Raw genomic sequence first — 49,881 nt, 5'->3', positions numbered from 1 at the left:
TTAATAAAACATTCTCTCACAAAATTAATAGATAATATTCTATTTTCGTGGCAAAAGTGGCTAAGTGGATAATTATAACTAAAAAACTATAAACCCCCATAAGCTATCGCTATTTAGATAAGTCTGCCTTTTATTCTTAGAATATTATTCTAGTACATATTAATCTAGGAAATTAGTTATAAAAACTAAACATAGTATAATTGTCAATAGAAATACTTTCTAAAAATTAAACACTAGTGAGAAATTTTATATGAATTAAATTTATGAAAAATGACTCTTACTAATAGTGAGGGTTATTTTTATGTATAAAATACGATAATAATAGAATTTACTAGCTATATAATGCTATTTACCTATGATGTAATGAAAAGATAATTTATACAGTGAAAATTAGAAAAGTAACGTTATAATGATAAAAAAATGAAAGAAAATGATAATCAATACAAAATGTAATTGAATATCATTTTCAATTGTTGTATAATTTATATATATAAATTGGAGTCGGAGGTAAAATATATATGAATATGATAAAGAAGATAAATAAGGGAGTAGGCGTCGCAACTACAGCAATGATCATTGTAGGGGGAGTACCTATGATGGTACATGCTAATCCCATTAACAAAAATATATCTCAAATAGAGGCAAAAGCTATATGTAAAAATATAGATCAATCGATTAAAAATGGAACTTATAAATTTAGCAATTTAAGCGTAAACGAGAGTATAAAAAAATCTAATCATAAAATTGATGAAATAAAGGTAAAAGTATTAAAAGAGAAATCAGATGATGTTTCTATGGCAGGAGGATATATAGAAAAAGTTGAACATGAAGTTAGTAATGGAAAACAATATTTAGTTTTATCAATAGATAGTTTAGATTGGATGAGCAATATAACTGCATCTATAAATGATGGACAAGAAGTAAAGGTTGAAGAATTAGAGATAAGTAAGAAGAAAAAAAACGATGGAAAAGGAAAAGAGATAGGAAAAATAAGATTTGAAATAAAAAATTTAAACTCTAAAATTTTAATGCATATGAATGTTGAGCCAATGGGAAATGCAAGAGTTACATTCAGATTAATTCCAGAAACTACAATTACTGATCAAGGTAAACCTAAAAAAGAAGATACCCAACCTAAGGATAAGCAAAAGGATAAAGAAACTGATATAGTTCAAAACAGTGAAAAAAAAGAGAAAACTGAAGGAAGTCTAAAAATTAAGTGGGAAAAAGTAACTAATATATCACAAATTACTTCTATAAAATTTGGAAAGTTTTATGGGGATTTTGAAAAATACAGAGTAGAATTTGAAAAACCATCATACGATCCTAACATGGCTATTTATATGAAAAATTTCAATGGAATAGAAGTAAATGGAGTTACTTATAAAAAAGCTGATTCAGCAGAAAAAAAAGAAACTTTTTACTTCGGTTCAATGGGGTTAGAATTAAATCCCTCAGCATTTAAGCAAGGAGAAAATATGCTTATCTTTAAGTCAAAAGGACATAATGACTTAAGAATAGAGGTAAATAAAAAGAGTGAGACAATTAATATTATAAAACAAGAAGAAGGAATAAAAATTGATACTCAAACAGGTAGTGAAGTTAGTGGAAAGCCTAAACATAATATAGCAGATGGTATATATACTGTAGGATTTAAGGCAAATAAAGTAGACAACCCTAATGATACATCTATGCTTGGTGGATTTTTAGATCATAATGTAAAAGTAGAAGTAAAAGAAGGAAAAATAAAATTAACATTTTTACATAAAGTTATGGCAGATATGTTAATTGATGTTAGATTTGAAAGTGAAGGAAAGTATATTCCAGCTAAGTTAACTTATTATACTAGTCCAAAGGGAAAAACTGTTGATAAGATGAAAACTATAGAAGTTGAAGTTTCAGACTTAAGCAATCCACATAATTGTGCAGTACTTGTAACAGGAATGGGTGGAAAACTTATTGATAAAGGACATATGGACAAATATAAGATTGCGAAACTTACTTTTAATGATGAACTAGTAGAGGGATGGAAAGGTTTTGAAGAAAAAAGAGAAGTCAAGACTAGTGACGAATTATTTAATGATGCATTAGTAGCAGCGCATTTAGATAAGGATAATGATGGAATAGTAACTGATGAAGAAATAAAACAAGCTGCATATGGTTTAGAATTAAATTCTAAACGAATTAAAGATATTACTAGATTAAAAAATTTAGGTTCAAAGGTTACAGAATTAAATTTAGGTTTTAATGAGATATCAGATATAAAAGAAGGAACCTTTGATAATATTATTAATGTAGAAAAATTATCTTTAACTCATAATGAAATAAAAAGTTTACCGAATAATATATTTGATAAATTAACTAAACTTAGAAATTTAGATATATCTGAAAATAATCTTAAAGATTTACCAGAAGAATTATTTAAAAATCTAGAAAATTTAGAGGAATTATCAATAAGAGAATGTAATATAGAAGAATTACCAGATGGAATATTTAAAAACTTAAAGAATTTAAGAACTTTAAGTTTAGTAGGAAATAAATTATCACATATACCAAAAGCAATATTTGAGTTAAACAATTTAGAATCTTTATATATAAGTGAAAATATGTTAGAAGAACTACCAAAAGAATTAAGCAATTTAAAAAAATTAAGAGTTATTGATTCACAACATAATTTTATCAATAAAATAGACAATGAATTTTATGAAAATATAAGAAAAAATAATAATATAAAAACTCTAAACCTTAGAGATAATGAATTAAAAGAAGTACCTAAAGATATGGCTAAAATGTTTAATCTTAATGGGATTAGTAGTGAAATAATATTGAATAACGTTATAAATATGCCTAATTTTGAAGATGATGTTATGAAAAAGGTATATCCTCAAAAATCATTTACAAATTTTAAAGCACAAGTTAAAAATAATAAAATAACTTGGAAAAGTGATCTTTCTGTTTTAGATATGTTATGTTGGCAAAGAGCTGTAGATAGAAACTCAAAAAATATTAAAAATGTTAAAGAATATAAACAATATTTAGCTGAAAATGGTGCAAAGACAGCGGGAGATGTATTGAAAAAAGAAGGATTAATGTGGGAAGTTGTAACAGATATCCAAAAGAAAAATGCTGATGGAAAGTATGTAACTATAAAAACTTTTAAAGATAAAGAAGATAATAATACTGGAACTTATGAAGAGAGTAGTGTAAATGAAAAAAATCAATATAGAATATTAAAAAAAGTAAATGGAGCTACTTATGAGGAATTTTCATATTTATTAGGACAAATGGCAGAAGTTAAAGTAGCAAGTGAAGAAACTTCAAAAGAAGTAGTAAAAGATAAAATAAAGGATGGAACATATTCTATTGGATTTACCGCATACAAGGTAGAAGATAGAAAGGAAACCTCCATGTTAAATAACTTCTTTGATAAGAAGGCTAAGTTAGAAGTTAAAGATGGAAAAATGAAAATAACATTATTAAATATTTGTTTTGCTGATGGATTATATGATTTTCGTATAGAAAGTAACGGAAAATTTCCAGAAAGTATAGCAAAGGGATATGGAAAGTTAACACCAAAGGGACAATACCCATTTAAAACATTTGAAGTGAATATTTCAGATATAGATTTAGAACATGAAGGTTGTGTTTTAGTAGGACCAATGGGCGGACTTATTAGTGATATTGGAAATTTTGATAGGTATAGAAAAGTTATGTTTGTATTTGATAAGGATAATTTAAAAGAGTGGAATGGCTTTGATGAGGATCATAAAAAAATTGATGATGATAAGCAATTTAATAAAGCATTAGTGGACGCTAAATTAGATAAAGATGGAGATGGAATTGTTACAAATGAAGAATTAGCACTTGCGGAGGGAGAAGTAAACTTAGCAAGAAAAGGAATAAAAGATATTTCTAGATTACAGTTTTTGGGAAAAAATGTAACTTCACTTGATCTAGTAGGAAATGAAATAACCGAGCTTCCAGAGGGGGTATTTGATAATTTAACAAAATTAAAGAAATTAGATATACATGGAAATTATATCAAGAAACTACCTAAAGGTATTTTTGATAAATTAACAGAACTTACAGAACTTCATATAGGAATGAATGATTTTACAGAGTTACCAGAAGGTATTTTTGATAGATTAACTAAGTTAAAAGAGTTAAGTATATATAATATGAGATTATCTTTAAATAAAATTGATGATAATATATTTGATAAGCTTAAAAATTTAGAGTATTTATCTCTAGCGGAAACAGGCATATCTAAAATACCAAAAAGTATATTTAAATTAGATAATATTAAAACTTTAAATTTAAATAAAAATCAGTTAAGAGTGATACCAAAAGAACTATCTAATTTAAAGAATTTAACATGGCTTGATTTAGGAACAAATTATATAGAAGAAATACCAGAAGAAGTATATAAAAGTTTAAATAAGTTGACTATGTTTGAAATTAAAGATAACCAATTAACAAAGATACCGTTAAATATATGGGAGTTAATGCCTGAAAATAAGACATTAAATTGTTCACTTAATAAATTGAAAATAGTTCCTAACTTACCAGATCCATCGAAAGGAAAGATATGGTTCACTAATTCTCCACAAAAACAAGCATTAAATTTAAAACTTAATGCCAAAAATGGGGAGATAGCTTGGAGCCAAGATATTTCATCTGTAGATATGATGGCATGGTGGAGAATTGCTAATTCATTTAATACAAAAAAAGTACCAAAAAACTTAGATGAATACAAAAAACAATTAGGTGGTAAAACTGCTATAGATTTTCTAAAAAAAGGATGGACAGAACCACAAATTATAACTAAAATTCAAAAGAAAGATATAAATGGAAATTATATAACCATAAAAGAAATAACTAATTATAATGAAAATGATCATTCTGATTCTATAAAAGATTCAAAAATGAAAAATGGAGATGAATATAGAATACTAAAGAAGTTAGAAGCAGTATCATTTGGGTCACCTACATATGTATGCACAGATGTTGCCTATGCGAAAGCGATAGTAAATGAAAATATTAGTGAAAATCCAGATACAAAACCTACGAACCCAAAAGATAAGGAAATACCAACTACAAAATCAGAAGTACAAAAAGAAATACAAGTTAAGGCATTAAAAGAAAATTCAAATGAACCATCAATGGCTGGAGAATACTTAGAAAAAATAGTAAAATACACAGAAAAAGATGGCAAGAAATATTTCACAGTAACACTAAATAGAATGGATTGGATGAAGAATATAGCAATAGAAGTAGGCGGAAAAGAAGTAGAAGCTGAAAAGAAAATAAATGGGAATATTGGAGAATTTACATTTGAAGTAGAAAGCGAAAATACAGAAGTAATGATGAGAATGAATGTAGTTCCAATGGGTAATGCAAGAGTAGCATTTAGATTGGCAAAGGAACAAGATTCACAAGCATCAACATCTGCAAGCAGTGAAAAACCAAGTACAAAACCAGAGAGTACAGAAAACATTTCTAATAAAGAAGAAAAACCAGTTGAAAAAGAGAAAGAAAACCAAAATCAAGATAATATAGAGCAAGAAAAGAAAAAAGAAGAAAATAATCAAGACAAGAAGGATAACATAAAAGAAGATAAAGATATTAACGCTAAGATATTAAAAGTAGTAGAAAACAATAACTTAAAATCAGGAAATTACAAAAATGTACAATCTACAATAAAATGTAAAAACAAAGAACAAGAAAAACTTATAAAAGAAAATCTTGAAATAAAAACAGATGTAACTGTAACAAAGGAAAAAGATGTTATAGTTAGAATGGAACTAACAGGTAAGTATGCTTTTAATTCAAAAGTATTTGTAGATGGAAAACAAGTAGATGTTACGGAAATTTTTAAGGATAGAATAGAGTTAATGGCATCACCTGAAATAAAAACTGAAAGTAAAAAAGACAATAATAAACAAGTAGTAGAATTTAAATTGCCAAACATAAACTCAAAAGTAGAATTAGTAACTTTTGATAGTAATAAACCTAATGAAAAAATCCAAGCCATAGTTAACTTAAAAAATGACTTGGTAAATAAATCTTTAGATAAATCAACATTATCAAAAGATAATGATATTAAAGAAGATAAAGATAATAATACCAAGGATGACAACAATAACGTTAAAGAAGATAACAATAATAAAGAAGATGGCAATAATGATGTAAAAGAAGATAATATTAATAATAAAGAACATATATATACAAATGAAGAAGATTCACATAATAAAAAGACCTCAGCAGTAAAAAATCATATTGAATTAAAATCAAGTAAAAAACCAGAACAGACTGTAAAAAATGAAAATAAAGATAATGAAAAAATTTCAACGGATAAAAAATTACCACAGACAGGACTTCCTATTAATACAGGAATTTTAGCAAGTATGGGAACTATTTTATCTGGTTTGGGAATTGCATTAAGAAAAAAAATAAAAAAATAAGTTAATAAATGCCTATATGTTTGAGTAAAATCCAATGTATAGGCATTCTTATTTAATAAGGAAATTTCAGCTAAACGTTAAAAACTTACAAAGAACTCAAAGAAGTGGCAAGTTAAAGTGTATTATTTTTGATAAGCTCAGAATAATTTGAACATAGTGATAAGTAAACTTGGAAATTAAAGATTTAATTGATTTTTTAATACCATGAATATAAAATATCCTCAAGAGGGAATCAATAGATTAACACAAAGAGAAGAGGTAAAAATGATTAAAAGTAGACAATTAGAGGTTTTAATTTTTTTATTAAAGAATAAAAATTCAACATATAAACAACTTGCAGAAAAATTTGAAGTAAGTACAAAAACTATTGAAAGAGACATTAATCGTCTTTCATCTATGGGGGTACCAGTTCAATGTAAACAAGGAAAATATGGAGGAATATCTATTAATGAAAAATATAAACTTTCCACTAGTTTTTTTACCAATGAGGATATTCAAGATATTATTTTTGCATTAACTGCATTTGAGAGTTTTGGTAATGAACAATGTAAGGAAAAAATTTTAAAAAAGCTTTGTATGATTGAACCAGAACTTGTTGGAATATTAGAGAGTGATGCGGAAGAATACTTTGTATGTGACTTAGTAAGTGAAAAAATTAATATGCAAACGGAAACTTGCAAAAATATTAATACATGTATGAATGAAGATGTATTTTTAGAACTTTTTTTACATGGTAATAAAATAAAGATTGCTCCAATTAGTTATGTATTAAAGCCAAAGGGTTTATATCTATACTGTTTTGATAGTGAATATCATTTAATTCCTGTAAAATCAATTAAGGATACGAAACCTACAACAAGCACTTTTACTCGAGATTTCATTCCATATAAAAAGAATGAGAAAATTAACAGGTAAACTAGACAAAATGTGTCTTGTTTGCCTGTTATACTTTTATATGAGGTGAAACAAATGAAGGAAAATATTTATGATCAAAAATCAATAAAACAATTAATTTTTATTTTTTCTGTTCCGGCAATTTTATCATTGATTGTAGAAGTTCTTACATCTGTAGTTGATACAGCTTTTGCAGGGCATTTAGGAATTAAAAGTGCCAATGCTCTTACAGCAATGGGACTTATATCCACCATACTTACTATTTTTACGGCTATACAAACTTTATTTGCAATTTCTACGGCTATAATGATCGCAAAGTATTTAAATAATAGGAAGATTTTAAACAAATATTTTTTATGTGGATTTTCTATGACTATGTTAATATCAATATTAACATCTTTGGTATCTTATATATTTTTAAATCCTATACTTTCCATATTAGGTGCAAAGGGACAAGTATTACATCTAGCAAATCAATATTTAAAAATACAGTTAGTTAGTAATATATTTAGTGCTATAGGGTACACACTTACAAGTTGTATTCGTGCATTCGGATATCCAAAGATAGAAGCTATTATTATCACTTTAGCCGTTGTAGTTAATATTATTTTTAATTCTGTATTTACTTTTGGATTTTCAATGGGAATTGTGGGATTGTCAATTGGAACATTAATTTCAGAAGTTTTTGGTTCTGTTTTTTCTATGATATGGCTATATAGAAAAAAGCTGTTATTTGGAGGGTATGCATTTAGAAAAAGAGAATTTATAAACATGGCTTTTGATTTGTTTAAAATTGGTGCAGCACAAACGGTTATACAAATGTTGTCTAGCTTTACGGGATTCTTAATAAATAATCGTTTACTTAGTTTGGGTGGATCAACATATATAGCAGCATGGAATGTATCACAAAAATTATATATATTTATTTTAATGCCTATTGTAGGAATAACTCAAGGAGTGCAAACCATTATTTCATATTTTAATGGACATAAGGAAGATGAAAAAAAATCAAAAACTATTAAATCAACAATTATTTATTGTATGATCTATGGAATAATTGCTACAGTTGGTACTTTTCTTATGGGAGATAAAATGTTATATATTTTTGGAGTGACATCAGAAATACATAGAGTAGCTATTAAGATTATACGTGTAATTTTTATAACTTTTCCTTTTGTAGGTATACTTTATACAATTATGACTCTTTTACAAGTTACAAATAGAGAAGTTCAAGCAATTTTATTAGGACTTATAAGGCAGGTATTTTCTGTTATTCCATTTATAATAATATTCCCAATTGTTTTTTCAAAAATAGATATTGGAATTACACCTATATTTTCTATCTTTTTAGTAATACCATTGGCAGATATATTATCTACAATTGTTGCAGTAATACTTTTTAAAAAGACATCTAAGGATTTAAGATTAAAAGAATAATACATTTAACTTTTCAAGGTACACGATTTTTGAAATTTGAATCACCAAGTGGAGTTATTGAAAATTAAATATAATAAATGATTTTTAAGAGTATGAATAAGATGTTATATAGTAAATGAGGAGGAATTTATATATGAAGTTTATTTGGCATGAGAGTTTTTGAACAATTGAGGTTGAATTGGAATGATATATCTATAGGAAAAGAATGCACAAATCTTATTAGAGTATTAGCTATGGAACATGTGATGCAAGATTTAAATTGTATATGTTCAAAATATGGTTCTTTTCTTGATTATTATGAAAAAATAAGAAATTTAATAAAAAGGGAGATAGTTGAGGATTTTATTTGTCTTGGATATATAAAAATAAGCTTTATAAAAGTAGGTATAGCTACAATATTTGTCTTTGAAGAAAACGGAAAGAAACTTATTTATGCACCTTGTGATGTAAAACCATTTCCACATAATAATACTTTAAATAATGCAGATATAATGATAATAGGAAATACCTTTGTGGGAGATGTTTTAAAAGATGGTTTTGTTTTAGAAAAAGATAATAGTCTTAGACAAGAATTATTTAGCATGAAGGAAATAGAAGATATTAAAAATAAATATAATATAAAAAAAGTAATTGTTACGCACTTAGAAGAAGATTGGGGAAAATCATACGATGATTATATAAAATTACAGAAAGAATATGACAATATATTTTTTGCTTATGATGGAATGAATATAGACTTATAAATAACAGAATGTGTTTAAAAAAGTGGAAAAATAGCTTTCTATGATAAATTAAAGATCATAGAAGGCTATTTTTACTGATTTGTAAATTTCACCGGATAATATCTTTACCATTTTTATCTTTAAGGTTATATTGATACTTTCCATCTACCTCAATTACATTTTTAAACTAACTAGAATTATCTTAAAAAGTACTATCAGATAAAATGTGTATGAGCAGGAGTTATATAAGAAAAATAGAAGCACCAAATTGTGAGAATTCCTTCTCAATAGAAACTTTGTCTATAATAGAGAAAGTAAGCTGTGATAAAGTAGTTATTATTGAATAACTACTTTATCACAAGTATAATGGTCATATGTATAATTTATGAGCATGGAGTAAAAAAATGGCACAATGTTATATACACCATTGTGGAATCAATAAAGGTAATGAAAAACAAAAACATGTTTTAAAAATTTAATATGGATATAAATGATTATTTAATAATGTAGTAGACATAAAAATTTGTTTTGGGTGGTGATAGTATTAGTAAACACTTATTTAATGTAATACCTAATAATTTATTTTCTCCTTTAGCTTCTACAAATAGGTATTTATATGCTGAAGTTATTTTTATTGCTTATAAATTAGTACAAAATGGATTATCTTATGGCATAGATAGAGAAATATTGGTGGACGAAATAGAATCTTTATTAAAAGATAGAAATATAGAAAACTTAAATGAGGAGATAGGAGAAAACTATTTAAGCTTTAAGGATAAAGCTAATATCTTAGTTAGAAAGTTAATAGATTATGGATGGTTTTACAAAGAGATTACAGATAATTATAAAGAAATAATTAACTTTAATGATTATGCAGTAGTTATAATAGATGCCTTAAAGAAAATTATAAACAAAGAAACCTTAGAATATCAAGGAAATATCATATCTATATATCATTTATTATATTCTACAGAAAACATAAATAATGGGGTATTGTTAAAGCAAGTTTTTGAAAATACCAAGGAAGTAATTGGAGCATTAAAAACTCTAAATGCAAATATAAAGAAGTACATAGATAACTTAACAAAAAAGCAAACACCTGAAGAAATAATGGAGGTTCTCTTTAAGGATTATATGATAAATATAATAGATAAGTCCTATCATAGACTTAGGACTTCAGATAATATATCAAAATATAGACCTAAAATTATTTCTAAATTAGAAGAATTAAGTTATGACAATAATTTTGTAGAGGATGCAGCAAAGTTTTTCATGGAGGAAGAAAATTTAAAAGAACTAGAAGAAGGAAGAGATAAGGTTATAACAATCGTACAGAATATTATATATGCTTTTAATAATTTAGATGATATCATGGAGCAAATAGATAGCAAAAACACAAAATATCAGAGAGTAGCAGTAACAAGAGCTAAGTTTTTATTAAATAATTCAAGAGATTTAGTAGGACAGGTAAAGCGAATATTACAGTTTGCAGCAGATAGTTATAAGGCGGCTGAAATGAAGCTTACTGATGATGCAATAGATGAAATTATGGATTTATTCACATTATATACCCATGGATATATCGATGAAACTTCTTTTTATACTTCAAATGAAGGAAAAAAATCTTTTGCACCAAAAAAATTAACCTTAAAGAACATATCCAAAGAAGAAAGAGAAAAAAAGATTGTTCAATTTAGAAAAAAACAGGAGAAAAAATATACTTTGGAAAAGGTTAATAAGATAACTTTAGAACTATTACAAGATAAATCTATGATATATGCAGGAGATATAAAGATTAATTCAGTAGAAGACTTTATCAAGATTATATACATAAGGCTATATGGAACATCTATACTTGCAAAATATAGTATTAAAAAAAGAGAAGATATAATAAATAATGATGGATATAGTTACAAAAACTTTGAGATCTGGAGGAAGTAAACTTGAAGGTAGAGCAGTTTAATATAAGGAACAAGGAAAGTTTTAAAAAAGTATGCAATAAGCTTTTAAGTGTATGTTTTATATGTAAGAAAAAAGAAGAAACAAAAGGTGATTATTATTTTATAGAAAGCAATTTGGAAGCTTTAAATGAATACCTAAGTTTATTAGACTATGAGATAGAATTAAATAAAACCATCGGAGTTGCTCAGCTTGTAAATAAGAATAATTCAAACAAGGTTAATCTTAAGCTTATAGATAGCATCTTACTTTTGATTCTTAGAATACTTTACTATGAAAAAATGGAGGAACTAAGTCTTACAGAGGATATAATGGTTCAGGTATCAGAGATACAAGAAAAGTTTATAGCTTTAGAATTTCAAGATAAAATAATTGATAAAACAAAGCTTTTAGACAGCTTAAGAGTTTTAAAAAGGTACAATATAGTTCAAAACTTAGATTCCAATATGACCTTAGGAGATTCAAGAATTATAATATATCCTTCTATCCTTATGGCATTAAGAATGGAGGATATAACAAAGGTATATGAAAAGTTAAATACTTATAAGAGAAAGGAGATAAAAGAAGATGAAGAAGTTAACAGCGATGAGGCTTATTAATTGGCATGCTTTTGTAGATGAAACTATAGAGATAAAGAATTCGGTATTGCTTTCTGGTGAAAATGGAGCAGGAAAATCTACTATATTAGATGCTATACAATTTGTTTTGACTTGTAGTAAATATAATTTTAATAAAGCTGCCAATGAAGAGTCAAAGAGAAAACTTACAGGTTATGTAAGATATAAGACAGGAAGAGAAGAAAGTGAATATTTAAGGACAGGAGATGTAACCTCTCATGTGGCTCTAGAATTTTATGAAGAAAACAGAAAAAATTATTTTATCATAGGTGCTGTTATTGATTCATCCTCTGAAACCTCTGAAAAGGTTATGTTTTACAGAATAGAAAAGCATAGAATAAAGGATTTAAGTTATACATTTAATGGAGTTCCTTTAGATATATCTAAATTTAAAGCTACCCATAGGAATAAAAGCATTCAATCATATACTAACTATGGTGATGCAAGAAAGGATTTTCTAAATAAGCTTGGTAGAATAGGGGATAAGTTTAATAGCTTATTGCCAAAGGCTCTTGCATTTAAACCTATTACAGATGTTAAGGACTTTGTTTATCAGTATATATTAGAAGAAAAGGCCCTTAGTATAGATAATCTAAGGGAAAATATAAGAACTTACAATGAATGTCAAAATCTGGTGGATGATGTTAGAAGAAGAATAGAAAACCTTCAAAATATAAAAGAAAGCTATGGGGAATATGAAAGGGCAGTCAGCAACGTAAAACTTCATTCCTTTATTATTGATATAGTGGAAAGAGAAATATTAAAGGAAGAGATAAAAGCTTTAGAAGAAAAGATAAAATGTTGTAAAAATAATAAACTATTAGAGGAAAGAAAGCAGGAAGAATTAAATAATTTAATAAGACAAAACGAAAATAAAAAAGATAACCTTCAAATAACCTTAAACACTAACGAGGAATATTTAGCACTAAGAGATATAAATAAAAATATATCAGAAAAGGAAATTAACATTCAAAGGTTAGCAAGTAGTAAAAGAACTTTTGTTAACAAATTAAGAGAAGAAGAAAGAAGGCTTCAAAAGTTAGAAAATCTTGGGATTGAAAAAATAGGAATAAGTACCTTTTTAAATTTAACTAAAGATCTTAATGGGAAGTTAGAAAACTTTATAAAGATTGCAAGGGATTTAAGTAAGAAATTAGATGAAAAAAGAGAAGAAGAGTTAAGAAATTCATTTAATTATGAAATAAACATTAAGAAACAAAAGGAAGAATTACAGAAAGTTGAAGAAAGCATAAAAGAATTAGAAAAGAGGAACCTTCAGTATCCTAAGAATGTTATTATCTTGAAGGAAGAAATAGTAGCTAAATTTAAAGCTTTAGGAATAAAGGATGAACCTAAAATATTATGTGAAGTATTAGAGGTTACAGATCCAAAGTGGAAAAATGCAGTAGAAGGATATTTGAACACTCAAAGATTTTATCTTATAGTTGAAGAAAAGAATTTTGACAAAGCTCTTGTTGAGTATGATAGATTGGTAAAGAAAAAAGGAATACATTCAGTAGGCCTTATAAACACCTTAAATCTAGATAAATATGATGAAGTAGATATAAATTCTTTAGCTGCCGTTGTTACATCTAAAAGTAGAGATGGTAAAAGATTTATCAATATGATTTTAGGAAAAGTAAGACGAGAAAAAGACATTAATAAACTTAAGGAATATAAAACATCTATTACACCAGATTGTATGGTTTATCAAAATCATGTGGCAAGGGCTATTGATAAGGAAATATACAAAAGACCTTATATAGGAGAAGAGGCTTATAAGATTCAACTAGAGGAGTTTAGAGAGAAAAGGAAAATACTTAAAGAAGATATAGATAATTTATTAGCAAAGAAAAAGGAGTTGGATAATGTAACAAATATTATAAAGGATATAAACCTAGAAAAGATAAGCGAAGAGGCTTATGTTGTTAGAGAAGAGAAAAATGAAATTTTAGAACTAGAATCTCTTAAAAAAGAAAAAGCATATTTATCCAATAATAGTACTTTCATGGAACTAACCTTTAAGCTAGAAGAAGTTAAAAAAGAAATTGACAGATTAAAAGAGGAATATAGCAAAGCAGTTAAAAACATAGGGTCATTAGAAACAGATATAAAATATGATAGAGAAAACTTAAATCATAAGGTTAATTCTCTAGAGTATAAAGAAGAGGATTTAAAGGAAAAAAGTTTAAAGGACTCAATTGTATTTGAAGAGGGAGAGAAAAGAGTTGAGACAGAAAGAAAAATTAAAAATCTAGAAACTATAAAGATAAATTTCACAACCTCAAAAAATAACAATGAAACAAGAAGGCAAAATAGACTAGAAAAGTTAAAGGAGCTGCAAGGAGATTATAATAGAGAGTATGAGTTTGGAGCAGCACCGGGAGAAGAAGGAGTAGATATCTTTTTAGGGGAACTTGAAAAGCTTAGAAAGAGTACTATCATAGAATATGAGGACAATGTAAAGAAAGCAAAGGAAAGAGCGGAGTTAGAGTTTAGAGAACACTTCATATCAAAAATAAATGAAAATATAACCGTGGCAAAAAAAGAATTTAAAGAATTAAATAGAGCTCTTCAAGGAGTTAAGTTTGGAAATGAAGAGTATGAGTTTAAGATAGAAAAGAGCAAGGATGCAAAGGTAAATAGATATTATGATATGATAATGGATGACAGAAATATAGGGGAAGGGTTTACACTATTTACTCAACAATATGAGGATAAATATAAGGAAGTCTTAGAAGAGTTGTTTGATAAGTTAACTATAGATAATGAAAGTGAAGATAAAGAACTACAGCGTTTTACAGATTATAGAACCTATATGAATTATGATATAAAAATCAAACATTCTAATGGAGAACATTCGTTGTTTTCAAAGGTTTGTAAGGAAAAAAGCGGTGGGGAAACTCAAACACCATATTATGTGGCTATGGCAGCTTCCTTTGTTCAGCTTTACTCTATGCCAACAAATTCCGAACCAATAGGTTTAATATTATTTGATGAGGCCTTTGACAAAATGGATGAAAGCAGGATAGTTGCTATGATGGAGTTTTTCAATAGAGTGCCATTACAATTAATAATTGCATCACCACCACAAAAAATAGATACTATAGCTCCTTTTGTAAATACTACTTTATTGGTTATAAAGGGAGAAGATTATAGTTTAATAGAGGGATATTGTAATGAAAAAATACAAGGAAAAGATACTAAATAATTTAATAGATGTTTATGAAAGAAGTTCCTTATACAAAGGGACTTCTTTAAATGAAAGAAAGATATCATTTAAGTTTACAGTTAAAAATATAAAAGATTATTTTGATGAAGACAATTATTTAAAAAAAGAAGAAATAGAGCAAAGTGCTAAAGAGTTAGAAAAACTCCAGCTTATCAAAATAATTTGGGGTAAAGGATACGAAAATCATCTTATAAAGAGAGTAGACTTAAATGTACATAAACTCAATGATGCTTACAAGCTATTGAAAAGAAAATCAAAGGAGAATCGTGAAGAAGAGTGCATTAATTTATTAAAAAAATATGTAAAAGAAGGTTTTGTTCTAGAAAAATTTTCAATAGAAATGATAAATAAGTTAGAAGAAAAAGCTTCTATAAAAAAATATTTAGATATAGAAAATATCGAAGAGTGTGAGAATATACTAAAGGCTCTTAAGAATGTTATAGATCAAGAAGAGGAGATATTTAAAAGAAATTTTTCAATAAGAGTATTTAGTGATTCAAAGAGATTTGAATCCATAGAAGGAAAGGTTTTAAGAATATTAAAAGATTTTACTGGCGAAGAAACATTGACCTTAGAAGAATTTAATATATTAAACAATCCAAGTTATGTTTATTTCAAAGGAAATACTAGAATAAAGCTAAAGAATAAGGTTTTGGATATAGTTGATCTAAAATTTGGCATAGGAATAAGTTCAAAAGATTTAAATGAAATAAGAGAGATAGAGATAAACACTTCTAAGATAATAACAATAGAAAACCTAACAACTTTTAATACATTTAATGAAGATGATTTTGTTTGTATATACTTAGGAGGATTTCACAATAATGCAAGAAGGGAGCTTCTTAAAAAGATAAAGAAGGATAATGAAGGTAAGCAATTTTATCATTTCGGAGATATAGATTGTGGGGGATTTAAGATACTTAAACATTTAAGAGAAAAAACTTCTATAGACTTTATTCCATATAACATGAATTTAGAAACTTTAATTAATGGAAGAAGTTATTGTAGGGATTTAACACAAAATGATAAGAGAAAGTTAGAAGAAATGCTTAAGGAAGAAAGTTTTAAGGAATTTTATAATGTTTTTGAGTATATGTTAAAAGAAAATACAAAACTTGAACAAGAGCATTTATATATTTAGTATGATATCTTACAAATAGTTATTCGATTTAAATATTGGTTGATTAAATCATATAACATGCAAAAATAACATCTTCATAAAAACAATACTATTTTGATCTAAATCTTGGTCTACTTTTGATTTAGTAGTAAATAACCATTAGATAAAATTTAATTAAAATTAAATCTAGTGTATAAAGTTACACACACTTAAATCTTTTCTTTTACAAGATAACTTTTTTATTGAATATGTAAATATATGTGATATAATGTAATTAATTTAATAAATAGCTAGGGGTGCCATTTATGTGGCTGAGAGGGACAAAAATCCTAACTCTAAGAACCTGATATGGTTAATACCATCGTAGGGAAGCGAATTAATTAATGTTTATAATATTATATTTGAATTAATTGGCTTGCTTTTTGCAAGCTTTTTTTATTAGTATTTGTTATTTAAAGTGTTGTTTTAAAGTTATAAATACAAATAATAAAGCACAATTAATTTTAAATTTAATTATATAGAATGTTAATAAACACCTAGCAAATTAAAGTTAGGTGTTTTTCTTTTTGAAAGAAGGTGAAAAGATGAAGATTAATGGAAAAGAGTTTTCAAGTGAAGGAATTAAAAATATTAGTAGTTTACTAAATAAGCTTAATGTTAATGAATCAAAAGTTGTTGTAGAACTTAATAAAGAAATAATAGCAAAAGAAGACTATTCAAAGATTAACTTAGAAGATGATGATACCATAGAAATTGTATCCTTTGTAGGTGGAGGCTAATAAAACTTAATCTTTAATTTAGGTAATAATTGATACCATGGGGAATAAAAGATGACTTATATAAAAGGAGTTTTATAGTTGAGAGAAAAATTTCTTATTAAAGTTAATGAAAAAGATACAGCAATTGAAATAGGAGAAACTTGTTTTAAACTTAAAGAGAAAATTAAACCTAATAGTGATTTAATTATTTTAAATGGGACTTTACTAAATGAGGATCAAAGATTAAAACAAGGGGATAAAATTGTTTTTATAAAAAAGGGACAATCTCCAACCAAAGAGGAATTACAGAAATTACTTATATTAAGGCATACTTCAAAGGTTCATGAAAAGGTTAGAAAAGCTAAAATTGGTATTGCTGGTGCTGGAGGACTTGGATCTAATATAGCCATATCCTTAGCTAGACTTGGAGTTGGATATATTAAAATTGTGGATTTTGATATAGTAGAACCTTCTAATTTAAATAGACAACAATATTTTATTAAGGATATTGGTGAATATAAAGTTAAAGCTTTAAAAAAACATATTTTAGATATAAATCCTTTTATAGAAGTAGATGATTTAGTAGAAAAAATAGAAAAACATAATATAAAAGAAATATTTAAGTCGGTTGATATAATCATAGAAGCTTTTGACAAGGCAAAGTATAAGGCTGATTTATGTAATGAAGTTTTAACTAAAATGAAGGATAAGAAAGTTATAGCATCATCAGGTATGGCAGGATTCTATTCCTCCAATGATATAACTACTAAAAAGATAACAAGTAAATTTTATATTTGCGGAGATGGAATAAATGGATCTAAGAAAGGTTCAGGACTGATGGCACCAAGAGTATCGATATGTGCAAATCATATGGCAAACATGGCCTTAAGAATTATTTTAGGAGAAGAGGAGAGTTAATTATGGGAGATATATTAAAAATAGGTGGAAAAGAATTAAATAGTAGATTATTTGTAGGGACAGGCAAATATCCTTCAAACAAACTTGTAAAAGATGTTTTAGAGAAAAGTAATTCACAGGTTGTAACTTTAGCAATAAGAAGAATAGATTTAGATAATAAAGAGGAAGATATCTTATCTAATATACCTAAAGATGTGATTTTACTTCCTAATACATCAGGAGCAACTAATGCAGAGGAAGCAGTACGAATAGCAAGAATAGCTAAAGCCATGGGGTGTGGTAACTGGATTAAAATTGAGGTTATTTCAGATTCTAAATATTTACTTCCAGATAATGAGGAAACTATAAAAGCTACTGAGATTTTAGCAAAGGAAGGATTTCAAGTATTTCCATATATGTGTCCAGATTTATATGCAGGAAGAAGATTAATAGAAGCTGGTGCTGCTGCAGTTATGCCTTTAGGTGCCCCAATAGGAAGTAATAAAGGGGTAATGACTAAGGAACTTATTCAAATTATGATAGATGAACTTGATATTCCTATTATAGTTGACGCAGGAATAGGAAAACCTTCACAGGCTATGGAAGCTATGGAAATGGGTGCTGCTGCCTGTTTAGTAAATACAGCTATAGCATCTTCAAAGAATCCAGGGAATATGGCAAAAGCTTTTAGTTTAGCTGTAGAAGGTGGACGTCTTGCCTATTTATCTAAGTTTGGTAAGGTATCAAATAAAGGAAACGCATCATCACCATTAACAGGTTTTCTAGGATAATAGATAATAATATAGATATATACGTAATTTTAAAATTAAATAGAAATTAATAGATTTGATTTAAATATATAAATCTTAAATTAGGAATTATATTAAGATAAAATCGAGGAGATAAAAATGAGTTTTTATAATACAGTAGAGAAATTTAGAAACTTTAATTTTACTGAATATTGGGAAAAGGTAGAGCTTGATGATGTTTTAAGAAGTATTAATGAAGTAAATCCAAGTTATGAAGACCTACTAAATTTATTATCACCTAAAGCAGAGGAAGCTCTAGAAGAAATGGCAGTAAAGGCCAGGGAATTATCATTAAAGCATTTTGGAAGAACTGTATTACTTTATACACCTATTTATATAGCAAATTATTGTGTAAATAAATGTGCATACTGTGGTTATAATCTTGAAAATTCTATATGCAGAAAAAAACTTACTATGGAAGAAATTAAAATGGAGTCAGAGGCAGTATCAAAACAGGGATTTAAACACATTATTTTATTAACAGGAGAAAGTCCAGTACATTCACCTACTAGCTACATAGTAGATGCCATAAAAACAATGAAAGAGTATTTTCCATCAATCACTTTAGAAGTACAACCATTAAGTGAGGAAGATTATAAAAAAGCAGTACAAGCAGGTGCCGATGGACTTACTGTATATCAAGAAACATATGATGAAAAGGTTTATGATAAAGTTCATCTAGCAGGTCCTAAAAAGAATTATAAGTTTAGATTAGATGCCCCAGAAAGAGGAGCTAAAGCTGGCATGAGAAGTTTAAGCATTGGAGCATTATTAGGACTTGCCGACTTTAGAAAAGATGCTTTTTTTACAGCACTTCATGGAGAATATCTAAGAAAAAAATATCCTCATATAGATGTGGTTTATTCCGTACCAAGAATAAGACCTTGTGCAGGAGGATTACGAGAATTAAACACAGTAGATGATAAAAGAACAGTACAAATTATGCTTGCTTATAAAATATTTGCACAACAAAGCGGAATTAATATATCCACAAGAGAAGATCATGAAATGCGAAGACATCTAATTCCACTAGGAATAACAAAAATTAGTGCTGGAGTATCTACAGAAGTGGGAGGACATGCTTTAAATTCCAAAGGAACTTCTCAATTTACAATAAATGATGAGGGAACAGTTGAAGAGGTAAAAAATATGATAATACAAGCAGGGTTTCAACCAATATTTAAGGATTGGGAAAGATTTTGATTTATTTAATTACTAATAGACATTTAGTTAGTGAAGAAAGGTATTTTCAAATCTTAAAAGAAGCTTCATTAGCCGGAGTAAACAATATAATTCTAAGAGAAAAGGATCTATCAAATGAAGATTTTAAGAAGCTATATTATAAGGTGAGAAATATAGTAAACCCTAATACTAATATAATCATAAACTCTAAAATACAGGTATTTAAAGAAGTGAAAGAAAATACTATTCATCTTTCTTTTAAAGATTTTATAAACTTAAAAGATAACTCCATAAAAAATATAGGGGTATCAGTTCATACTGTGGAAGAAGGAATTAAAGCTAATAATCTAGGATGTAGTTATATTTTAGCATCACATATTTTTCATACAAAATGTAAAGAAGGATTACAACCTAAAGGTCTTAACTTTATAAAAGAATTAAAGGAAAATATAACATGTCCTATAATTGCATTAGGAGGAATTACAGCATATAATGCGGGCCACGTAATAAAAGCTGGTGCAAATGGAGTGGCACTAATGTCTGCATTTTTTCAATGTGAAAGTATTGGAAAATTAGTTAAAAGTATTAATAGAAATGATTGAGAATAGCTGTAATATACTAATTAAAAACTGCACATTATAGTTTGTTATTTATAAATTAAGGAAGATCGTATTAGTCAATATGATTATGAAAACATAGAAAATTATTGAAATAGATAGATTAAATAGTATAAAATATCTAGTGAACTTAGTAAATTTACTAGATATTTTTTGTTTTAGGGGGGAATGACTGTGAAGAAAAAGTCGTTTATAAAAGTTGGTTTTTTATTAATAATTGTTCTAATTGTAGGAAGTATATTGGCAATACAAAATTGTCTTATAAAATATCCTAGAGGGAATGAGAAAATTCCTTATTATAATCAAAAGGATGTAAGATGGGGAAAGAAGTTATATGGTAAAACAGATACTATAAAAAATGCAGGCTGTGGACCAACTTGTTTAGCTATGATTATATCAGGGATAACAGGAAGAAAAGATATAAATCCTAAAATCATTGCAGACTGGTCAGTAGAAAATGGGCATAGAGCTGAGGGAAATGGTTCATATTGGTCCTTAATGATTAAAGGTGGACAAGCATTTGGGTTAAATGTAGAAAATGTAAGTAGAAAAGATACAGATAAAATATTAAAATCCTTACAAGAAGGAAAAGTAATTATTGTAAGTGTAGATAAAGGTAAAATTGCATCTGGAGGACATTTTATAGTTTTAAGAGGAATAACTAAAAAAGGTAAGATTTTAATGTATGATCCTAATAGCATTCTAAATTCTAAAAAAGAATGGGATTCAGATATAATTTTTAATGAAAGTTCTACTAATGGTGGAGAGGCTGGAAAGCCATTTTGGATTTTTGATAAAAGGTAATGAATAAATGGAATAATAACCATTAAAGGAGTTACAATTCCAAGAGATAATATAAGATACATTACAAAATCCAAGGGACTTAAAGTAGTTTTTAAATAAAAGTTATAGTATTAAAATTAATTTGAAGTTGTTAATTGCGACATAATGTTTTTAAAATTTTTATTTTTATAAAGTTTATATTTATGTTTTTCTGAAAATTATAAGATATAATATTATACAAATAGAATTATTTTAGGAGGTATTATACTTGGAAACTGTAGATTACAATAGAAAATTTAATAATTATTATTTTAATTATTTAGGTATATCTGAAAAAGAAATTAAAGCAAAAAAACAGTTTTTCCATGTATACAAAGAGATATACCCTTAAACAATGATTTTTTTATATAAACTGATAATAACTAATCTAAAAGGGAATAACATTTTTTCTATATCTCCTAGTTTATATAATGCTTTTAAAAAATATACAAAATCTTTTAAAACTCTTAATACTGATGAACTTTCTATAAATATAAAAAAATTTTGTGATCATAATTTGCAAAATTATAGCATTAAAAATATGTATCGAATGACCTTAGAACATCCAAGAAAATATGGTTTATACGAACGAACAATATAGAAATAGAGGATATGGGAAACAGGTTACAACTGGCATATTAAATTGGTGTATTGAAAATAATGTTTTACCAATTTATTTAGTAGATGAAAAAAATACATATTCAATTAAATTAGCAGAAAGTTTAGGATTTAAGATAAAGTCTAAGGAAATTGTTGTTAGCTATTTTATATGATTTTAAATAAGTGTATTAGTGAAAAATTGTTATTTAACTAATATACTTTTCTTTTTTTAGTTTTTTGGAATTAATTTGGAAAAACTATATAGAAAATAAGCAAAATTAAATATATAATAAAGTTAGGTTATTTAAGAAGAGGTTTTTGTTGCGGAAAAATATTAAGTTTTACAATTACACAAAACAACATTTATGGAGTGAGGAAATGAAAAATTTAGCTAATATTAAAATTTTGTCTTGTGGAGAAATCCCAAATAGAATTATAGAAAATATAGCACAACATAAAATTGAAAAATATAATTATATAAATATCAAAAATGGTAGCTTTTTTAAATATTATATAAAATTTTTTATAAAAGAAGAAAGTTTAGTAAAAAATCTAACAATTTATAAGAAACATGATAAAAAAAATATAGAAGAGTTAGATGAAGTTTTTAAGGATTTAGATATAGCTATTATTATAGGGGATTTAAAAGATGAAAATTCTTTTAGAAATATGAGATCAATAGCAAAAACAGCTAGAAAAAAGGGGATCTTATTAATTGGTGTAGTTTTAGTACCAACTTTTCAAGATAAAACTGAACAAATAAGATTAAAAAAAGAAATACATGGACTAATAAGAGTAATGGATACTGTAATTCCTCTAGAACTAGAAAAGATAGCAGCCAGTATTAAAGCTCCTCTCATAGATGAAAAAGGTGTGGAGTTTTATGAGTCATATCCTTTATTTTGTATTCAACAATTAATAAAGTTCTTTGAGGCAAATGGAGCAATACGTATAAATAAAAAAGACTTATATAATGTATTTTCAGAAGGGGGATTAGGATATATATCTATGGGTTATGGTATGGGTCAAGAAAAATTAGAAACAGCAATAGATTCGATCTTTATTCCAAATCCTGAACTTACTACATATGCTAAATTCTTAGTTTCTATATGTGTTCCTGAAGATATGAAGATAAGTTATATAGATGAAGTATTAAATAAAATCAATGAAAAGTTAGAATGTAACGTAAGCGTAACTTTTAAAGCAACCTTAGAAAAAGATAGAAAAGATGATCTGTTTATAAGTGTAATTGGAATAAAATAATGTTTTGAAGTTAAATTTGAAAAGTAAAGTATTTCTATCAATTTAAATTAATATGTAATGTTGAAAAATTAATTGATAAATAATAAAAAATTGTTTGACAATACAATAATTTAGTAGTATGATTAGTAATCAATAAGATTAAATTCTTAGAAGGAAAGAGTAAATATATACAGAGTATCCAAAGCGAGTAGGGTTGGTGAGAGCCTATGAGAAACGTAATATTGAAAGACATTCCTGAGATATTTATCTGAAATATGTAGTAGGATAAATCGGGTTTCCTCCGTTATAGGGACTTGAGATAATAGTGTATTAATGCATTGTTAAATTAGGATGGTACCGTGAACATACAAGTCTTCACTCCTAAAAAGGAGAGGAGACTTTTTTTATTTACAAAAAAAGAGCTCATTTTGTAAAAGGTATATATTCTAATTTCTTAAACATTATTAAAAAGGGTGGTACCGCGAAATATTTTGCCCCTTGAGTTATAAATGACTCAAGGGGTTTTATTTTTGGAGGTAATAAAAATGAATAGAATATTAATATGTGAACTTAAAAACTATTTAAATAAAAAAGTATGTATTCAAGGATGGATTTACAAAATAAGAAAGCTAAAGTCTATAACCTTTGTAATTCTTAGAGATAGAAGTGGGTTAATTCAGTGTATAGTTAATAATAATGAAGCTGACTTAACTAAAATAAGTTTAGAATCTGTTGTGTCTATTTGTGGCATTGTTAAAGAAAGTTGTAATAAATTAAATCTTTTTGAAGTGCAAGTAGAAAGTTTAGATATTATAAATGAAGTTAAACATGAACTTCCAATAGAATTAAATAAAGAAAACTTAGATGTTAATTTAGACACAATGCTTAATAATAGATTTTTAAGTCTAAGACATTGTAAAATAAATAGTATTTTTAAAATACAAAATTTAATAGTAGAAGCTTTTAGATATTTTCTAAATAAAGAAGGGTTTATGGAAATTTATACTCCTAAACTTGTGAAAGAAGGGGCAGAAGGTGGAACAGATCTTTTTGAAGTAAACTATTTTGAAAATAAAGCTTATCTTGCACAAAGTCCTCAGTTTTATAAACAAATGATGGTAGCAGCAGGATTTGAAAGAGTTTTTGAAATAGGTCATGCCTATAGAGCCGAGGAACATAATACTAATAGACATCTTAATGAATATGTAAGTTTGGATTTGGAAATGGGCTTTATAGAAGATGAACAGGATATCATGAACTTAGAAGAAAAATTATTAATATATATACTTCAAGTACTAAAAGTTAAAGGACAAAAATATTTGGATTTATTAGAAGTATCTTTACCTACAATAAATGATGAAATTCCTAAGATTCAGTTTAAAGATGCTTTAAATATATTAAAAGAAAAATATAATAAAGATGATTTAGAAGAAGATTTAGATCCTGATGCTGAAAAACTTATATGTAAATATGCAAAAGAAAAATTTAATAGTGATTTTATATTTATAACTAATTATCCTAGAGTTAAAAGACCAATGTATACAATGCCTTGTGGAAACACTGGAACACATAGTTTTGATTTATTGTTCAAAGGAATAGAAATTACTACTGGTGGACAAAGAATCCATAACTATGATGAATTAGTAGAAAACATGAAATATAAAGGTCTTAATCCTAATAACTATGAAAGTTATTTAGAAATATTTAAGTATGGGATGCCTAAGCATGGAGGATTAGGTATGGGTCTAGAAAGACTTACAGCAAGAATTTTAGATCTTAAAAATGTAAGAGAAGCAACGCTAATTACAAGGGATAGAAAAAGATTAATTCCATAAAAAATTTATTTAGCACCTAAATTTAAAAGTTTAGGTGCATTTTTATTTAGTAAACCTTTTGCAATTAATATAAATGATAATTAGTATTTTTTACGTCATAAATTCAAGATGTTTTATTATGTACTTTTAGATACTTTATTGTAAAAATATACTATATATATATAGACATAACTTTCCACTAATAAAGCAATATTTAATTGTGTTAAATATTTACACATAATCTTGTTAAGAATATGTTAATAACACGTTAAATATATGAAAAAAGATTGAATAAGATGTAAACGATACATTAAAATTATCTTAATAAGAAGTAATTAAATAAAAAGTAAAAATTTTTATAAAAAGGAGAATAAAAAATGAGAAAAAGATTTTTAAGTACATTAATAGCATTAACATTAACGACGGGTACAGCTTCTACAGTTTTTGCTAGTTCGACAACTAATAAGTCTACCAACATAAATGAGTTATATAAAAATGCCTATACTGCAACTATGAAAAGTTTAAATGAAAAAACTCAATCATCTATAAAAGAAGCTAGAGAAGCCATTGGTAAATTACCTAAATCATTAGATTGGGCAATTGGGGAATTTTCAAAACAAGTAGATACAGTACAACATCCTATTTTTGTAGAAATCGTTAATTCTATAGAAAAATCAAAAAATACTAATAAGCAAGATGATATAAATAGTGGAAGAGAATTAGTTAAGGATGTAATAGAAGATCAATATAAAAGAACATGGTCATCTGATTTAGATAGAGTTCAACAAAAAAAGATTGAAAGATTAATTCAAAATGTAAATAAATTAAATGTTGCTAATAGTGATGCCCTAGAAGTAATTGAAGAAGAATTAAATGATCTAAGTAAAGTAAAATATAATAATACAGTTAAGAACTTTGTTGATACTTATAGTGATCAAATTTTTACCAAGATAACTGGAACAAAAGAATTAGTTGATAAATATTCTCAAATAGTTGAAAAAAAATTAAGTAACGAAGAAATTAAACAAATTAAAAATTGTGCAAATGCAGAAAAATTAACAAGCATATTAAAAGAATCTAAAGCTGATAAAAACAAAATGCTTGAAGCTGCAATTTATTGGACAAACTCAACTGAAAATGCTGATATTGACAAGTTAACTAAAGAAGTAACAACTTATAAGGTTAATGATGAAAAAGCAGAAAAACTACCAAAAGAAAATTCTCAAAAAGAAGCTGATGAAAGAAAACAATCTGAAGAAAATGATAATTTAAGTAGTTTATTTAAATATGTAAAAGAAAAACAAAATAAAGAAGAAGAAAAACTTAATAAATTAATAAAAGAAAAAAAAGAAGAAGAAAAGTTAAATGTTGAAAAAACTCAAAATGAAATTCAAAAGCAAGAAGAACAAAACAAAGAAGTTGGAATAAAAAGTAATTTATTAAATAAAGGAATTCAAAGAAGAGGAGTTTCTTACCAAAAGAGTTTCTTAGTATTTAAAATGGTTAATGCTAAAATTACTAAAGATCAAACTATCACTATTGCAGGAAAAACAGTTAATATTTTAAAAGGTGATACTTCAAGTAAAATAAAAGATAGAATTATTAAAGAATTTGAAAATGATTCAAATTGGGAAGCTAATAGAGGTTATTTATTAGTACAAGAAAAAAGTGCAAGTGTGGGACTTGTATCTAAACAAATTAAAGATAATGTTGATAACTTAACTGTAGGAAGTAGTGAAATTAGTTTTGTTCAATACGATGATACTAAGGGAGATCTTGGACAATCAGAAGTTAAAGAAAAATGTGAAGTAATGGTAACTAGACAAGCTAGTGAAGATCAAACATTAACACTAACAGTTAAAGGTTATATACTAAATATTAATATAGGGACTGTTACAATTAATGTACCAAAAGGAGATAGTACTCAAAAAATAGCAAAATCCATAGAAGCCGCTTTTAAAGCACATAGTAATATCTCAAGAATCTTTAACATTACTTTAGATGAGTCAAATTCAAAAGTTACTTTAACTCAAAAAATAGCTGATAATTTAGGTACTACTGTAGAAGTTGAAAAAGAAAATGCTAAAAAAATATCAGAACAACAAAGAAAAGCCGAAGAATTAAAAAAACAACAACTTGAGCAAGAAGCAAAAATAAAAGCTGAAAAAGAAGCTGAAGCTAATAAAATTGCAGAACAGCAAAGAAAAACTGAAGAATCAAAAAAGCAACAAAAAGAAAATGAAGAAGATGATAATTTAAGCACTTTATATACACATGTAAAAGAAAAAAAAGATAAAAGTGAAGAGAAGCTTAACAAATTTGTAAAGGAACAAGAAGAATCACAAAAGTTAGACACTGAAAAAACAAAAAAAGAAATTCAAAAACAAGAAGAACAAAATAAAGAAGTTGGAATAAAAAGTGTTCTATTGAATAAAGCAATTAGAGAAAAAGGAGTATCTTATCAAAAAAGCTTTTTAGTATTCAAAATGACTAATTCTAGGATTGCTGAAGATCAAACTATTACAATTGCAGGAAAAAATATTAAGATCTTAAAAGGTGATACTTCAAGTAAAATACAGGACAGAATTATTAATGCATTTGAAAATGATTCAGCTTGGACATCAGGAGTAGGTTATGCGATGGTACAAGAAAAAAGCGCAAGTGTAAGACTTATATCTAAACAAATTAAAGATAATGTTGATAATTTAGCTGTAGGAAGTAGCGAAATTAGTTTTGTTCAATACGATGATACTAAGGGAGATGTTGGACAATCGGAAGTTAAAGAAAAATGTGAAGTAATGGTAACTAGACAAGCTGGTGAAGATCAAACATTAATTCTAAATGTTAAAGGTTATATACTAAATATTAACATAGGAACTGTTACAATTAATGTATCAAAAGGAGATAGTACTCAAAAAATAGCAAAATCTATAGAAACTGCTTTTAAATCACAAAGTAATATTTCAAGAATCTTTAATATTACTTTAGACGAATCAAATTCAAAAGTTACTTTAACTCAAAAAATAGCTGATAATTTAGGTACTACTGTAGAAGTAGTGAAATAATTATATAAATAAGTTATAAAATAATATAGCTAGTAAAACCTTTTAGTTTTGCTAGCTATATCTTTATAATTTTAAAAGGTATATTAGCAAATATTTATGTTTTAGCTGATATACTTTTTTATTATTAAGATTTTCGTAAGTTTTCTACTTATCTATTTTACTCTTTATAAGAAACTTTGTTTAACACATCAAATATACAATAATCATTTTAGCTAACAACGCCCACTTTTACATACTTATTTTTAGAATACCAAAATTAATTACGTAATAAATTAATATTTTAAAAAAGCCCTTAAAATCTTGACCATAATTCAATTAAGTAAAAGTAATATTTTACAGTTAAAGTAATATTTGATTGTTTTAATTAAAAATCAATATCAATAATGCTATAATAATTTTAAACGACGGTATCGTGGCTTAACGAAAGGAGATTATTTATTGGTTAAGCAAGGGTTACCACCAAGGATAAGAAAAAAAGAGATACGAGAAGCGGGAAAAAACGTATTCTTGAGAAAAGGATTTTGTGCAAGAATTTGAAACTCAAAAAAGGGTTATAGAAGAATTAGATAAAATGGAAATACCCTATAAAAAAGTAGGGAATACTTCTATAGTTGCTACTATCAAGGGAAATAAACAAGGGAAGATAATAGCTTTAAGAGCAGATTTAGATGCACTTCCAATCAAAGAGGAGTCTTGTGTGGAGTTTTCTTCAAAAAATGAAGGATTAATGCATGCCTGTGGTCATGATGCTCATACAGCAATGTTACTTGGTGCTGCAAAAATACTTATTGAAATGAAGGATGAGATAAAAGGTACTATTAAATTAATATTTCAAGAGGGAGAAGAAATATTTAATGGAGCAAAACAAGTAATAAAATCCGGAGAAATAACTGATGTAGATGCATGTTTTGGGTTACATTGTATGCAAACTTTTGAAACTGGATATATAAACATAGAACCAGGATACAGAATGGCAGGTTGTGATACTATTTATGTAAAATTTAAAGGAGTATCAGGTCATGGCTCTTCACCACATCTTGCAAAGGATACTATTTACCCAGCTTGTACCTTCGTTTCAGGATTACAAGCAATAGCAACAAAGAATATTGATCCCCAAGAGCCAATAATTCTTACTGTAGGAAAATTTATGGGAGGAACTAAAGCTAATATAATTCCTAAATATACAAGTCTTGATATATCAATGAGATATTTTAATCCTAAAGTTAGGGAAATTGTTCATGAAAGCATTAAAAGACATGCAAAAGCTATTGCAGAAGCTTATGAAATTAATTCTGTATATGTGTTTGTAACATTTCATCGTATGGGGGTTGGAGTTGTTAAAAATGCTCTTCAAAATGAATTTGGAATTGGAGCAGCAGAATATGCTAATATTGGTTCTATGTACTTTTATGCTTACTTTATTATGCAAATACCTTCAGGAGTTCTTGCAGATAAATTGGGTCCCAAAAAAACAGTATCTATATTTTCAGTTTTAGCTGCTATAGGTTCTATAATTTTTGGTATGGCACCTAATATAATTATCGCTTAATATAGCTCGTTTTATGGTAGGAATAGGAGTATCCGTTGTATTTATATGTTTAGTAAAAATTCAATCTCGTTGGTTTTATTCAAAAAACTTTGCATTAATGATTGGATTATCAGGAGTTGTCGCTAATCTAGGTGCTATGTTAGCACAAACACCTCTTGCTATAGTATCTGGTAATTTTGGTTGGAGAAAAACTTTTATATTTATGGGATTTATAATGGTGTTCTTCACAATTTTAACTCTTATATTTGTTAAAGATGATCCAAAAGATATGGGTCTTCCTGGAATGGATGAACTTGAAAATAGACCTGCAGTTCCATCTAATATTAAAGTTATGCCAGCATTAAAATCAATTTTGTCAAATAAACGAACTTGGATTATATCTCTTGCTTACTTTGGATTATCTACTTCTTATACAGTGTTTATGGGAACTTATGGTGTATCTTTTTTAAGAACAAAGTATAGCTTAACTAATGTTCAATCAGCAAATTATGTAATAGTGACTATAGTAGGATCTCTTATAAGTTGTTTAGTATTAGGACAAATTTCTGATCACTTTAAAAGTAGAAAATTACCTTTAACCATTGTAGGAACCTTAACTTTAATATGTTGGATTTTACTTATATATGTCGGTATACCTATAAATATTTTAATTCCTTTCTTGTTTGTCTTTGGTTTTGTGTCTTCCGGTTTTACTATGTGTTGGACAATAGGGAATGAAGTAAATGATAGAAGATTTTCAGGTATGTCTACAGGGGTTGTAAATTGTGCAGGATTTTTAGGGGCAGCTATTGTGCCAGTTATTATGGGAAAGGTTTTGGATACTTATAAAACTGCACCTTTAGTTGGTTATGAAAAAGCATATTTTATATTAATAGTAATAGTAGCTATAAGCGTTGTAGCATCTTTTTTCACAAAGGAAACTAATGCACAAAATATATATAAACAAAAATAATAATTTGATTAATATAAAAAGATATCTTGTGAAGATGAAATACTTTATAGGATATCTTTCTTTATTATATAAAATTAGATCTATATTTGATAGTTTTTTGTTTATAAATATTTTTATAAATGTAATTGAAAAAGTTTGTTTGTAAATTATAAAAAAATCATTAGATTTTATTAATAAAGAGTGAGTAATACTTTGATGAATATAGAGATAAAAAGAATTGATTTAACTCAAGAAGACATAAAAGTAATAGGAACTGATTATGACAAATTTAATCTAAGCTCATTGGTGAATAAACATTGTATTTGAAAGTTGGGTATATGAATCCATTCACTATTGTACTCTCCGATTTATTAACGCAGTATGCCTTTATGGAAAGGGTTTTTATCATCATATTGTCATAGACGATGGTAGTTTGTGTAGTAATATTAGCGTTTCTTAAAATACCCACAAACTCTTCACCATTGGACATATTGTCTGCTGTGATATCAAAGATATAAAGTTTCTCTTTTTCAGACCTTTTGAATACAACCCCAGGAATCAGAGTTCCAATAAATGTTGCAACACATATTGCTATAATACTCAATATATCGTTTGACTTTGCCATTCTTACCACAGCAATCATGTATACAGTTGTAGATAAAGCTGCTAGCAAGCTAGAAAAGAAGAACTTTTCACGTGTCAGACATATATTTTTCATTGTGCCCAAAGTGTTATCCAGCAGTTTTAGTAAAAATACTATTAAAATTTCCATTTTTCCTCCTTATTTTTGTTATCATAAAAAAATAAAAGACTCTTGCAATAAAAATTACAAGAGCCAAATAATATCTTAATTTATTGATAAAATGGTTTTGTGCTATAAAGCACGTTCTTATGTAACTATACTAGTATATCATAAAGTATACATACTGTCTAGTTAAAATTTTATATTTTATCTACTTATAAGTAAAAACATATATAATAGCTTATATTAAAAACTGTTATGAATAGTATAAGAGAACTTGAAAAAGTACTTAATATTTCATATAAGTATTAATATAAAATAGAAGAAAGCAAAAGATACAAGTTAAATATTTATATGTACAAATTGAAGAATTGTGCCTTAAGATAGTTGCTAATCTTATTAAGCTTTTAGAAATTACTATAAAAAACTATATAGAAAATAAGTAAAATTAAAGATATAATGAATTTACAATATAAAGATTAAATATGATAGTTTTTTATTTAAATGAAAAACTTCATATAAGTAAAAATGATTCATATTACGTATTTTCAGTAGGGGTGTTAGGATATATAAAGTATGGAATAAATAAACTAAATGAAAAGTTCGTATGTAATATAATTGGTACATTTAAGGCAAGTTTAGATAAATATAAAAAAGATAATCTACTTATAAGTTTAATAGTTAAATTAAGATAATATTTTTTTACTGACTTAAAAGATTATTTTGAAATGGGAAGGAGATTTTTATGAATTGTTTATTTTGTGATTATGATAAAAAAGATTATATAGCTGAAAATAAATTAGCATTTGCTATTTTTGATAAATTTCCAGTAAATAAAGGCCATGCTCTTATAATTCCTAAAAGACATTTTGACAATTTCTTTGATGCATCAGAGGAAGAAGTTACTGCAATTTATTCCTTATTACATGAAGTTAAATCTATAGTTGATAACAAGTTTACTCCTAGTGGATACAATGTTGGAGTTAATGTTGGTTATGATGGTGGTCAAACTATTATGCATTTACATGTACATTTGATTCCTAGATATAAAGGGGATATAGAAAATCCTCGTGGTGGTATAAGAAAACTAAAAAGACAACTAGTTGAATATGATGGCTAAAGGAAGTGATACTTTGAATTCGGAAAGATTAACTGATGTATGTTTAGATGAAATTAATGAAAATAAGTTTATTAATAATAATTGTATAACGGGAGATAAGGATTTCTTATTAAATAGATTGAAGGTTTCATTTAAGAAAGCTAAAAGTATTGATATTATAGTATCATTTTTAATGGAATCAGGAGTTAAACTATTAAAAAATGAGCTAAAGGAAGTATTAAATAAAAAAATTCCTATAAGAATTTTAACGGGAAATTATTTAAATATAACTCAACCACAAGCACTTTATATGTTAAAAGATATATTAGGAGAGCATGTTGATTTAAGATTTTATAATGTAAAAAATAAGTCTTTTCATCCTAAAGCATATATATTTCACTATGAAGATGATGGAGAGATTTTTATAGGCTCTTCTAATATGTCATGTTCAGCTTTGACTTATGGTATAGAGTGGAATTATAAAATAATAAAAAACAAAAATAAAGATGATTTTAATCATTTCTATGGGGTTTTTGAAGATTTGTTTTTAAATCATTCTATTATTGTTGATGAAAATGAACTAAAGAGATATTCTCAGAATTGGATAAGGCCTAAAGTATTTAAAGATATTGAAAAAACTTCTTTAAATAATAATATAGAAGATGATGAAACAGTCTCTTCTGTTATTCCTATGTTTGAACCTAGAGGAGCACAAATAGAAGCTTTATACGAACTAAAGAAGTCAAGAGAAGAAAACTTTGATAAAGCTTTAATAGTTGCAGCAACAGGTGTTGGAAAAACCTACTTGGCTGCCTTTGATAGCAGAAAATTTAAAAGAGTTCTTTTCATAGCACATAGAGAAGAAATTATAAAACAAGCAGCTACTAGTTTTAAAAATGTACGACCTAATGATTCTACTGGATTTTTCTATAGCGATACAAAAGAAATTAACAAGGATATGATATTTGCTTTAGTTCAAACCTTAGGAAAAGAAGAATACTTAAATGAAAAATATTTTAAAGAAGATTATTTTGATTACATAGTTATAGATGAATTTCATCATGCTACAGCAAATAATTATAAAAACATATTAGATTATTTTAAACCTAAATTTTTATTAGGTTTAACGGCTACTCCAGAAAGACTTGATAATAAGGATGTATTTTCTTTATGTGATTATAATACGGTGTATGAAGTTAGACTCAGAGAAGCGATAAATAAAGGTTGGTTAGTTCCTTTTAGATATTATGGGATATATGATGATACAGTTAATTATAATGATATAGAATATAAAAAAGGAAAATACAATGAAAAAGCCTTGGAAAAAGCACTTACATTAAGTAAAAGAGCTGAACTTATATTAAAAAACTATGAAAAGTATAAGAGTGAAAGAGCTTTAGGTTTTTGTTCATCTAAACATCATGCAGAATATATGGCAAAATATTTTAGCACTCATGGAATAGAAGCTGCTGCTGTATATAGTAAAAGTACTAGTTTTAATAAAGATACTTCTATTAAAAACACAGTAGAATTTAAAGAAATAATACAGGAAAAAGAACTATCAAAAGAAGAAAAAGTTAATTATTATGATATAGATAAGGGAATTATAAAAGAAAATAATTCTTATTGGATGGATAGGAATGAGGCAATAACCAAGCTAACAAAAGGTGAAATAAATATAATTTTTTCTGTTGATATGTTTAATGAAGGACTAGATATTCCATCAGTGGATTTAGTTATGTTTTTAAGACCTACAGAATCACCAACTGTATTTTTACAACAACTAGGAAGAGGATTAAGAAAGTTTAAGGGTAAAAACTATTTAAATGTCTTAGATTTTATAGGAAATTATAAAAAAGCTAATTTAATACCATTTTTCTTAACAGGAAAATCTAATGTAAATACTAGTACTAACTCTACTAATAAAACTTCTAATACCAATATAGATTCGCAAGATTACCCAGAAGACTGTATTGTTGACTTTGATTTTAGACTAATTGACATTTTTAAAAAACAAGAAAGAGAACAATTAAAATTACAAGAAATTATTAAGGAAGAGTTTTATCGAATAAAAGATGATTTAAATCATAGACCATCTAGATTAGAATTCTTTACATATATTGATGATTCAGTATATGAAAACATGAGAAGTAAAAGCAAATTTAATGTTTTCAATGACTATATAAACTTTTTAAAATCATTAAATGAATTAAAAGAAGAGGAAAAGTTTTTAGAAAACGATTCCTTAGCTTATAAATTTATAAATATGCTAGAAACTACTTCCATGAGTAAAACATATAAAATTCCAGTTCTTTTAGCATTCTATAATAAAGGAGATATAAAATTCTCCATAAGTGATGATGATATTTATAATGTATTTAAAGAATTCTATGATGAAGGTTCAAATAGTGTAGATCTATTACGACATAAAAATACTAAGGATTTTAAATCATGGAATAAAGATAAGTATGTAAAACTTGCAAAGGATAACCCTATAAAATTTTTAAATAAAACTCATGGAGATTTTTTTAGTATAAATAAAGATGTATTTTGTTTAAATGAGGAATTAAAAATATATAAAGATAATGCAAGTTTTAAGGAACATTTTAAAGATGTTATAGATTATAGGACTAAGCAATATTATAAAAATAGATTTAAAGATGGTAAATAAAATATAATTAAGAAAAGATGAATCATTTATCCACCTTTGTAGGTGGATTTTCTTTTTTTATTAAGAAAAAATGTAAGTAATTCTATCACATATAATAGATACAAATGTCAGAAATCTACAAGAAACACAAGAACTCTATAATTTAACAGATGCAGAAGAAGAACTTCTTGCAAGTAAAAAGAGAGGAAATGCTTTATTAATGATAGGTTTAAAGAAGCTTCATGTGGTGTTTGAGATACCGGAATGCAAATTTGATTATATGGGGAAGGCTGGGGGAAAATAAAATAAATTGAGAAAATTTACAATCTTTTGTCTTAAATTATGGGCAATGATGGTATAATTATAAGTATATTGTGTCTATAATGGAAAGTTTAAATATAATAAAATAAAGTTTAAATTCAATTAGATATAGAATTTGGTTGGATAAGCGTAGCATTAGTAACTATGTGTTTCTAAATCACTTTATTATACAGGGATGAGTTATAAATCTAGAAAAGGAAATTGAATTATTGAACAAGTTTTAGATTTATATAAAGATGATGTTTTTTATTCAAGGACTTATATTTTTATGTTTAGATTTGAGTAGTATGAAAGATTAGTAACAAAACTTAATAAAAAATGTCAATCATATGATGATAAACAGAATCCACTTACCCAATATCATAAGAGTCACTATATGCAAAAAAAGAAATATGTAAATTAACTTAAAAACTCGTAATCTAATAAATTAAATATGGGGGAATTAAGATGGGCATAGATATTAGAATCGAAAAAGCATATAACGGAGATTGTATTTGGTTAAGATATGGAAGAATAGAGAAAGCTAATATTATAATTGATTCAGGGCCTGGAATTTTTGAGAGTGGTTTTAAAAAGATAATAGATGAGATAAAGAAAAAAAATGAGGAAGTAAATCTATTAATTCTTACTCATGTAGATAATGATCATATTTTAGGATTCAAAAACTATATAGTTAAAAATGATTGTGAAGTAATAAGAAAAATGTGGTTAAATGGGGAGGGAATAAATGTATATGGAGCTAATCAGTTATTATCACCAAAGAATGTAGGAAAATTAGTAGAAATGATTAAGGAGAAAGGTATAGATTTAATAAGTCCAATATATGAAGGACATGAGGAGATAGTTAATGGAGGTGAACTAAAGGTTATTACGCCTAAAAAAGATGATGTTTTGGAAGTAGCTAAATTAGTTGATAAATTTAAGCTGAATTCAAGCAATTCTATGACTAAGGATTTAGAAACGCTTTATTTAGAAGATAAATATGAAGAAGAAAATACACCTACGAATAAGGCATCAATATCTTTTATTTTTCAATATGAAAATAAAAAAATAGCTTTTTTAGGTGATTCAGTTGCTACTGATGTAATAGAAGGATTAAATAAATACTTTAGTGAGTGCAAAATAGATTTGGTGAAAATAGCTCATCATGGGAGTAAATATAATACAAATTGTGAATTGATAAAAAAATTAGGTGCAACTAAATTTATTATAAGTAAAAAAAGTAAGATTCATAAAGAAACTATTTCGAGGATAGTAAATTCTTGTGAAAGTTCTGAGATATATTGTAATTATAATTGGTGGGGAAGCACAAATTATTTTAATGAAAGTGATAAGGTAAAATATATTGATACGGGAAGATTAGTTATAAATGAAAGAAATCTAATAGTAATTTCTAATGAGGAGAATATATAGATGATTATAGAAAATGAACTGTTAAATCTTTCAGTTAGAATAGAAAGAGTTATATCAGGATGTGATAATGAAGTATTAGGAAGCGGAATATGGTGGGAACCAGATAAAACTTCGGATTATATATACATATTTACAGCAGCACATGTTGTATTAGACAAAAAAGATATAATAGTTAAATATATAGATAAAAATGGAAAAGAATTCGATGTTAGAATTGAAGATAATAATATAGCGTGCTATAGAGATAAAAAAATAGAAAATGGAGTATTACCAAGTGGAGATGTTGCTGTTCTTAGATGTAAAAGGCAGGATGCTAATAAAGCAATTGTGAATACGTATAAGTTACAAACGATAGAAAATTTAGGAGAAAATAGAGAAATGATTTTTAGAGGATTTCCAGATATTCTATTTCAAGAGAGTTCGTTAATTTTTTCTAATAAAATTGCCAATGTAACTTTAGAGAATATAGACAAGCAAGAGAAACGATTTACCTATGGAATTTCACCCTCAGTAGGAATTAATCCATATGAAGCCAATGAACAATTAGTAGGTTTTTCTGGAGCTGGTATATTACTAAATGATAATTCAGAGTTATTGTTATTAGGTATAAATAGCAATAGTCTTGGTGAAAGGGCTGACTTAAATACTTGTGCTGGTATGTCATCTGAATTAATAGTGGAAATTTGTAAAGAAAAATGTTGGGATATACCTATTATGGCTAATAGTGTAGTAGGTAATTTGGAAGATACTCTTGATAATTTTTGGGTTGAAATAGAGAATGATGAGTTGCATGAAATAATGAAACAATTAATAGAGAATGATTTCGAAAAAGTAATTAGAAGTGATTTTTGTGGAATTTCTAATGAATGTGAAAATCGTAATTGTCCACATCAATGTCAAACTTTTAGAAATTATTTACTAATAATTCTATGTATACTCAAATATTTAAATACTTCAATTGAATTTGAGAAAGCCAGTATAGAGAACGAAGGAAAAATTATACCTGTAAGGTATGTATGTTGTGATGGAGAACTGAAGTTAAATAAAGTAACTTTAAGTAGTTTTATTAATTCTTTGAAAAATGATTATCTTATAAATAACAAAATAGATGAGAATAGTTTAATTTTATGGGGAACAAAGAAAAAAATCCAAGGTTCGGATAAATATTGTAATCCCGAAAGATTTAGAAAGATTATAAAAGATATAAAAGGATCATATACATCAAATAGAGGATTTGATATAAAAAGAGGGCTTAATCAACCTAAGGGGTTAGCAATTATTGAAATTGATACATTAATTGAAAATATTAATGATGATACATTAGAAGATATGGTTAATTTTATAAAAGAAAGTCTTGCAAATTAATTTAGATTAGGAGATAAAAATGATAACTATAAATAAAGATATAGAACTAATAAAAGAAAATATTGAATGCGACAGCCTGAGAGTATTGCATTTTGAAGAAAAAATTAAAAATAATAATAGAAAAGAATATGCATTAAATATAATATGTTGTGCTTTTGATAACGAGAAAGATTTAAATGATTACTGGAAAATGATAGTTGATAATGTGGCTTTGTATGTACAAAGTAAATTAGAAAAAATTATAGAACTTTATAATGTTTATATAATTTTTTTTATAGAGGAAATAAACGAACAGCTATTATATAAAATAGAACAAGATAAGTATTCATCTAGAAAAATAATAATAAAAAAAGCTATGCCGATGTCTGAAGAAGAATTAAAGGATATAGTAAGCAAGAGATTATTTTATTTTGATATAGAAAAATCAGAAAACGATTTTTCTATATCAAAAATATTAAAGAATTGTGAGAAAGAGTTTTATGAATATATAGATAGTAAAGATTTGATAAAAGATGAGGATATAGATGAAATTGTTAATATTTTAAATAAAAATAGTTTAGGTGGTGATTTGGTTGAGTAAAATTGAAAAAGTTAAGCTATTAAATTTTCGTGTATTTAGGGATAAGTTTAATCAAGTAGATTTTAATAATGAAAATGGATTGCCAGCTGATTTTGTATGTATTTATGGTCAAAATGGAATGGGTAAGACGTCATTTTTTGATGGAATAGAGTGGTTTACATCTGGTGTAATTTATAGATTTGAAGATAAAGATATAAAAAAGGAAATTAGAAAGTATAAAGGATATGTTCTTTCAAATAGAAATATCGATAGGAATAATGAGAAATCGTATATTGAAGTTAAATATTCAGATAATTATGCAGTAAAAAGAACTGTGATAAGAGCGAATAAAGATATAAATGAAAAAGGATATAGAGATTATAATAAAGGAAGATTGAATACTAATAATTTTAAAATGAATATAATGGACAAGCAAATATTACCTCATAATAAAATAGATAGTTTTATATATGCGAATAGTCCTAGCGAGAAATATGAAGAATGGGGTAATTTTTGGGACAGTGATGGAAGTCAAAGAAAATTGTTTACCAAGGTTTATAGAGTTAAAAAGTTAATTGCCAAAAGAATTGATTCACTCCAAAAAGTATGTGAAGAAGATATTGAAGAACTGAAAAAATTAACAGTAAGCGATGAAAAAATAAAAGAAATAAATAATAAAATAAATGAATTTAATACTACAGAACCAATGTGTGGAGTGAAATTGAAAGAAGTAATAAAAAAGGAGAATGAAATAATTAATATCCCTGATAGAAGTGAAATAAGGGAATATAAAAATAGTGTAAATAAAATGATTGATATTGAAAACTTGAATAGAGATAAGCTTATATATCTCTTACATTTTTATAAAGATAATTATACTCAAAAAGAAGTAGATTTGAATAATAAAATTAAAAAGATAAGGGATCAGCTTAATAAATACAAGGAGTTAAATGGAGCGGGTGATATATGGTTTGAAGAATATAATCAATGGAAACAATTATCCTCTGATCTCAAATTAATTAATCAACAATTAAAGTTTAAAGTAGCAAGTTTAGATACTAAAAATAAAGATTTAGATAATATTAATGAACAAATAAAGAAATGGGAAACATCACTTAAATATTTAGAGGTTAAAGAAAATTACTTTTTATCTAAAGCTAAAGGCATTGAAAAAATTATAAAGGAAATATCAGATAATAAATATAGGGAAAAAGTAAATAATGATATTTTAGAAAAACTTTATATTCTAAAAAAACAAAATCAAAATAAAATTAGTAATTTGGAAGAGGCAAAACTAAAAAATAATAAAGAAGATTTTGATATACATGTAACATCAGTATCTGAAGATGATAAGAAGTTCCTTGATTTGAAAAAAATATATATTGATAAATATAAGAATTTAGAGAATGAGATTAAAAATAAATCTGAAACAGCTAATAAAGAAAAGGACTTATATATTTCATATAAGAAAAATTTTGACGAAATACAAAATGTACTTATACAGGTTAAAGGATATATTGAAAAAGAAAATTTAAATAATTGTCCAGTATGCCATACACCTTTTAAAAATGTAGAATTATTATTGTCTAAAATTAATTTAGATGAACAAAGTAGTAATTGTAAAAAACTATATGATAATTATCAATTAAGATTATTAGAGAAGGAAAAAGCTTTAAATGAAAAAAAAGAGTTAGTAACTAAATGGAATGAAGAATGTGAAAAATATAAAGCAAGTATTGGGAAAATAAATTCCCACATAGCAGCAAAAATAACTAATATCACAAACCAAAATAAAAAATTAGAAGAAAGTATAAAGTTAGAAGATGTAAAGGTTAACGAATTTAAGGGAGAATTGAGTAAAATAAGTCAATATGAAGAAGATTTTTCAGAAGCTTCTATAAAAGAATGGTTAAATATAATTAAGACTACTTATAAAGGTAAGTTAGATGAAAGTACCAAAGAAAAAGATAAAATATCTAAATTAATAATATCATTAGATAAAGAAACTAAAGATTTTAAATTAAAAGTTAAGGAATTAGAAGATAAAAATGATGATTTTAATAAGAAAAATATTAATAAAGTTTTGGTTAGCAAATTAGATGAAATGAATACTAGCAAAAATTTTCAAATAAAAGAATGGAAGTGTTTTGAAATATATTATAATTCATTAATTATGCAGAATCAAGAGCTTGAAAAAGAAAGTAAAGATATCAATAATTATATCAAGGAATATGAAAGTAATGATGATAAAAATAGCTTTAGAGAAGAGAATTTAGAGTATACTCAGAACAGTTATAGAGATTATATGCTACAAATATTTAAGAAAAATTATATTGATTTTAGTGATTTAATTTCTTTATCTAATAAAAAAGATGATATTATTAAAAATCTTAAGGTTAAGATTGATATATTAGATTATATTAATAATGAATTATGTAGTTCAGATTATAATATTAAATATACTGAGTTAAGTAGAGATATAGCAATAAAAGAACGTGAATTAAAAAAATACAAACCATGTAAAGAGAAGATTGATTATATATTTTCTATATTAAAAAAGTACATTGAAGAAAATATAGAGAATGTATTGGGCAGTAAGTCAATGAATCAAATATATTCAGTAATAGAACCTAATAAAGAATTTAAAAAATTGAAAATTGAAGTTATGTTTACTAATAATGGTAACAAAGATGATGAAGACGTACCTGAATTGTATTTGGAAAGTGATGGGGATGATGAAACTATTTTACCTGAATATTTTTTCAGTACAGCTCAGTTAAATACAGTAGCATTGAGTATATTTTTAGGTCAGGCTTTATCGATGGATTTAGAAGTAAAAACTATTTTTATAGATGATCCTGTTGGACATTTTGATGATATTAATGTTTTAGCTTTTGTAGATTTATTAAGAAATATAATTAAAGATGGAAAATGGCAAATAGTAATTTCAACCCATGATGAGTCGTTTTACAATCTTCTAAAAAATAAAATATCAGATGAATATTATAATTCGAAATTTATTACTTTTAGTTCAATAGGTAAATTATATTGAAAATAAAATGAATATTTACTAAAATAGGGAATAGAATATGGTTGGCTTTAAAGATCATGCGTTGCCTCCATAAGAATTTTCATTATCCATATTATATAATAGTGTCTATCTAAAAAATCAGATGCTATTTTTTTACCCAAAAATAAAATAAGGAGGCACGATACCATGGCATTAGAGCCACTTATTGCTAAAATAGCAATCCAAGCTTCAAAAGATGATGAAACTAGAAACAGAATAATTTTTATTTCACTGGCACCGATTATTTCGATGCTTTTAATTTTAGCTTTTATAGTTTATATCCTCACTAATCCTATTGAAATGTTAAGTGGTATTTTTCTTGGAAATGAGTTGAATCAAGTAAAAAATATTAGAAGCTAATATAGATATTAACAACTGATAAATCCAAATGATACCAGTTATTTAGAAAGTAGTGGTTTGGACTTTTCAGGGATATCCTTCAAAGATAGTTCTACAGAAGTAGTTTATTATAATCAAGCTGATGCAAGATGGAAAGACAAGGATTATGAGAAAATTAGCAAACTTGTGTCTTATATTATAGGTAATGATGATATAATTAGAAATAGATTATGTATATAATGGTGACATTAGATAAACATCCTTATATTAAGTATTAAATTTTATTTAAAATGCTTTGAGAAAAGAAATTATCTTATTTATTACAGCAGAAGTTAATTGAAAAGTAATTGGAGATTAAAATTAAAAGGAGGTGAAAACTGTTGCCAATACAAAAATACTAACAATATTATATTACGTTCTTGGAGTACTATATAAAGCAAAATAGTTTCGGAAAAATCAAATATGTTTAAAAGAGAATTAAACAGACTTTATAGAGCTTTATAATGTTTTGGTAACAGAATTATGAGATTAGAAAATGATAAAGTTATATTAAGAGATTTCATTAAAGAAGATATTGAAGATATAATTAGGTGGGAAACCATAGAAACAGAATGGCAGTTATGGGATGCACCATGGGAAAATAATAATGAATTTAATAGCGAAGAATATAAAGAGAAAATGCTTTACCTTTTAAGTAATAAAAAAGATGATGTTTCTATACGCCATAAATTTCAAATATGTATAAAAGATGAATACGAAACACACATAGGATGGTGTAACATATATAAAATAAATTCTGACTTTAAATATACAACTAGTAAAGGAAATTATGCTATTGGAATTGATATTCCAGAAGTAAATGTAAGAAGAAAGGGTTACGCAACAGCTGGATGGGAATTACTTATAGACTACTTAATATCAAATGATATTAAAGATATTTATACACAAACATGGTCAGGAAATTTAAGATTAATAGGACTTGCTACGAAAATAGGCTTTGAAGAATGTAATCGTATCTTAAATGAGAGATTTGTTAGGGGTACTTTATATGACGGAATAACATTTAAACTTAATGTAACTAAATTTAACAAGATATAGATTTTCTAGTAAGAAGGATATAACTAAATATACACTTAGTTATATAGAATTTTTATTACAAAAAACTAAAGTAAAAAACAATTTTAAACGAGGATAATATTATCAATTAAAAGAGAGAAGGTGTTTATATGAATATTAATAGTATCAGAGGAACTTATGACGAATATTTAAATAATTTCTCAGTGAATAATTCTAAAATTAATGGTACAAATTCATCAAAAAACAATAGAGCTAGATCTTTAGAATTTAAAGATTCACTAGATATTTCTATAGCAAGAAAAAACTTTTCAAGAACAAATGGTGTTGGAGGAATAACCATAGATAAAGGAACTGCAGCCCATACAACTTTATATGTTGATAGAGGTTCTTTTGATCAAATAATGAACTACTCTTCTAATAATCCTCAATGTCGTTGGGAAGAATTAGGTATTGATGATGAAAAAAGATGGATTGTTGTTAATGGACAACGTTTTGAATGTCCACTTAGTGAAGAAGAAAAAGAACTTCGTAGAAGACTTAGAAGAGGACTTCTTGAAATTTTAGATGAAGCTGATAAAGAAAGAGAAAAACATAAATCTAAATCAAAAAATCATAGTTCTGTTAAATTAAGTTTTGATAAAAATAATAAAATTCAATTCAATGATGATGCAAGTTTACAATCAAATGATAAAGTTAGAAATCTTATGAACAACGATAAGGTAATGATGATGCTAACAGATCTTATGAAACTAAATGGTGAACAGGGTATTAAGATGTCATTATAAGGTATCGTAATAGATATCTTTTGATATAATTTAATATTCTTCTAATATTTAAGAATTCATTAACTAGCATTAGAGAAATAATGGAATATGCAAAATTAAATATGAAAACAGAAGAAAATATTAAACAAGTCTTATCAACAGCTGATTTTATTAGAAATTTAATGGAAGCTTAGACTAAAAAATAGAGTTACGATAAAGATATATTTTGGAATTAATACATCTAAGCCTAATTTGCAAAACTTATTAATTAAGTTATGTAAATTAGGTTTTTTATTGCCTATAAATATAAGTATTTATTAAAAAAATATCTAATTGGAACATAAAAGTCTCTTTGGAGCTGTTTTTTTAATTGAGTTCAATTATCATTTAGGTATAATCTTTTATAGGAGGAGCTTAAAAGAATACTGAGTAAATATATTTTGTATTTTCATATTAAGGGGGAAAATAAATGTTAAACAGGGAATCAAGTAAAAAAATGAGAGGAAAAGACTTTATTACTATGGGAATTTTCTCAGCTATTTATTTTGTTATTAATTTTGCTGTTATGTTATTAGGTGGATTTCATCCTATTCTATGGATTTTCATGCCAGCAATTATAGCTATATTTGCAGCAGCACCATTTCTAATTATGACGGCAAAGGTACAAAAATTTGGAGCAGTACTTTTAATGGGAAGTATAACCTCCCTTATATATTTGGCTACTGGTCAGTTTACTATGGTAATTTTAATTACTTTTGCAATAAGTTGTTTTCTAGCAGAATTGTTTCGTTATAAAACAGGATATAATGATATTAAAGGAAATATTTTAGTCTATGCCTTTTACTCTATGGGGATGATAGGATCTCCTCTTCCAATATGGTTATTTAAAGATAAGTTTTTAGCACAGATCGCAGAACTAGGAATGCCCGCAACTTATATTTCTCAATTAGAAGAATTGACCTCTCCTATAATTTTAATCTTAATGGTAATTGCACCTTTTATCTGTTCTTTTATTGGAGTAGCAATTGTAAAACCATTATTTAAAAAACATTTTGAAAAAGCTGGAATCATATAATGTATGCAGAAAGTAAATCTATATTACCTCTGGATCCAAGGACAAAGTTAATACTTCTTGTCTTGGCTAATATTATTGCTTTTGCTCAACGTTCTCTATATATTGAAATAGCATGGATAGTATTCCTTTTATTTCTAATTACTTTATGTGGATGTGGAAGACAAGCTTTTAAATTACTTACTATGTTCTGTGTTTGTCTAGCTTTACAACTTTATATCCTTCCACATGGACCTAATGTAATCGGAAGTAGTTTTATTATTTTAGTATCATATGCTCGAAAGATTTTTCCATGCTTAATTATTGGGGTATTAATTACTAAGAAGACATCAATTCGAGAAATAATGGCAGTATTAGAATTATGGCATTTTCCTAAGAGCTTAATTATTGCTTTGTCTGTTACATTAAGATATTTTCCTGCCATAAAAGAAGAATTACATTATATTAAAGATGCTATGAAATTTAGAAATTTTCGTGGAATGTATAAAATAGAAGGATATCTTGTTCCAATGATACTATGTGCCACAACTACAGCAGAAGAACTTTCAGCAGCAGCTGTGGCTCGTGGAATTGAAAATTCTAAACCTAAAACAACAATTATTGATTTGAAGTGGAATATTTCTGATATACTTGTGTTGATTATCTCTATAATATTCTGTTTCTTTTCCTTTAAGTATCGATAGGAGGTAATATCTTGATTTGTATGAATAATGTAACATTTCAATATAAGCACCAAAAAAATATACTATCTAATATTAATCTTCATATAAAAGAAGGAGAAGTAATTCTTATTTGTGGAGAAAGTGGATGTGGAAAAACAACATTAACTAAACTTATTAATGGGTTAATTCCACATTTTGAAGAGGAAGGAAATCTAAATGGTCAAGTCTTTGTAAATAATTTAAGTGTTCCAGAAACTGAAATGCATAAATTAGCTGAATCAATTGGTTCTGTTTTTCAAAATCCCAAATCACAATTTTTTCATTTAGATTCTAATAGTGAGATCGTGTTTGGTTTAGAAAATTTAGGTGTTAAACCAGAAAAAATACGGGAAAGAATGGAACAAACAGTTTATAATTTAGATATAAATCATCTAATGAATCGTAATATTTTTTCTATGTCGGGTGGAGAAAAACAACTATTAGCTTTTGCTTCCGTTTATGCAATGAATCCTAAAGTTTTTATTTTAGACGAACCAACAGCTAATTTAGATTCTAAAGCAATACAGCAACTTCGTAAGCAAATTATGAAGATAAAAGCAGAGGGAAAGACGGTTGTTATTGCAGAACACCGTCTTTATTTTTTGATGGATCTAATTGATAGAGCTATTATACTTTCAAAAGGAAAGATTTATAAAAGCTTAAGTCAAGAAGAATTTCAAAAACTTTCGGAAGATAAAAGAATAAAATTGGGCTTACGCTCTTTTTGCCTTCCTCCATTAAATTTACCTTATTTAAAGGATACGTCTTCAGATAATGGATTATCCATTAAAAATCTTACATGTACCTATGGACGAAATATTGTTTTTGAAAATGTTAATTTTTCAGTAAAGCGTGGACAAATTTTAGGTATTGTTGGTTATAATGGAAGTGGTAAAACAACACTAGTAAGATGTCTCTGTGGTTTAGTTAAAGAAAAAAGAGGACAAGTAATGCTTCATGGGAAAAGATTGACTAAAAAAGAAAGAAATAAACGTTCATTTTTAGTCATGCAGGATGTTAATCATCAATTATTTACAGATAGTGTTTGGAATGAATGTGAATCTTCCAAAACAAATAAATCTAATCAGGAAATTACGAAAGTTTTAAAGGATTTTGATTTATTCCTTTATAAGGAATGTCATCCTATTTCTCTTTCAGGAGGGCAAAAACAAAGATTAGCTATTGCTACATCTTATCTTTCTGATAAAGAGATACTAATATTCGATGAGCCAACAAGTGGACTAGATTTTAAACGAATGATGGAGGTACATAGAATGATACGTAGCCTTGCAAAAGATAATAAAATTATACTTATTATTTCTCATGACGTAGAATTTTTAAATATTACTTGTGATGCACTTTTAAATATGGAGAAATTTAAAACTAAGAGGAGTTAATAAAATGAATGGTATATTTGAAAGAAATGATTTTAATTCCAATGTTTGTGAAATTATACGAACTGAAGATTGTAAAGTTATGCATCTTAAAAATAAATCTGGAGAGGGCATTATGACCATGTACCTTGTATTTCCAGGAGTTTATCTAATGTATAATGATTTTCATATGAATGAATGTTTTTCCGGTTTTCAAAGTAATACTAAACTATTCTGTATTGATCATTGCAGGGAAGGACGTATCGAAAGAAAAGTTAAAAAAGGTGTATACAGTTATTTAGAAACTGGTGACCTAAAAATTGATCAACGAATTAATCATAATGGGTATTTCTCTTTTCCTTTAAGTCATTATCATGGTTTAACAATTGCATTTGAGTGTGATATTGCAGAAAAAACTCTCCCCTTAGAAATGAGAGCATTCCCTGTAAAACTTAATGATCTTATTAAAAAATATTGTACTGACACTACTCCTTTTGTTATAAAAGGTGATCCAGTTATTGAACATATTTTCTCTGAACTTTATAATGTACCATCTAAAATTAAGAAAGACTATTTTAGAATTAAGGTTTTAGAATTATTATTGTTTTTAGAAGCATTAGAGATTAGTAAACATAAAGAAGAACGTCCTTATTTCTATTGTAATAAGGTAGAAAAAGTTAAAGCAATACAAGAACTTATGATTTCAGATTTAACTAAATACTATACAATTGAGGAACTATCAGAACAATTTGATATTGCTCAAACACCTTTAAAAGATTGTTTTAAGGGTATTTTTGGAAAACCAATTTTCACTTATATGCGGCAATATAGAATGAATTATGCGGCAACTCTTTTAAAAACTCGTAAAAATTTAAAGGTTGCTGAAATAGCGGGTCTTGTAGGATATGACAGCCCAAGTAAGTTTTCATCGGCTTTTCATCAAGTTATGGGAAAATCACCCTTGGAATATCGTAAATTATTTGTCTAAATGGTATAGTTATGACTACATAGAGCGGAATAGAAAATTTATGAATGATAACATAAACATAGCAAAGGTTTTACCACCTTTTGTATATATTATTTAAAAATGAACTATGAGAGGTGAAATAAATGAAAAAGAAAAAAAATTGGTTTAAAATTCTCTTAGAGTTTGCAAAACCTTATCATGGGAAACTCCTTATGTCCGTGCTTTGTGCTGTGCTTAGTGTTATCGGTGGTTTTATCCCTTATTATGCTATGTACAAAATTCTAAGACTATTTATTTATCAATCAGTTAAGTGGTCATCAATATTAACTTGGTGTCTTATTGCTATGTTTGGTTATTTTATAAAAATATTATTTTATGGATTTTCAACAATGTTATCCCATGTATCTGCCTATAATATTCTAAAAGAAATTAGAATTCAAATAGCAGATCAACTAGTTCAGGCTCCTTTAGGAGAAATCATGAATCGTAGAATAGGTTATATTAAAAATATCCTTATGGATAAGGTAGAAGATATAGAATCTCCATTAGCACATATGATTCCAGAGCTTTCTTCAAACTTAATCTTACCTATTGTAATCTTTATATGGATGTCCATTATTGATTGGCGGATGGGATTATCTATGTTGATCTCACCAATCATATCCTTGATTCCTATGTTTTTTTTAATGAAGAACTATAATAGTCAATATAAATCATATATGAGTGCAAATAATCATGTTAATAATGTAATTATTGAATATGTAGAAGGCATAGAAGTGGTAAAAGCTTTTAATCAAAGTTCTAAATCATATAAAAAATTTACAGAAGCAGTAAAATCCTTTAGTGACTTTACTTTAGCTTGGTTTAAAAGTACTTGGAAAACAATGAACTTAACTTTTTCTATTATGCCTACAACTCTTCTTGGTGTACTACCTGTTGGTATATTACTTTATCAGAAAGGAATTATCCTACCAGATCAATTAGCTATGTGCATTATTCTTTCTTTAAGTATTATAGGACCATTAATGAAGGCTACAACTTTTATTAATGAAATGAAAGCTATGGAGTTTTCTGTTAATGATGCAAAAAAATTAATGGATATTCCTGTTTTATCTAATTCCAAAGAAAAAGTAAAGTTAAATGGAAGTGAAATTCAACTACATGAAGTTTCTTTTTCTTATGATGGTACAGAACGAGGGAAAGTTTTGCATAATATTAATTTTGTAATACCTAATGGAAGTTTTACTGCCTTAGTAGGACCTTCAGGAAGTGGAAAATCTACAATAGCACAATTAATTGCTCGTTTTTGGGATGTAGATAGCGGTTATATAACTATTGATAATGTTAATATTAAAGATATTCCTATGGATCAACTTTCTAAAAATATTAGTTTTGTAACCCAAGATAATTTTTTATTTAATTGCTCTTTAAAAGAAAATATTAGATTAGGAAATCCCAATGCAACGGATAATGAAGTTTATGAAGCGGCTAAAAAAGCTTGTTGTAGTGATTTTATACAATCTTTAGAACAAGGTTTTGATACACCGGCCGGTGTTGCAGGTAAAAAATTATCTGGTGGAGAAAAACAACGAATTGCCATTGCAAGAGCTATCTTAAAGAATGCTCCTATTGTTATTT

At 26.5% G+C, this 49,881-nt stretch carries 38 protein-coding genes, 1 riboswitch and 1 other annotated feature (1 of these 40 running past the window's edge); of the genes, 37 read left to right on the top strand and 1 reads right to left on the bottom strand.

All coding sequences use genetic code 11. The annotated features are described in order from the left end of the window. Positions 1–518: 518 nt before the first annotated feature. The 21 genes from QOZ93_RS03040 (at position 519) to QOZ93_RS02940 (ending at position 30,752) form a co-directional block, all read left to right on the top strand. A complete protein-coding gene (locus QOZ93_RS03040; RefSeq protein WP_307355070.1) occupies positions 519–6,464 on the top strand; it encodes an NEAT domain-containing protein in 5,946 nt (1,981 codons plus the stop codon). Positions 6,465–6,668: 204 nt separating this feature from the next. Continuing rightward, positions 6,669–7,379 carry a helix-turn-helix transcriptional regulator gene (locus QOZ93_RS03035; protein ID WP_307355069.1) on the top strand — a complete coding sequence of 237 codons (711 nt, stop codon included), beginning with the start codon at positions 6,669–6,671 and terminating at the stop codon, positions 7,377–7,379. Positions 7,380–7,433: 54 nt separating this feature from the next. After that, entirely contained in the window at positions 7,434–8,795 is a 1,362-nt protein-coding gene (locus QOZ93_RS03030) for an MATE family efflux transporter (protein ID WP_307355068.1), read from the top strand. A 149-nt stretch (positions 8,796–8,944) separates the two neighbouring features. Further along, positions 8,945–9,538: an MBL fold metallo-hydrolase gene (locus QOZ93_RS03025; RefSeq protein ID WP_307355067.1), complete on the top strand. Its 594-nt coding sequence runs from the start codon at positions 8,945–8,947 to the stop codon at positions 9,536–9,538. A 507-nt stretch (positions 9,539–10,045) separates the two neighbouring features. Further along, positions 10,046–11,458 carry a Wadjet anti-phage system protein JetA family protein gene (locus QOZ93_RS03020; RefSeq protein ID WP_307355066.1) on the top strand — a complete coding sequence of 471 codons (1,413 nt, stop codon included), beginning with the start codon at positions 10,046–10,048 and terminating at the stop codon, positions 11,456–11,458. Positions 11,459–11,460: 2 nt separating this feature from the next. After that, positions 11,461–12,075, top strand: coding sequence for a DUF4194 domain-containing protein (locus QOZ93_RS03015; RefSeq protein WP_307355065.1), 615 nt, complete (start codon positions 11,461–11,463; stop codon positions 12,073–12,075). Then, positions 12,044–15,304 (top strand): ATP-binding protein, encoded by a 3,261-nt coding sequence (locus QOZ93_RS03010; RefSeq protein WP_307355064.1) that lies wholly within the window; start codon positions 12,044–12,046, stop codon positions 15,302–15,304. Before QOZ93_RS03015 ends, QOZ93_RS03010 begins: the two co-directional genes overlap by 32 nt. Then, positions 15,273–16,466 (top strand): Wadjet anti-phage system protein JetD domain-containing protein, encoded by a 1,194-nt coding sequence (locus tag QOZ93_RS03005; protein ID WP_307355063.1) that lies wholly within the window; start codon positions 15,273–15,275, stop codon positions 16,464–16,466. Before QOZ93_RS03010 ends, QOZ93_RS03005 begins: the two co-directional genes overlap by 32 nt. Before the next feature lie 261 nt (positions 16,467–16,727). Then, positions 16,728–16,832: riboswitch (TPP riboswitch) on the top strand. Between the two features lie 179 nt (positions 16,833–17,011). Beyond that, the gene (gene thiS, locus QOZ93_RS03000) at positions 17,012–17,224 is read left to right on the top strand and encodes a sulfur carrier protein ThiS (RefSeq protein ID WP_307355062.1); all 213 of its coding nucleotides are present in this window, start codon (positions 17,012–17,014) and stop codon (positions 17,222–17,224) included. A gap of 78 nt (positions 17,225–17,302) precedes the next feature. Further along, positions 17,303–18,121 (top strand): sulfur carrier protein ThiS adenylyltransferase ThiF, encoded by an 819-nt coding sequence (gene thiF / locus QOZ93_RS02995; RefSeq protein WP_307355061.1) that lies wholly within the window; start codon positions 17,303–17,305, stop codon positions 18,119–18,121. Between the two features lie 2 nt (positions 18,122–18,123). Next, the gene (locus tag QOZ93_RS02990; protein WP_307355060.1) at positions 18,124–18,891 is read left to right on the top strand and encodes a thiazole synthase; all 768 of its coding nucleotides are present in this window, start codon (positions 18,124–18,126) and stop codon (positions 18,889–18,891) included. Between the two features lie 117 nt (positions 18,892–19,008). Beyond that, on the top strand, positions 19,009–20,112 hold the full coding sequence (gene thiH / locus QOZ93_RS02985; RefSeq protein ID WP_307355058.1) for a 2-iminoacetate synthase ThiH: 1,104 nt from the start codon (positions 19,009–19,011) through the stop codon (positions 20,110–20,112). Next, positions 20,109–20,693, top strand: a complete 585-nt coding sequence (locus QOZ93_RS02980; RefSeq protein WP_307355057.1) for a thiamine phosphate synthase — start codon at positions 20,109–20,111, stop codon at positions 20,691–20,693. The genes thiH and QOZ93_RS02980 overlap by 4 nt, the downstream gene beginning before the upstream one ends. A gap of 189 nt (positions 20,694–20,882) precedes the next feature. After that, positions 20,883–21,512, top strand: a complete 630-nt coding sequence (locus tag QOZ93_RS02975; RefSeq protein ID WP_307355056.1) for a C39 family peptidase — start codon at positions 20,883–20,885, stop codon at positions 21,510–21,512. A 247-nt stretch (positions 21,513–21,759) separates the two neighbouring features. Then, positions 21,760–21,882: a hypothetical protein gene (locus QOZ93_RS02970; protein WP_307355055.1), complete on the top strand. Its 123-nt coding sequence runs from the start codon at positions 21,760–21,762 to the stop codon at positions 21,880–21,882. Between the two features lie 223 nt (positions 21,883–22,105). Beyond that, positions 22,106–22,303: a GNAT family N-acetyltransferase gene (locus QOZ93_RS02965; RefSeq protein WP_307355054.1), complete on the top strand. Its 198-nt coding sequence runs from the start codon at positions 22,106–22,108 to the stop codon at positions 22,301–22,303. A 205-nt stretch (positions 22,304–22,508) separates the two neighbouring features. Further along, positions 22,509–23,393: an FtsZ/tubulin family protein gene (locus tag QOZ93_RS02960; RefSeq protein ID WP_307355053.1), complete on the top strand. Its 885-nt coding sequence runs from the start codon at positions 22,509–22,511 to the stop codon at positions 23,391–23,393. A gap of 138 nt (positions 23,394–23,531) precedes the next feature. Beyond that, positions 23,532–23,758 (top strand) — a binding site (T-box leader). A gap of 159 nt (positions 23,759–23,917) precedes the next feature. After that, positions 23,918–25,207 carry an aspartate--tRNA(Asn) ligase gene (aspS, locus tag QOZ93_RS02955; protein WP_307355052.1) on the top strand — a complete coding sequence of 430 codons (1,290 nt, stop codon included), beginning with the start codon at positions 23,918–23,920 and terminating at the stop codon, positions 25,205–25,207. A gap of 356 nt (positions 25,208–25,563) precedes the next feature. Beyond that, positions 25,564–28,251, top strand: coding sequence for a hypothetical protein (locus QOZ93_RS02950; RefSeq protein WP_307355051.1), 2,688 nt, complete (start codon positions 25,564–25,566; stop codon positions 28,249–28,251). 523 nt (positions 28,252–28,774) lie between these two features. Then, positions 28,775–29,800 (top strand): amidohydrolase, encoded by a 1,026-nt coding sequence (locus QOZ93_RS02945; RefSeq protein ID WP_307355050.1) that lies wholly within the window; start codon positions 28,775–28,777, stop codon positions 29,798–29,800. A gap of 13 nt (positions 29,801–29,813) precedes the next feature. Further along, positions 29,814–30,752 (top strand): MFS transporter, encoded by a 939-nt coding sequence (locus QOZ93_RS02940; RefSeq protein ID WP_307355049.1) that lies wholly within the window; start codon positions 29,814–29,816, stop codon positions 30,750–30,752. A gap of 268 nt (positions 30,753–31,020) precedes the next feature. Here QOZ93_RS02940 and QOZ93_RS02935 read toward each other — a convergent pair whose 3' ends face one another. Beyond that, positions 31,021–31,503: a hypothetical protein gene (locus QOZ93_RS02935; protein WP_307355048.1), complete on the bottom strand. Its 483-nt coding sequence runs from the start codon at positions 31,501–31,503 to the stop codon at positions 31,021–31,023. Between the two features lie 455 nt (positions 31,504–31,958). On the opposite strand from QOZ93_RS02935, the gene QOZ93_RS02930 reads away from it, so the two are divergent. The 16 genes from QOZ93_RS02930 to QOZ93_RS02850 all read left to right on the top strand — a co-directional run. After that, positions 31,959–32,168, top strand: a complete 210-nt coding sequence (locus tag QOZ93_RS02930) for a hypothetical protein (protein WP_307355047.1) — start codon at positions 31,959–31,961, stop codon at positions 32,166–32,168. A 50-nt stretch (positions 32,169–32,218) separates the two neighbouring features. After that, positions 32,219–32,593 (top strand): HIT family protein, encoded by a 375-nt coding sequence (locus tag QOZ93_RS02925; RefSeq protein ID WP_307355046.1) that lies wholly within the window; start codon positions 32,219–32,221, stop codon positions 32,591–32,593. Beyond that, the gene (locus tag QOZ93_RS02920; protein WP_307355071.1) at positions 32,586–35,243 is read left to right on the top strand and encodes a DEAD/DEAH box helicase family protein; all 2,658 of its coding nucleotides are present in this window, start codon (positions 32,586–32,588) and stop codon (positions 35,241–35,243) included. The genes QOZ93_RS02925 and QOZ93_RS02920 overlap by 8 nt, the downstream gene beginning before the upstream one ends. A gap of 747 nt (positions 35,244–35,990) precedes the next feature. Then, positions 35,991–36,956, top strand: coding sequence for an MBL fold metallo-hydrolase (locus tag QOZ93_RS02910; RefSeq protein ID WP_307355045.1), 966 nt, complete (start codon positions 35,991–35,993; stop codon positions 36,954–36,956). After that, positions 36,957–38,321, top strand: coding sequence for a S1 family serine peptidase (locus tag QOZ93_RS02905; protein WP_307355044.1), 1,365 nt, complete (start codon positions 36,957–36,959; stop codon positions 38,319–38,321). A 19-nt stretch (positions 38,322–38,340) separates the two neighbouring features. Beyond that, positions 38,341–38,901, top strand: coding sequence for an ABC-three component system middle component 1 (locus QOZ93_RS02900; protein ID WP_307355043.1), 561 nt, complete (start codon positions 38,341–38,343; stop codon positions 38,899–38,901). Then, complete coding sequence (locus QOZ93_RS02895; RefSeq protein WP_307355042.1) at positions 38,894–41,932, top strand: AAA family ATPase; 3,039 nt, start codon at positions 38,894–38,896, stop codon at positions 41,930–41,932. The genes QOZ93_RS02900 and QOZ93_RS02895 overlap by 8 nt, the downstream gene beginning before the upstream one ends. 165 nt (positions 41,933–42,097) lie before the next feature. Beyond that, a complete protein-coding gene (locus QOZ93_RS02890; RefSeq protein WP_307355041.1) occupies positions 42,098–42,310 on the top strand; it encodes a hypothetical protein in 213 nt (70 codons plus the stop codon). A gap of 57 nt (positions 42,311–42,367) precedes the next feature. Beyond that, on the top strand, positions 42,368–42,529 hold the full coding sequence (locus QOZ93_RS02885) for a hypothetical protein (RefSeq protein WP_307355040.1): 162 nt from the start codon (positions 42,368–42,370) through the stop codon (positions 42,527–42,529). A gap of 282 nt (positions 42,530–42,811) precedes the next feature. Further along, complete coding sequence (locus tag QOZ93_RS02880; RefSeq protein WP_307355039.1) at positions 42,812–43,387, top strand: GNAT family N-acetyltransferase; 576 nt, start codon at positions 42,812–42,814, stop codon at positions 43,385–43,387. 128 nt (positions 43,388–43,515) lie between these two features. After that, on the top strand, positions 43,516–44,151 hold the full coding sequence (locus tag QOZ93_RS02875) for a hypothetical protein (RefSeq protein ID WP_307355038.1): 636 nt from the start codon (positions 43,516–43,518) through the stop codon (positions 44,149–44,151). 448 nt (positions 44,152–44,599) lie between these two features. Next, entirely contained in the window at positions 44,600–45,205 is a 606-nt protein-coding gene (locus QOZ93_RS02870) for an MptD family putative ECF transporter S component (protein ID WP_307355037.1), read from the top strand. Beyond that, entirely contained in the window at positions 45,205–45,885 is a 681-nt protein-coding gene (locus tag QOZ93_RS02865; RefSeq protein WP_307355036.1) for an energy-coupling factor transporter transmembrane component T, read from the top strand. The genes QOZ93_RS02870 and QOZ93_RS02865 overlap by 1 nt, the downstream gene beginning before the upstream one ends. Before the next feature lie 11 nt (positions 45,886–45,896). Then, a complete protein-coding gene (locus tag QOZ93_RS02860; RefSeq protein ID WP_307355035.1) occupies positions 45,897–47,300 on the top strand; it encodes an ABC transporter ATP-binding protein in 1,404 nt (467 codons plus the stop codon). Between the two features lie 4 nt (positions 47,301–47,304). Beyond that, the gene (locus QOZ93_RS02855) at positions 47,305–48,264 is read left to right on the top strand and encodes a helix-turn-helix domain-containing protein (protein ID WP_307355034.1); all 960 of its coding nucleotides are present in this window, start codon (positions 47,305–47,307) and stop codon (positions 48,262–48,264) included. 122 nt (positions 48,265–48,386) lie between these two features. After that, positions 48,387–49,881 carry the 5' portion of an ABC transporter ATP-binding protein gene (locus QOZ93_RS02850; RefSeq protein ID WP_307355033.1) on the top strand. It continues 275 nt past the right edge of the window, so only the first 1,495 of its 1,770 coding nucleotides appear in the window; it begins with the start codon at positions 48,387–48,389; its stop codon lies beyond the right edge, outside the window.

Origin of the sequence: Hathewaya limosa (genome assembly GCF_030815255.1) — a bacterium.
Classification (GTDB): domain Bacteria; phylum Bacillota; class Clostridia; order Clostridiales; family Clostridiaceae; genus Hathewaya; species Hathewaya limosa.
Note: the sequence above shows the minus strand (reverse complement) of the source record. Positions and strands in the feature narration are given on the sequence as shown.

Bases quoted from the DNA above. Each gene is read 5' to 3' on its own strand.
- QOZ93_RS02950 (WP_307355051.1), top strand. From the start codon at position 25,564: ATGAGAAAAAGATTTTTAAGTACATTAATAGCATTAACATTAACGACG.
- QOZ93_RS02890 (WP_307355041.1), top strand. From the start codon at position 42,098: ATGGCATTAGAGCCACTTATTGCTAAAATAGCAATCCAAGCTTCAAAA.
- QOZ93_RS02925 (WP_307355046.1), top strand. From the start codon at position 32,219: ATGAATTGTTTATTTTGTGATTATGATAAAAAAGATTATATAGCTGAA.
- QOZ93_RS03040 (WP_307355070.1), top strand. From the start codon at position 519: ATGAATATGATAAAGAAGATAAATAAGGGAGTAGGCGTCGCAACTACA.
- thiH (WP_307355058.1), top strand. From the start codon at position 19,009: ATGAGTTTTTATAATACAGTAGAGAAATTTAGAAACTTTAATTTTACT.
- QOZ93_RS02870 (WP_307355037.1), top strand. From the start codon at position 44,600: ATGTTAAACAGGGAATCAAGTAAAAAAATGAGAGGAAAAGACTTTATT.
- QOZ93_RS03010 (WP_307355064.1), top strand. From the start codon at position 12,044: ATGAAGAAGTTAACAGCGATGAGGCTTATTAATTGGCATGCTTTTGTA.
- aspS (WP_307355052.1), top strand. From the start codon at position 23,918: ATGAATAGAATATTAATATGTGAACTTAAAAACTATTTAAATAAAAAA.
- QOZ93_RS02875 (WP_307355038.1), top strand. From the start codon at position 43,516: ATGAATATTAATAGTATCAGAGGAACTTATGACGAATATTTAAATAAT.
- QOZ93_RS02920 (WP_307355071.1), top strand. From the start codon at position 32,586: ATGGCTAAAGGAAGTGATACTTTGAATTCGGAAAGATTAACTGATGTA.
- QOZ93_RS03025 (WP_307355067.1), top strand. From the start codon at position 8,945: ATGAGAGTTTTTGAACAATTGAGGTTGAATTGGAATGATATATCTATA.
- QOZ93_RS02935 (WP_307355048.1), bottom strand. From the start codon at position 31,503: ATGGAAATTTTAATAGTATTTTTACTAAAACTGCTGGATAACACTTTG.
- QOZ93_RS03035 (WP_307355069.1), top strand. From the start codon at position 6,669: ATGAATATAAAATATCCTCAAGAGGGAATCAATAGATTAACACAAAGA.
- QOZ93_RS03030 (WP_307355068.1), top strand. From the start codon at position 7,434: ATGAAGGAAAATATTTATGATCAAAAATCAATAAAACAATTAATTTTT.
- QOZ93_RS02865 (WP_307355036.1), top strand. From the start codon at position 45,205: ATGTATGCAGAAAGTAAATCTATATTACCTCTGGATCCAAGGACAAAG.
- QOZ93_RS02940 (WP_307355049.1), top strand. From the start codon at position 29,814: ATGGTAGGAATAGGAGTATCCGTTGTATTTATATGTTTAGTAAAAATT.
- QOZ93_RS02910 (WP_307355045.1), top strand. From the start codon at position 35,991: ATGGGCATAGATATTAGAATCGAAAAAGCATATAACGGAGATTGTATT.
- QOZ93_RS02965 (WP_307355054.1), top strand. From the start codon at position 22,106: ATGGTTTATACGAACGAACAATATAGAAATAGAGGATATGGGAAACAG.
- QOZ93_RS02900 (WP_307355043.1), top strand. From the start codon at position 38,341: ATGATAACTATAAATAAAGATATAGAACTAATAAAAGAAAATATTGAA.
- QOZ93_RS02930 (WP_307355047.1), top strand. From the start codon at position 31,959: ATGATAGTTTTTTATTTAAATGAAAAACTTCATATAAGTAAAAATGAT.
- QOZ93_RS03005 (WP_307355063.1), top strand. From the start codon at position 15,273: ATGAAAAAATACAAGGAAAAGATACTAAATAATTTAATAGATGTTTAT.
- QOZ93_RS02990 (WP_307355060.1), top strand. From the start codon at position 18,124: ATGGGAGATATATTAAAAATAGGTGGAAAAGAATTAAATAGTAGATTA.
- QOZ93_RS02880 (WP_307355039.1), top strand. From the start codon at position 42,812: ATGAGATTAGAAAATGATAAAGTTATATTAAGAGATTTCATTAAAGAA.
- QOZ93_RS02960 (WP_307355053.1), top strand. From the start codon at position 22,509: ATGAAAAATTTAGCTAATATTAAAATTTTGTCTTGTGGAGAAATCCCA.
- QOZ93_RS02855 (WP_307355034.1), top strand. From the start codon at position 47,305: ATGAATGGTATATTTGAAAGAAATGATTTTAATTCCAATGTTTGTGAA.
- QOZ93_RS02905 (WP_307355044.1), top strand. From the start codon at position 36,957: ATGATTATAGAAAATGAACTGTTAAATCTTTCAGTTAGAATAGAAAGA.